Consider the following 56,790-nt stretch of genomic DNA (forward strand, 5'->3'; position numbering starts at 1 on the left):
GCTGCTCAAGGCCTGCATCAACTCCTGCCGCTGCCCCGGCGTCAGCTTCGATACCTCGGCCAGCATCCTCTTGAGTTCTCGGCTGCGCATCTGTGACTCCCGTCGCCCCAGACTCCGGGGCCGTGCGAGCCAATATCCCTTCCCACAGGCTCAAGACGTGAGCCATCACGAATCAATGCGCAAAGAGCCAAAAAGAAACCCCCGCCGGCCCTCGCCGACAGGGGTGAATCCACCGGAGGCGGTGGAGGAGACAAGCGCTACAGAAGATCAGATGTTGCGGTGCGGCATATGGATTTTTCAAGGCGGCTCAAAGCCATATGACACAAGACCCTGAAGGCCAAAAGGGAGCAGATTGCAGAAACGACTGCGCTACAGGCCCGCTGCTACGCCGCCGCCTGCGCCACCCGGTCGCGAAACAACTGCGCGCGCTCGCCATCTGACGCTGTCTCAATGCGGGTCGAGGCCTCGGCCAGCCAATCCAGAAAGCGCGATTCGCTATTGACCTCGCGCGCACTTGCGCGCAGCTCTGCATCGCGGCCGGCCAGCATTCGGCAGGCAAGGTCGAATGCGAACATCTTGGCTCGCATCAAGCGACGCAAATCGTCGGCGGAGGAGGCCGGGGCCAGAGCTGCCTTGACTTCGATGGGCGGCTGCTCCATCACTTCAGGCGCATGTGAAAGCTCAGCCAGGCCGGAAATCAATCCATCGCGCTGGAGCTCTTCGAGCGCATTAGGGGCGAGGTTGAGCGAGCGCGCAATGTCCTGCAGTTCCACCGTGCGACGGYGGCCGTCAACGTTGATGAGGAGCATGCGCATCGGCACCGTGAGGTTCGAGCGCGGACCGGCGAGCAGTTGGCGGGCAGCTTGGGTCTTGACGGGGGTGGCGGGCGAGGACATGACGGCTCCTTTTGGCGCGCCCATCATGTTCATAACGTCTTTGACGCGGATGACATCCCGATGAACCAGCGTTGCGGCGTGACTTTTGTCACTGCGGTGATGCCATTTGCACCGCGTCAACGACCCGCCATCCGCGGGAAAGCGCAACGGACACGCTGAAGGCCGGGACACCATGGCGGCCCGCGATGTCTGGGTTTGGATGTGCCGCGCGAAATCAACGCCCTCCGCCCGCGCTGCTTGTCATCAACGGTTCGGGAGGCGTACGAGCCCCCTTCAACGTGCTGGAGCGGCTGCTGGACTACCGCGCCGACGTCGCTGTTCTGGCGGAGTTCTCGCGTGACCGGCGCTTTGTCGCCGCGCCCTATAGCGAGCTGACCGACGCCGAGGCCCGAACCTACGCCCATTTCGTCTGTTTGGGCGAGCGCCGCGACAGGCCAATGGTGCGCAGCTTCTTCGAGGGCATTGACGAGCAACGCGACCTAGCACGCTAGCTCGGGCTCTCAAGCGGTGGTCCATTCGGGAACGGCTCAGCATGAGCTGAGAGGAGCAGATTGGCCCCGCGCTGATGAGCAGGCTTGTCACGGTGAACCTGCAAACTGCAGCAGCAATATGTGGAGCCGGCATGCAGATCCAACTTGATGACCGTCCTCAATCGCTGGTTCTATCGCTTGGGAACCATCTGCTTCATACGTCGTGGCTGACCGAGCTGACGAGAAGATGTCTGGGGCTCAACTCCGACGGACACGCCGTTGTCGAGCCGATTGCCGACAGCGTGGCCTGGGAAGACACTGAAATCGACGTTCGCCGGGTCGTGTTGTAGCCGGGGCAAGCGGCCCAACGATCAAGCGACTCCTTCACCCGACGCACGCGAAAACCACCCGATGGCTCGCACTTGCGCTGCTTGTTGCAACGCTGGTGGAGTTTGCCTGCGCGGCCTTGCTGAACAACGGAAGCGGCACCTCGCGGCGGGATCTGCTGCTGGTGTCTGTAACGATGGTGCTGGGTACGCTAGGCCTGACGACCTGGGTTGTGCGGGCGTTCATTTGCAGATGCCCGACTTGCCGGCGACTTCTCATCAAACAGGAAAAGATCGACACCGAAGAAGCGTCCCGCCGATTCGTCTGTGTGCATTGCAGGGTCGTTTGGGACTCGCTTGTCCAGCTCAGCACTTGATCGAGGTCTGCTGCTCCTGAAAATTCATGAAATCAAACGTGGCCGAACTGGCAGCGCTTATTCACGCAAAGGTCACTGCCCCTGGTTCCAAAGGCACGTCGCCGGGCTGGAGCACGTCAACAGCGGGACACCGCTGCAGTCGACTATTCCTTATCCCCACGTCCCCCGAGGATCCTCATGCGTTCCACCTTTATCGCCACCGCACTGGCGCTGACTGCGCTCTCATCCGCACATGCCATCACGCTTCCCGGCGACGGCAACTGGGCCGGTTTCACAGTCGACGCCAACCTGGCTCCTTACAGCTTTGGCTGGCAGGACGACTTCGGCGCACCGTTGAGCTTCGAGGTGACCATCGCCGCCGGCCAAGTCGGCACGCTGACGGTCGTCGATACCGGCTTCTCGGGGGACCGCTTCCATGTCTACGACGGCGCCAAGCAGTTGGGCAGCACCGGTGCTGCCGTCAACGGCGACGCCGCCGGCAACATCACGTTCGACCCCGATGCCGCGCTCGCGAACAGCGACTTCAGCCGTGGCAGCTTCACGCTGGGCGCCGGCACCCACGTCATCAGCGGTCTCCTCTTCCAGTCGACGACGGATGCCTTTGGCCCGCTGAACGCCTCCATCGGCGGCGTCAAGCTCACCGTCAGCCCCGTCCCCGAGCCCGCCGCCTATGCCACCTTGCTCATCGGACTTGGCCTGCTGCTTGGCATGCGCCGCCGCAACACCTGATCGCCGAGGAGAGACTTACATGCGCTTCAAGCTCCTTCCCCTCGCCGCAGCCCTGCTCGCCGGCGCTGCCCAAGCCGCCGTCCCGGCCCCGATCACCGTCAAGATCGTTGCCTTCAACGACTATCACGGCAACCTGGAATCGCCCGGCACCTTCGGTCCTAACACCGTCGGCACCTATGCCAACGCTGGCAACCGCCCGGACGTCGGCGGCGCCGAATTCCTGGGTGCCTATGTGGCCGGCATGCGTGCCAAGAACATGAACACCGTCGTGGTCGGCGGTGGTGACCTGGTCGGCGCCTCGCCGCTGATCTCGGCGCTGTTCTTCGATGAGCCCGCCGTCGAAACGTTGAACAAGATCGGCCTGGACTTCTCCTCTGTCGGCAACCATGAGTTCGACAAGGGCAAGACCGAACTGCGCCGCCTGCAGACGGGCGGTTGCAAGCTGGCGGCCAATGGCGCGCCTGACGCCAACAGCTGCCGCGGTTTCGGCTCGTCGGCCCCCGGCACCTTCGACGGCGCCAAGTTCCAGTGGCTGTCGGCCAACGTCATCGAGACGGCCACCGGCCGCTCGCTGCTGGCGCCTTACGGCATCAAGAACTTCGGCGGCGTCAAAGTGGCCTTTATCGGCATGACGCTCAAGGGCACGCCTGGTGTCGTCACCCCCACCGGCGTTGCCGGATTGCAATTCAACGACGAGGCAGACACCGTCAACGCCCTCGTGCCGAAGCTGCGCGCCCAGGGCATCGAGTCCATCGTCGTGCTGGTCCACCAGGGGGGCTTCCAGAACTTCATCACCGGCGGCGGCACACAGCCCACCACCAGCGACATCAACGGCTGCACCGGCGACCTGCGCAACGCCGACGGCACGGACTCCGACATCCGCGCCATCGTCAAGCGCCTGGACAACGCCGTTGACCTGGTCGTCAGTGCCCATACGCACGCGGCCTACAACTGCTCCAAGACAACTATCGACGTCAGCAGCAACGGCGCCTCGACAACGCCGCGCGTCTCCGGCGTGCCGAACAGGTCCGGCCGCTTGGTGCCGGTGACCAGCGCCAGCGCATTCGGCCGCATGGTGACCGAGATCGACCTGAAGATCGACCCGGCCACGCGCGACGTCATCGACGTGAATCCAAACAACGTGCTGGTCGCCCGCGACAAGCGCGTGAGTGGCACCGTCGTGGCTGCGACCGACCCCGTGGTTATTGCCGCGCAGGACCACATCGCCGCCAACCCGGCTGTGGCCAATGTCGTCGGCGCCTACAAGGCGGCCGTCTCGCCCCTGGCGAACGCCATCGTCGCCACGATCACCGGCGACCTGAGCAACGGCGCCAACGCGGCAGGCGAGATGCAAGCCGGCGACCTGATCGCGGACGCGCAGCTCGCTGCCACCCAGCCGGCCAGCCTGGGCGGTGCGCAGATCGCCTTCATGAATGCCGGCGGCGTTCGCAACCCCGGCTTCGTCAAGCCCGGCAGCGCCACCTACCCGTACAGCCTGACCTACGGCGATGCCTTCACGGTGCAGCCCTTCGGCAACATCCTGCAGACGATCACGCTGACCCAGCAGCAGATCAAGGATGTGCTGGAGCAGCAGTTCAGCGGCTGCAACGGCCAGATCGCGCAGCGCATCATGCAGGTCAGCAACGGCTTCAGCTACACCTGGTCCAGCGGCGGCAGCTGTGGCACTCGCATCAAGAGCGTCAGCTTCACGCCCAAGGACCTGACACTCGTCCCGCCGCTGGCCACAGGACCGACGGAACAACTGGTCATCAACGGCGTGTTGCAAAACCCGACCAAGGCTTACCGCGTCACCGTCAACAACTTCATGGCCACAGGTGGCGACGGTTTCAGCGTGTTGGTGGGCGGCACCAACCTGGTAGGCGGCGGGCAGGACATTGATGCGCTCATTGCCTACCTGAGCGGCTACAAGGCACCTGCTGCGGCGTACAACGGCGCCGCCGCCGAGCTGGCCAAGCCGCGCATCACCGTCACGCCTTGAGACGGCTGAACGGGCCGGCCGGCCTGCTGCTGGCGGCGCTGCTGTCGCTGCCGGCGGCGACAGCAGCGCCGGCGCATCATGACGACGCCCTGCCGCCCGCGCAGGAAGCAGCGCGCCAACGTCACCTGAACGTGGCGCGCGCTGCCCTGTCCCGCGGCGAGCCCGATGCGGCACTGGTGCCTCTCGAAACGGCTGCTGGCATGAGCCACGCAGCCGACACCGAGATGCTGCAACTGCAGATGCAGCTCCAGGGCGGCCATATGCGCCAGGCGTTGGCCTTCGCCGCCCACTCCGCCGCTGCGCACCGGGACGAGCCGGCTGCGCGCGCGCTGCACTTGTGGCTGCTGGCGCTATCCGGCCAGGCCGACTACGTGCAGCGGCACCTCACTCGCGGTGAATCTGCCGACGACGCGCTTGCTCTGCTGCTGGAAGGCTTGTCGTCCAGCATGGTGCTGCCCTCGCAGCCGCCAGGCCCCTGGCCCCATGGCATGGACGTGCCTGCCGCGAGCCGCCCAGTCGCGACGGGGCTGCTGCTGGACGCCGGCCGCCTGGCCTTGGTGCCGGCAGACGCTGTCTCCGGCGCCGAGGCGCTGTGGTTGCGCAATGGTCTGGGCCGCGCGAGCCGTGCGCGGCCATTGGCGGCAGATGCCGCTCTCGCTGAACTGGGTCTGGTGCTGTTGAGTGTCGAGCCACCCCTGGCACCCGCTGGCGCCGCCGTCCCGCTGAGCCGTGTCCCCCTACGTGTGTTTGCCGGTAGCCCCGCATCCCGCCTGGGCATGTTGCGTATTGACAGCGCAGCGCCTGCCTGGCCGGTGCTGCAGTTGGGCTTCCTAGGTCGTGTCGACCGCAGCGGCGCACAAGCCCTTGGCTGGCCCGCCGGTGCCGCGCTGAGTGGCGGACCTGTCTTTGACGCTGCGGGGCGACTGGTCGGTCTGGCGCTGCCCGGGAGGGACGGCGCAGAGCGTCTGCTGCCGGCCGCGCTAGTAGTCCCGCTTCTAGCCGTGCCAGCCAGAACCGACGCTCGGCCGGTTACGCCGGACGAAGTTTATGAAGCGGCCTTGCCGTATGTCGCCCAGCTGTTGCGCTAGCCATCCCGTCTGAAGCGTATCCGTCCGGCCAAGTCATCTTGAAGCCGGCCCTGGTCTGCCGCGATACGTTCCAGCGCGAAAGCGCCACGCGCAAGCAGCCGCTGCCGCGCTTCCCGAATAGGTAGCTGTTTCGCACGGCCGGCGATCCTCATGCTGACGCTCGCCATCCTTTCGCGGGGCGCGTCCTTGCAGCTTGTTCCGGGTGATGGCGGTCAGTGCCACAGCATTGGAATCGCGCTAGCGCTGAGCAGGCAGCCGGTGGCACTGGCCTTCCTCGCGCATTTGTCATGGTGCGGCGGCAGTCGGGCGCGGGACTCTCGCGTCTCATCAAAGTTGCGTACGCCTGGCGGTTCTTGGCGCCGTTGTCATCTGCGGCACGTCACTGTTGGACTAACGTCATTGGACGGTTCACTCTCCAGGTAGTTTCCATGCCACTCAAAAGCTACGGTGTTCTCAAGGGACGCCCCATCAACAGGCAACTGGGATCCGGGCAGAACCCGCACTACCAGGTCCATGTCGTCGATGACACAAACGACTACCGCATCGCGGTTAACGTGACGTCGCAGCTAGCGCCGTCGGAGGTCGAATACCTGATCGAGTCGCACTTCCAGCATCCCTTCCTCGCGCAGTTCGAAGAACTGAAAACCGGCTGGAACGTGCTGCCAAACAAGCCAAGCGGTCCAGCGCTCGACTTCATTCGCAGCAACCTGTTCGACCCGCGCAAGCTGGTGCCTCTGCCCGCCAGCATCGCCGGCCCAGACAACGACCTGAACGAGAAGATCGACCACTACATCCAGCGTGCGATGGCCGACGAGGACGCGATGCTCTACGCCTTCGGCGAACGCTGGGGTCCGGAGAACGGTAAGAAAGACAAGATCTTCGGATTCCTGCCGGGCAATGGCGTGCACGACATCCACATGAACCAGGCCAATGTCGGCCGCTTTACGGAAACCGATGGCGTCTATCAGGACGGCGCGCTGCTGCTGCACTTCCCCGGACAGAGCCAGTGGGTCGGTGTGTTCCTGAAGTTCCAGTCCCAGACCTGGCACAGCGACGACAAGACTGGCCACCGCCTTGACGGCGACGTTAGCGGCCCGCCGTCGGATCCGAGCGACCCAGGTAATCCCTTTGACCCGGGCACGCAGCCGCGACCCGAGGCGCCCGATGGTGCGGTGCGCATCGTGGCGGCGCTGGTCAACCCGACGCGCTCCCCCGAGATCGAGACCGTCACGCTGCTGAACACCACTTCGCAGACCATCGACCTGCAGGGCTGGAAATTGCTTGACCGGGACAAGAACGCCATGCCGCTGGCCGGAAGTATTGTGGCCGGCGACACGCTGCGCATCACTCTGAAGCCACCGGTCATGCTGCCCAACAAGGGCGGGCTGATCACCGTCGTCAACGAGCAGGGTCTGCGGGTCGATGGTGTCAGCTACACCAAGGCTCAGGTGGCGAACCCGGGCTTCTCAGTCAAGTTCTAGCGCGGAGGCGCATGCGCCAATTCTCGAATACCGGAGGGAGAGACGAATGCGAACCACTGCCAAGAGTTCGGACCTGAAGGCGGCCGCCTATGCCGGCACATACGTCGTGGTTCTGGCCTGGGACACCTTGGACGGCAAGAAGCCGACACGCACAGACCTGCTGGGCTACGCGATAGAGCGCACAGAGCTGGACGGGAACGGTGATGAGGTCGAGCGCTATTGGATGCGCGGCATCAAGCGCTTCAAGGACAAGGACAAGGGACTGCCGCCTGGGACGCCGGTGCCGACCGCCGAGCATCCCGTCCAGACGTTCCAGTGGGCGGACTACACCGCGAAGGCGGGATGCCACTACCTGTACCGCATCGTGCCGGTTTTCGGTTCGGTCAAGAACACCAAGTTGGACCACGCGGCCGCAGTCACGCTCGACGTGACGGCGGAGGACGCCATTGATCCGGCAAGCGTCGGCTCGGGAGGACCGGGCCATGACGTTCATTTCAACCGCGGCGTCATCGGTTCGCAGGCCTATGCGCGCGAGTTCGGAAACCGCGCACCCGAGGCCGACAACCCGCGCGCCGAGGAGATGCGCTGGCTGTCGCGCGGGCTGTTCGAGGCGCTGATCGATTTCATCAGCCAGGCGAAGGACGGCATGGCCCTGCGTGCCGCGCTGTACGAGTTCCACTACGCGCCGGTGGCCAATGCTTTCGTGAAGGCAATCGAAGGTGGCGCCGACGTGAAGATCGTCTACGACGCCGAAAGCACCTACAAGGTCACCAACGAAGAGACCATCGGCAACGCCGGCCTTGCCGAACTTGGCGCGGTGATCCCCCGCACCGTGAGCGAAGGCATCCGCCACAACAAGTTCATCGTGCTGATGGACAAGAAGGGGCCGGCCGCAGTGTGGACCGGATCAACCAATATCTCGGACGGCGGCATCTTCGGCCACTCCAACGTCGGACACGTTGTGTGGGACCGCCAGGTTGCGCAGAAGTATCTCGACTACTGGGACCTGCTGGCGCAGAAGAAGACGACGCCGACCAAGTTGCGCGGAGCGCTGAAGGCGGCGACGCCTCTGCCGCAGAAGAAGACGCCGAATAACTCCGTGACCCCGGTTTTCTCGCCGCGCGACGACGAGGACAGCAACGAAACGCTGCAGTGGTATGCCGACCGCCTGGCCGAAGCGAAGGAGATCGCATGCATGACCTTCGCATTCAACATCGATCCGCTGTTCGCCCAGGTGCTCAACGTGGACAACGACGTGCTGCGCTACGTCGTCAAGGACGACCCGCTCGGCGAGACCGAGAACATCGGGCATGACCGCGACCTGATTTTCGCGGCGGGCTCCTACCTCGAAAGCGGCGCGCTGGCGAACTTCCTGCGCGAGCGCTCGAATCCCCTCAACCGCAACCGCTACATCCACAACAAGTTCATGCTGATCGATCCGCTTGGAAAAGATCCGCTTGTGATCTCCGGGTCCGCCAACTTCAGCAAACCCTCGCAGCGCATCAACGACGAGAACATGCTGGTCATCCGCGGTAACACACGTGTGGCCGACATCTATTTCGGCGAATTCATGCGTGTCTTCGACCACCACTACGCGCGCTACATTTCGCGCGTGCTGACGGAGGCGGGCAAATCCGACCCCGAGGCTGGCTACCTAAAAGTGCTCACCGCCGACTGGCTACCCACGCACTTCCAAAAGGACAGCTACAAGGCGAAGCGCCGACGCTACTTCGTGGATCCCGGCGCTTGAGCCGGGCCGCATCGTCCTTCCCATTTGTTCCGGAAGCGATTCCGCCGCACGCCACTCTATCGGCCGGCAGCCCACAAAAAGGCCGCCCTGCGCGAAGCCATATGGGCAACTGCTGCCCTGGTGAAGATCCCCATCGCAGTGTCCGTTTCCCTTCCAATGCGCAAGCAAAGCGCAGTCAAATGTGGGTCGCCCCCAGCGCCGCACGTCTCCGCCCAGGTCCTCAGATCGAAAATCACCGCGTGCAGTTCATCCACGGAAAGCGATTCCACGATGTCCTGAGGGGTGGGTTTGGAATTGGCTCTTTGCTCATTGCTTGATGACGTATCAAGCACCGACAGCCAGAGCCAGGAACGGCGCGGGCTGTCGGTGAGTTTGGGCTGACCGGTCCAAGGCGCGGAACCAGCCCAGGTAGCTGGCCAAGTACGAACTGGTCACCCCATTGAAGCGGCGTATCCAGTTCTTGAGCCTGGCGTGATACGCGTTGGCGTTCAGGATGTGCCTAGCGCCCTGCACCCGCTCACCTCGGGAGAGATTCAGCGCATGGTGCTCGACGCCCAGATGCTTGGCTGCCACTCCTAACGAGCCACTGCAATCCGTGCACAGCACAGCGTCCGGGGCCAGTACCGGCGCCAACGCCGCGATGGTCTGAGCCTTACCGGCGCGTTGCAGGATGAAGTCGGCCGTCGCGCCGGAGCGGTCTCGCGCCACCAACACCGGCTCTTGTTCGTCGGACAGTCCGCGCTTGGCTCCGCTGCCGCCTCGGCGTCGAGCCTTGCGGGCCTGCACGTGTTGGCCCTTGCTGGAGCGCAGGAAGTAGGTCTCATCGGCCTCCACCACGCCTTGCAGCACTCGGGCCTTCACGCCCTGGGCCAGTTGCAGGAAGCGGTGACGCCAGCGGAAGGCCGTGCTGGGAGCCACCGACAGGGTGTCCGCGGCCTGATGCACGCTCAAGCCCTGGCGCAGCACTTGGGCTTGGCGCTCCCATTTCCCCTTGTGCCGCAGCCGAGCCAGCGGCGTCTCGGTCAGCGAGTTGAAGGTCCTGGTGCAGCTGCGGCATTTGTAGCGCTGCAACCCGCTGGCGTGTCCATTGCGAACCACGCGCTCACCTTGGCAGTGCGGACAGGCCAGCGGACGCGATTGCACCGTCTGTACGACCTGCACGACCTCGTCGGCGCCGCTCAAGGCCTGCATCAACTCCTGCCGCTGCCCCGGCGTCAGCTTCGATACCTCGGCCAGCATCCTCTTGAGTTCTCGGCTGCGCATCTGTGACTCCCGTCGCCCCAGACTCCGGGGCCGTGCGAGCCAATATCCCTTCCCACAGGCTCAAGACGTGAGCCATCACGAATCAATGCGCAAAGAGCCAAAGAAAAAGCCCTGGAGCGTTGATTCTCAAGGGCTTTTCGGGCTTCCTGGGACGGTGTGGAAACGTCTGGAATGATCACTTGGTGGAGAGGAGGAGGATCGAAATCCATCCAGACAGCCGCATCTAGCCTAGCTTGCTGCTGCCCTCGAGCTCGGGAGCCGGCGTCGTTGGAGGCGCCCGTGAGTCCATGTCGGTGGGTCAGAACTCGTCGCGGGTGCTGCGCACGTCGGGTGGCGCTGCCTTCTCGAAGAGCCAGCCTGAACCCTCGGGCTTGCCGCGAACAAAGCGGGCCGCGGCGCCAGTGACGATCTTGTCGTCGCAGGCGTGGAAGGCTTCCCAGGAGACCCTGTAGTGGACGGCAACACCGACGTCGGTGGCCTCCGCGCCAGAAACCACGATGCCGGTCATGCGGGCCAACTCGTCGAACTCCGCGACGCTGAAGTCGAGGGCTAGGCCGAACTGGCTCTCGACGCTCTCGTCGAAGTAGAGGCGAAGGTCCTTGTCAGCTTTGGGGAACGGCACACGGATGTCAGCTGGCATGCGGCAATTCTGCTGCAAGGCAACGGCACGCGGCTCGGCCCGCGATGCACATGACCGAAGTCGCTGCATCGCGGGCGAGGCTGTATGGCGTTGGCTGTCGGGTTGAACGAAGGGCTAGCTAGCGCCCTACTCAGGCGTCGCTGGGGCGCTGTCGGCACCGCCATGGGCCAGCGCCTGGCGCGCCAGTTCTTCTTCGCTGAGCTCGGGAGCATCCTGAAGCGCCGCCATTTCTTCCAGCATCTCGGGCGTGGCCTCAGCGTTGCCCAGCAGCAGGTCTTCGATGTTGGCGTGGACGGCCTTCAGCTCTTCGTGATCCACCGGTGACGGATGCACCGGCGTCAGCACCGGCAGCTTGACCGCAGCTAGCTCCAGTTGTTCATCGACCAGCTTGTTGAAGCCGCCCTCGAGCGGCGTGTCCCGGCGGGTCATTGCAGTCTCCTTTGGATGCCCAATGTTCCGCCATTTGGGGTTCACCTGCCAGTTCTTGCCTATTGCGGGCCGCGCGTCGACGCGCAAACAAGGTCAGTTGGGCGGCGGCGTGGCTCACCCACTTGCTCGGTCCGTAGGGCAGCTTTCAGGTGCGGGCGGGAAATGAGATTCCCGGTCATGTCCCGCCGTTCCTCCCCGCGGAGCGGGAGGCAGCAAGGTGCCCAAAGCGGAAGGTCGAGAGCGACGGCGGAGGACAGGACCGCAGCGGCTGCCGTCCTTCGCCTGTCGAAGGCAGATGACCGCTGTCGGTCACTTTGAGGTCATCGATTGCTGGAATGGGGAAGACTGAACGCCTGGGTGCGCTTTACGTCAGCTTCCAAGTCCCAACCGTCCGTTTCATAGCTGACGTAGCGCAAAGTACGTTGATGTTGGCGCGGAACCGCACCTCTCGCCCAAGCTTCTGACGTTCAAAGAACGAGCATCGAAGAGATCGTGGTTGCTGACCAGAGTGGGGATAGTCAGGACGTTGTGCCTTGGGCTCGACATAAGCAAACACAACCAGCCGCTGCGGTCAAAAGGCGCTCTTGACCACGCCGCCGTCCACACGAAGTGCCGCACCGGTGGTTGCCGAGGCAAGCGGGCTGGCCACATAGGCAACGAGAGACGCCACCTCTTGAGGGGTGCCGAAACGCTTGATGAGCGACGTGGGTCGCACCTTGTCGAAGAACTCGGACTCGACCTGCTCGAAGGTCTTGCCATCGACACGGGCCATGTCTTGTACGAAGTCGCCCACGCCGCGGGACTTGGTCGGTCCGGGCAACACGCTGTTGACCGTGATGCCGGTGCCGGCGACCGACTCGGCCAGCCCGCGCGACACGGCGAGCTGAGCGGTCTTGCTCATGCCGTAGTGGATCATCTCGGTGGGAATCTGCACCGCGCTTTCGCTGGAGATGAAGATGATGCGGCCCCAGTTCACGCGCTTCATCGCCGGCAACACCAGGCGGGACAGCCGCACACCGCTGAGCACGTTGACTTCGAAGAATCTCATCCAGTCTTCGTCGGGGATGTCCTCAAAACCCTTCGGCTCGAAGATGCCCAGGTTGTTGACGAGGATCTCTATGCCGGCATGCCGCTGGACAACCTCCTCGGCTGCCGCGGCGCGGCTCAGGTCACCGGCATAGCCTTCGACCGTTCCTCCCGTGTCCGAGCGTATCCGTTCAATCGCTTCATCAACAGCCGCTTGGGTGCGGCCATTGACGATGACGCGGGTGCCTTCCTGCGCCAGCGTGCGCGCGATGGCGTAGCCAATGCCGGCTGTACTGCCACTGACGAGAGCCAGCTTGCCTTCGAGTTTTAGATCCATTTCGACTTTCCTTGAAAGGTGTTGAGGTGATGAAGAAGTCGGGCAACCATGACTGGGGAATCGGGTTGGACGGGCAACGCATCAAGAAGCGCGCTTTGGCGTGAACTCGAGACTCGCTCCCTCGCACGTCTCCACGCTCCTGATGGGCGCCTCGAAGGCTGCACAGCGCCGGTTGCCAGCGGCGTCCTCGAGCCCGGGATGGGTCACCAGCCGATGACGGCCAGTTGCCCAAGGCCGCGCCGGTTTGAAGCGCCACGTCGCGTCCCCATCGTCAAGCGTCACGCTGCCCTCGACGCGGTGCCCGTGCCGATCCACCACCACGATGAGCCGCTCACCGGCCGAACTGATGGGTGCGCGTAGGTCGACCGACAGCGCGTCGCGTGAGCCCTGGCGCGGCACGCCGAGCTGCCACAGCTGCGGCTGCAGAGGATGCGACACGGCGGCCGTCACCCGCCAAGTCTTCACCACAGGCGATGGATCTGCATCGCTGCCCGCCACGAGCAGGCTCACCGTGGCGCCTTCCTTCAAGGCGCGCCCGGCTTCCAGGTTCGGCCCGACGCCGGTTTTCACGCGGCCCGGGTCGAGCAGCACAGTGATGCGCCGGCCGTCTGCATCGGGCAACGCCACATCGAGCAGCGCATGCTGGATTTCGATCCCTTGGCCATCGAGCAACTTCAGCCGTTCGACGTCGAAGGGCACGCGCTGAGGCCGGTCGAACCGCAGCTCGAACCGCAGCAGGTTCTCTGGAACCACTGGTCCTGCCGGGTGTATCTCGACCGGGGCGGCCTTGGCCAGTGGCATCGCTGCCGAAGCCCCCAGGGCCAGCAGCGCCACAAGACGGCATGCCAGCGTCATGGCTTGGCTGGCGGCGCCAGGTCGGCAAAGCCCTCGTCGGTGCGCAGCGTGCGGTGCACGCCACTCCATTGGTCGTTCGCCGGGTACTTGAAGTCCGCGAAGTCGTACTCGTTGACGAAGTCGCTCAGGCGCAGGAACAACCCTTTGCGCATGGAGACCAGCTCCATCGCGCCGCTCGTCTCGTTGCGGCGCAGCGCCGCGAAGAAGGTCGCGTCCTGGTTGTCGATGTGCGCGACGCGCATCGGCACGTAGGTGGACTTGAGGCCAAGCGTGGGCTCGGCCGGCCATTTGATCGGCGTGGACARGCCGGGCTTGGTCGACGYGTCGGCRATGTCGGYGACSGACATCAGGTCGGCSGAYTTGTGCGAGTGCGTCAGCAGCACCATCGGCCCCTGGCCCGCGTCGAACATCACCATGCCTGCCGGTGCGCTGCCCCAGCCGAACTCGGCGACCGTCTTGGCGGCTATGTGGGCGCCGTCCTTCAGATCCTTCAACGGGATGGTCACGAGCGGCGAGCAGGTGAACGCCGCCACCAGCGTCGGCTCGCCGTTGAGGTTGGTGATCACCATCTTGCGGATGGGCGCGCGGGTCTCCAACTGGTTGTGCACCGGGTGGTACATCTCGACGCTGCTGACCGCCGCACCGCCCTTGAACGGGAAGTCGAAGACGCGCAGCGCCGACGCGAAGCTCGCGTTGGACAGCCCCGCCACGTAGAGCTTGCCCTCGTGGAACTTCATGTCGGTGACGGTGAAGCTCGCGGCCGGCGTGTCGCGCCAGAGGTGCTTGTCTGAAGTGGGCAGATCGCCGATGGCGACCGACTCGCGCCGGCCGCGGTCGAGGTCGACACGGCTGACCTTGCCGGCCGCGTCGACCGACACCAGCACCGGCCTAGGCTTGGCGCCCGCGCCGTTGGCTTCGACCGACAGCGTGATGTAGGCCACCTCGCTGCCGGGTCGCACCGCCATGTCCTCGAAGCGCAGGCTCTCCGGCCGGGTGTTGAGGACCTTCGCGATGGCGCCCGAGACGTCCTTCAGGTTGAAGGGTGCCGGCTTACCTGCCGCTGCCGGCGGCAGGGCGAGCGTGTGCAACTGGCCGCCGCGCCAATCGGCGACGACGACGGTGTTCGCGTCGACGAAGGTCAACTTGCCGGCGGACTGCATCGGCGCGCCGATGGCGTGCGCCGCGTGCAGGCCCAACGCCAGCATTGCCAAGCCGAACACGTGGCGGCCGCGAGGCTTGCAGGTCGGCGCGATGGGTTGCGCGGGGTGGGACTGTGGGTTCATGACGGTGACTCCTCAAAAGGGTGAGCACACTTTCAGCGGGATGACGTCGCGCGCCCACTGCCGGTCGGGCCAGGCCGGCCTCTCTCCTTTGGGTCATGCACCGGGCCGGCCAGACCGCAAGACTGCCGGCCACAGAGTCCAGGAGGCAGCCGTGCCACGAGACACATCAATCCATCCGGTCAGCCCTCGTTGGCAGCGCCGCATCGCGCCCTGGGCGCTGTCGGCGCTGCTGTTCGCCGGACTGCCTGGCCGGGCCGACACCGGCGTTCCCGCCTTCCCCGCGGACTTCGCCGTCCGCGACATCGTGGGCGATGGCGCCGCGCTGCACTTGCGTATCGGCGGTGGGGGCGGCAAGAGCAACGCGACTGTCGTGCTGCTGCATGGCTTTGGCGAAACCGGCGACATGTGGGCGCCTTTGGCGGCCCAGCTGGCCGAGCGCTTCACCGTCGTCGTGCCGGACTTGCGGGGCATGGGCCTGTCGGCGCGGCCCGAAGGGGGCTACGACAAGAAGACCCAGGCGCGCCAGTTGGCGGCCGTGCTGGATGCCCTGGGCGTGCGGTCGGTGGCGCTGGTCACGCACGACATCGGCAACATGGTCGGCTATGCCTTCGCCGCGCAGTACCCCGGCCGCGTCAGCCGCTTCGCCATCCTCGATGCGCCGCTTCCCGGTATCGAGCCGTGGACCGAGATCGCACGCCGGCATGCGGTCTGGCACTGGTCGTTCTGGGGTGCCGACGCCGAACGCCTCGTGGCCGGCCGCGAGCGCATCTACCTGGACCGCTTCTGGAACGAGTTCACCGCGCCGGGCAATCGCTATCCGGACAGCTGGCGCGCACACAACGCGGCGCTCTACGCCCAGCCCGGCGCCATGCACTCGGCCTTCGAGCAGTTCAAGGCCTTCGACCAGGACGTCGTCGACAACCGCGCCTTCGCCGCCACGATGAGGTTAAGAATGCCGATCCTGGCCATCGGTGGCGGGCGATCCTATGGCGCGACGATGGCGACGGTGATGAGGAATGTCGCCGACGATGTGACGGAAGAAGTCATCCCCGGCGCGGGCCACTGGGTGCTGGAAGAGCGCCCCGCCGAGTTGATCGCCGCGGTGCGCCGCTTCCTCGAGGCGTCCACGTCGCGCTGAGCGCCGACTCGGTGGGGGTTAGAAGCGGTGGCGCAGGCCCAGTTCGGCCCCGCGCTGCAGCCCACGCCGCGTCATGAACGCCGGCAGCGGGTAGGCGCCGGTGATGCGGTTGGCATCGATGACGGCATAGACGTCCGTGCGCCTGGACAGCAGGTAGTCCGCGTGCAGCCAGCCCAGCTGCCTGCTGCCTTCGAACACCCGTCGCTGTCGGTCTTCGCCGCCGCAGAGCGTGTAGACGAAGGACCCCGCCGCATAGCTCAGGGCCGCCACCCAGACGTCGTTGGCCTGGCCGCTGACGCGGTCGCGCCGCCTCATGGTGCCGACGTAGGCCTTCAGCCCCTGCGTGAGTTCAATTGCAGTGCCGAGCCCTTGAATGCGGCGCGTCTCGGACCGGCCCGCGCTGTCCATGGCTGCTGCGTAAGCGGCCAGATCCAGCACCCCGGCCTTGTACGCGCCGGCGACCGCCCAGGAGGCGCCGTTCGTACCTTCGCCAAGCGTCCGGCTTATGCTGGCGCTTAAGCCGCCCGCCTCGACCGCCAGCTTCATCATGTTGTCCTGCCGGACCAGCTGGTGCCCGACCAGCAGCGCGAGCACCTCCTGGTTCGGATTGGCGTTCGGCTGGAACCGGCTCGAATAGACGTTGGCCAAGGTGTACTGCCGGCCCAGTGTCAGCGTGCCGGCCTTGCCGGCGCTCAGCCCGATCAGTGCTTCGCGGCCGAACGCACGGCCGGCAGGTGCCGCCGACTGGCCGTAGTTGGGCGACGGCGTGACCTGCGTCAGCGTGCCGGCAGAAGGGTCCAGGCCTTGCTCGATCGAGAAAAAGGCCTTCAGATCGCCACCGAGGTCTTCGCTGCCGCGCAAGCCCAGCCGGCTGCCGGTGAAGGCGCCATCGTTCATGCCGGACAGATGACGACCACCAGCGCCAGCGTGCGTCGCGTAACGCAGCGTCGTGTCCAGCAGCCCGTAGATCGTCACGCCAGGCTCGGCCCGGCTGCAGAGCGGCAGGCAGCAGAGGCTCGCCATGAGCGCTTGGCACAGCGTCAACCTGTGCATCGAGCGGCCCGTCACGACAGACTGCTCCGGGACGGTCGGCCAGGCAGCCGCCCCGGCGCGACGCTGCCCCGTGTGGCAGCGCGCTCGCGCCATACGCTGTAGCCCGCCACGGCCAGTCCACCCAGCGTCAGCAGCGCCGCCACCCAGGGCAKGCTGGCCAAGCCGGGGCCACGCGCGATCACGACACCGCCTAGCCACGCGCCGAGCGCATTGCCGAGGTTGAAGGCGGCGATGTTCAGACTGGAGGCCATGCTCTGTCCGGCGCCCTGGGCCTGGTTCAGCACGCGCAACTGCAGCGGCGACACCGTCGCGAAGGCGCCGGTGCCGAGCAGTCCAACGAACAGCACTGCGGCCACGCGGTGGCCCATGGCAAAGCCCATCAGCGCCAGCACGAGGGCCAGGGCCGCAAGCGAGCCGAGCAGCATGCGAACCGGCGCGCGGTCGGTCAGGCGGCCGCCGATGACGTTGCCCAGCACCATGCCGATGCCGAACATCAGCAGGATCGCCGACACGCCCGCGTCGCTAAAGCCGGTGACCTGGGTCAGCAGCGGCTGGATGTAGGTGAACACCGCGAACACGCCGGCGAAGCCGAACACCGTGGCCGTCAGGCCCAGCAGAACGTGCAGGCGGCCGAGCACCTTCAGCTCCTCCTTCAGCGACACACCGCTGCCACAGCCCGCCTCGCGCGCCGACACGAAGCGAGCGATGACCGCCATCGCAACCAGGCCGATGGCGCAGACCGCCCAGAACGTCGACCGCCAGCCGAAGTGCAGGCCGAGCCACGAGCCCGCGGGCACGCCCAGCAGCGTCGCGACCGTCAGGCCGGTGAACATCGTCGAGATTGCGGCAGCCTTGCGGTCGGCCGGCACCAGGCTGGCGGCCACCACGGCGCCCACGCCAAAGAAGGTGCCGTGCGCCAGGGACGTGACGACCCGCGCGATCATCAGCACGGCGTAGTTCGGCGCCAGCGCGCAGGCCAGGTTGCCAAGCGTGAAGATGGCCATCAGCGCCAGCAAGGCCTTCTTGCGCGGCACCTTGCTGAGCGCGGCCGTCAGCAGCGGCGCGCCGACGAAGACGCCGAGGGCATAGCCGGAGATCAGCAAGCCGGCCGTGGGCACGCTGACCTGCAGATCCGCCGCGAGCTGCAGCAGCAAGCCCATGATGACGAACTCCGTGGTGCCGATACCGAAGGCGCCGATCGTCAGCGCATAGATGGCGATCGAGGACTGCTTGCCGCCGGGGCCGGGCCGGTCCTCGCTTGATGCTGATGCTGGGCTCATGAGACTTCTCGAAAGGTGGCTGGGAGGGCGCGTCAGCGCGCGGCGTCGACGATTAGCGCGGCGACCTCGCGCGGGTGGGACACCATCAGCGCGTGCGAGCCGCCCTGCACCACGACGGTCTTCCTGGACTTGGCGCGATCGGCCATAAAGGCCATGGCCTGCGGCGGAATGTTGAGGTCCGCACTGCCGTAGATGGACCAGGACGGGATGGCCCTCCAGGCCGGGGTGGGGGCGGCCTCCGACAGCGCCGTCGCCTTGATCGGGCGCTGCGTCGCAGCCATGGCCTGGGCCTGCGCCAGCGGCACATCGGCGGCGAACTGTTGCGGGAACCTGTCCTGGTGCACGTAGAGGTCTTCGCCACCGTCGTCGAGCTTGACCGGCGCGGCGAGCGTGGGCGGCAGCGTGGAGCCGGGGAACTTGCCCGTCAGCGCGAGCGCGCTTTCGCCCTGGTCGGGCGCGAAGGCTGCGACGAACACCAGCGCCTTCACCTGCGGCATATTGTTGGCTGCGGCCGAGATCACGGCGCCGCCGTAGGAGTGGCCGACCAGCACCACCGGGCCGTTGACGGAACGGGCCAGCGCAGCGACATAGGCGCCGTCGCTGGCCACGCCGCGCAGCGGATTTGCGGCGGCGATGACCTGGTAGCCCTGCTGGTTCAGCTCGGCGACGACGCCATTCCAGCTGGACGAACCGGCGAAGGCACCGTGGACGAGCACGATCGTCGGCTTGGGTGCGGCTGCCATCGTCGTGGCGGTGGCGAGCGTCATGGCGCCTGCGGCGATGGCGCGCTTGATGGGATGTGACATGGGACGAGTCCTTTCAGGGGTGCCGGCAGGCAGGGTGGTTGAGGAGGGGTGCGGGCATCAAGCCAGCCAGGTCCGGCGCATCGGAGCTGGCGTCTTCCAGATCTGCCGCACCTGCAGGGCAATGCCGAGCAGGTAGGCGACGAAGACGAAGCCGAAGAGCCTTTGCAGCGCCGGGTCGTCCGGGCCGGTGAAGAGCGGGGCGCCGACGGGGATGCGCGTGAAGGTCTCGTTCAGCGCCGGGATCATGTGGAAGAACAGCGTCGTCGAGAAACCGAGCGTCTCGACATAGGTCGCCGTGCGGCTGGTGTCGCGGTGACGGCCGGCGGCGATGGCCACACCGAGCACGACGAGCGTCATCAGCGCGAGGCTGTGCGCGACGTTGAAGCCGCCGTGCATGAAGATGCCCAGGCTCGTCAGACAGGCCAGTGCCGTGCAGCCGATGTAGGTGGGGCTCAACGCGAGATCGGTGCCGATGCGGCCGAAGCGCAGCGTCATGGCAAAGCCGCTGATGACGGCGACTAGGGCGATGGCCGTGTGCACGGCCCCGAGTGAAGAAAGACCAAGCATGGTGAAACCTTTCGAGGAAAGAGAGAGCCAGGGGCGAGGGGCGCTCGTCGGCTCGGGCAGCGAGCGCCGCCGCTCGGTCAGGCCGAGCCGATGAAGCGGTCGAGGCGGGCGGCGTCGAGCACGGCGGGCAGGCCGCTGCGCAGCCGGGCGATGGGCGTCTCGCCGTCGAGCGCGGCGTTGCGGCAGGCGAACCAGGCCAGGATCTCGGCGGCATCCATGCCGCCCGCGAGTTCCTCGGCGATGGCGGCAACATCGGCGCGCGGCGTCAGGTCGTTCGCGTCCAACTGGAAGGCCGGCAGCCAGCGTTGCGCGTGYGAGGTGATGCTGCACAGCCGGCCGCCGTCCAGCAACTCGTCCAGCGCTTGCGACGGCCGGCCGTATTCGCGCCAGCGTTCACGCAAGGCCGTCTCTGGAATGAGCCCGCCCTCGCCGACGAGCCGTTGGCACATCAGGTCGAAGAAGTTCGCTGCCGAGGCTGGAGCGGCCGACTGGCGGGGGCAGTGAGAGGCATGGAGGCACATGGCTTGCGACCTGTTCCGTGGTGTGCCTCAAGGCTAGGCAAGCCGGCTGCGATGCACGCCTCCCGGATGGCAGCGCCGGCCTCTCCCGTTTGGATGGTGTTGGCCGCCCGGCCCGCTTCCACAGTCACCGGGCGTTCAACGGCGGGAGTCGCCATGTCATCGTCATCGTCATCGGGGCTGTCACGTTTCATCCACGGATTGCCGAGCTTGGGCGAACAGCAGGCAGCCCGTCAGAGCTCCCTGCCCGGCACCGGCCCGGCTTATCCCTCGCGCCTGCCCGGCGATGCATGCGATCTGGAGCGTGAGTACGGCGTCACCACGGTGCACTATGTGTTCGCGCTGATTTGGCCGCGCGCCGGCGTCGCATGCCATGCCGGCGCAACGGGCTGCCGCGTCGAAGTGCGGCAGTGCGGGCTGCATCACGCCGTGCACGTGCCGTGGGCACTCGTCGAGTTCGATCAAGGACTGCTGCTCGTGCGGGCTGTCTACCGCGCGGGCCTGCCGGGCGTGCTGCAGCGCGCCGTGTCGGCGTTGTCACTGTCGCTTTGACCTATGGGCAGTCGCCTATCTCCAGGCTCAGTCGGCGCGCGCAAGCAGCAGGCGCGCCGCCACCAGTTCCGGTATGGCGCTGCCATCGTCGATGACAGCCAGCAGCTCCCGCATCGTTGCAATGCCGTCCTGCCCGTCGCCGGGGTGCGTCGCCGCCTTGGCCATGCTCAACGCGATTCGCAGCATCCAGAACCGCGCGCCCTGCGCCTCGGCCAGGTTCAGTGCTTGCTGCAGTCGCGCCGCGGCGCTGGCCGGCGCGTCGCTGATTTCATCGAGCGCGACGAGGCGCATCACCTCCGGTGCACACCAGCCCACCGCGCCCTGGTCGACGCGGGCCCGGGTCGCTTCGGATGGGCGCGTCTCATCAAGGGTGGCGACGATGTCGCCCAGCGGAGCGCAGCTGGTCATCGTCAGCCCCAAGGCGCTGCCCCGCGCGATGGCTTCTCCCGACAACACATGCCTGAACGCCTGCGCATAGGCCAGCCAGTAKGCCAGCCCTTGGCGCTCCGACAGGTCCTGCAGTTCCTGCACCCAACGGGTTGCCAAAGGCACATCGCCCCGCCACGCTGCCATCGGTATGGCCGCGGTGCCCAGCACCTGGCATCGCGCGAAGACGTGGGCATCCTCGCTGCACGCGCGTGCCTCTTCCAAGGTCTGCCATGCGGTGCCAAACTCACCGCGCAGCCATTGGATGCGCGCCAGCTGAATGCCCATCGACACGCCGAACGGAACTTCGCTGAGGAACTGCCGGCCCACACGCGCGCCATTGAAGGCAATGACTCGCCGCGCCAGCCGCTCGGCAGCGTCATGGTCTCCCAGCGAGTGCAGGCACAGCGCCGAGATGCGGTCCGAAATGGCAGTGGACAGCGGCTCGAACCTGCCGGTGGCCAGGCCGCGGATTTCCTCGCAACAGGCGAGCGACAGGCGGTAGTCCCCCTGCCCATAGGACGTCGTGCTCATGCCGAAGAGGGCTTCGATGCGGTCGGCCTCCGACCCCGATGTTTCCAGCAGTTGACGAATGCGCGAGAAGACAGCCGGGTAGCGCTCGCGGCCATCGGGCACATAGCCCATCATGAAGTTCGCCGCAATACGCAGTGGCAGCTCCAGCGTTTCCCGGACGGCGCCCACCCGGGGCAGTTTGGCCAGGGCCGTTTCGATGTACCGCAAGTACTCCTCCACCAGGCCGGCATCGCTGTAGGCGCGCCTGGCGACGGCGGTGAGCCTCACGCCCAGGACAAGATCGTTCTCGTCGACCAGCGCCCAGTCGATGGCCGCGCGTACGTCGGCGAGGGAGGAGCCCAGCGCCGGCGACCAGTGGTAGCGGGACATGCCGGCCCCTGTCGCCTGCGCGCGCTGCAGGCCCTCGACGATGAAGGTGGCATGCCGGCGATGCGCGTCGAGTGCGTCGTCGCCACTGGCCAGCCGCTTTTCGGCGTACAACCGCGTGATGTAGAGCAGGCGGTGCAGCAGCACATCGTCGTCGGCTGACTCCAGCACGATGAGAGATTTCGCGCTCAGGCTGAGCACATCCTCGATGACGCGCTGCCGGTTCAAGCGCGGGCATGCAGCAATCGCCACCGCACCGTCCAGGTCGAAGGCRCYSCGGAACACSGACAGCCGCTGCAGSACCAGMCGCTCGCTGTCGCTGAGCAGGTCATAGCTCCAGTCGATCACCGCCTGCAAGGTCCGGTGGCGACTCAGTGCCGTGCGGCGGCCTCGGGTGAGCAATTCGAACGCGTCGCCGAGACGTCGCGACAGGGCTTGCACGCCCAGGCTGTCGACACGCGCTGCGGCCAGCTCGATGGCCAGCGGGATGCCGTCCAGGAAACCACACAGCCGGCGCACTGCCGTGGCGTGGGTGTCCGTCAGCTCGAACGTGTCGCAGTTGGCCTGCGCGCGCTCCGCGAAAAGCCGGATGGCCGGGTAAGAAAGCAGACGCTGCAGATCCAGCGATTCGTCGGGCGCCGGCAGCGCCAGCGGTGGCAGCTTGAATACCCATTCGGCTTCGATATCGAGCGGCTCACGACTCGTTGCCAGGAAATGCACGCCGGAACAGGTGCGCATCAGCCGGCTGACCAGCGAGGCGGCAGCGTCGATCACGTGCTCGCAGTTGTCGAGCACGAACAGCAATTGCTTGCTATGCAGCGTGGCTTCCAGGACGGCAGGTGAATCTCCCGGCGACACGATCAGCCCCTGGGTCCGCCCCAGTTCGGCGGCGACCAGCGCTGGGTCTGACAGCTGCGAAAGATCGACGAAATAGGCGCCATCGGCATAGCCTCGACTCAGCCTGTCTGCAACGGCCAGCGCCACGGTCGTCTTGCCCATACCGCCCGCGCCTACGATGGACACCAGCCGCTCGCGCTTTAACAGCTCGGAGATGTGGCCGATGGCGTGCTCGCGACCGATGAGGCGGGCCAGGCGCGGCGGGAGATGCGGCACGGCGCGTGCAGGCCCGCTCGGCCCTGAAGCTGGCGCGGACGTGAGCGGTCCTTGAGCCGATTCGCTGACCCCGGGAATGGGTGACGGCCTGGTCTCTCCGACGAACGCGTAGCCGCGCCCGGGCACATTGGCGATATAGCGCGCGCCGTCCACGCCATCGCCCAGCACCTTGCGCAGTGCAGAGATGTGCACGCGCAGGCTCGTTTCCTCGACCACGGTGCGAGGCCAGACGCGGGCTACGAGTTCATCACGGCTGTACAGCCGACCAGGCTGCTCGAGCAACACATCCAGGAGGTGCAGCGCTCGACTGCCCAGGCGAATCGGGCCGCAGCCGCCGCTGATCACACGGCGCGCAGGGTCGAAAAAAAATGGGCCGAATGCGATACCCATCGGTCCAGCGCCGGGTTCAGCCTCCGCAGTTTCGCTGAAGCTCATGGGCGCACGACGATCAGAGCCTTCCATTCCCCCACGATAAACATGCGGCCCTTCCTTTCACGCGACGGCAATGCGCGCCTGCGAATCATCAATCGCGCGGCGCGCGCCCGGCGTGAATCGGCGTGAAAGTTCGCGAAGGCTCAGGCGAGGGCGTGGCCAGCCGCGTGGAGATGTCGGCCCGCTGCACGGCCGCGTCGGCGGAGCGAGCAGTCTGGCGCGAGGCCCGCGGCCACCGGATCCAACAGGCCGCGGCGTTTGGCGATGTCTGCCGCGGCGGTGCGGGTGGGTGCGCCGAGCTTGTCCAGCAGCGCCTTGACGTGCGTCTTCACCGTGCCGCAGCCGATGTTCAGCTCTGCGGCGATGGCCTTGTTGCACAGTCCGGTGGCCATCAGGCGCAGCACGTCGACCTCTCGCGGCGTGGGCAGGTCCTGCGCCACGGTATCGGCCAGGCGCTGCACCACGCTGCCCTGGAGGTAGCGTTGGCCGCGAGCGAGCGCCATCACGGCATCAACCAGCTGCTCGGGCAGGCAGTCGTGGGTCAGATAGCCCTTCACACCGCGCTCCAGCGCACCGCGGATGCTCAGTTCGCCGTCCAGGTGGGACAGCACCAGCACCGCTGGCGCTGGTCCGCCGCGGTGCAGCGCCGCAGTGACGCCTTGGGGCAGGTCGGTAACGAGCACCTGCAATGACGCCGTCCCGGCGACGGGCGGATCACCCGGTCGCTGTTCGTCCACCTGGAAGCGGCTGTCTTCACTGAGCGTGGACACCATGCCGCGATGAACGAGCGGTTCGGGGTGGGCGACCCGGACACGGATGGTAGTAGGCATCAGCATGGTTCTCTCCTTGTTGGGCTCATGCCCGGCGCCACCATGTTCGGCACAAGCACATGCCCTGCCCAGTGAAGCGCCGTGAAGCCTTGCGAGCGGGCTGCTTCACGGCGTCGTTCACATCCGCCTTGACCGTGAATCGCGCCAATTCACTCGCACTTCACGCTGTCATCGCCCAACCTTCAGGCCTGTCAAACACGGATCAGGAGTTCTGTATGAGCCAACGTCTCAAGGGCAAGGTCGCCCTCATCACCGGCGCCAGTTCGGGCATCGGCCACGCGACCGCGTTGCTGTTCGCCGCGGAGGGCGCGAAGGTTGTGGTGGGCGCGCGGCGCGCCGCCGAGCTGAAGGATCTGGCCTCCGAGATCGACGCCCGTGGCGGCTCTGCGCTGGCTCTGGCCGGCGACGTGCGCGAGGAGGGCTATGCGCAGGCGCTGGTGGCCCTGGCCGTGCAGCGCTTCGGCCGGCTGGACGTGGCCTTCAACAACGCCGGCACGCTGGGCGAGGCCGGTGCTTCCACCGAGGTGTCGGCCCTGGGCTTCGCCGACACGCTGGCGGTCAACCTGACCGGCGCCTTCCTGGGTGCCAAGCACCAGATCGCACAGATGCTGAAGAACGGCGGTGGCTCGGTCATCTTCACGTCAACCTTTGTCGGCTACAGCGCGGCTTTCCCGGGCGTGGCGGCCTATGCGGCCAGCAAGTCGGGCCTCATCGGCCTGACTCAGGCGCTCGCCGCCGAGTTCGGGCCGCAAGGCGTGCGCGTCAATGCGCTGCTGCCCGGTGCGGTCGATACCGACATGTACCGCGACATGAATGGCACGCCCGAGTCACAGGCCTTCGTCACCGGGCTGCATGCCCTCAAGCGCGTCGGCAGGCCGGAGGAGTTGGCCCGCTCGGCGCTCTACCTCGCGTCCGACGACTCGTCGTTCGTGTCGGGCACCGCGTCGCTCGTCGACGGCGGGCTGTCCATCAATCGCACCTGAATCCCACCCCACCTGCCAAGGAGCTTTCATGTTCTCTTCCCACAAGCAACTGCTCGCAGCCGCCCTGCTGGCCGCCGTGGTGCTCGCGGCCGCGCCGCACGCGATGGCCCAGCCCAAGCCCTATCCCGCCACGTTCAAGCTGCAGGAGATCGCCACCAACGGCACGAAGCTGCACGTGCGCGTCGGCGGCAGCGGCCCGGCCGTCGTGCTGCTGCACGGCTTCGGCGACACGGGCGACATGTGGACGCCGCTTGCCGTCGAGCTGGCGAAGAACCACCGCGTCGTCGTGCCCGACCTGCGCGGCATCGGTCTGTCCGCCAAGCCCGAGAACGGCTACGAGAAGATGAACCAGGCCAAGGACATCCGCGGCGTGCTGGACGTGCTGGGCATCGATCAGGCCGACGTCGTCGGCCACGACATAGGCGTGATGGTGGCCTATGCCTATGCCGCGAGCTACCCGACGAAGACGACGAAGCTGGTCGTGATGGATGCGCCGCCCCCTGGCATCCCGCCGTGGGACGAGGTCGTGCGCAACCCCAAGCTGTGGCACTTCGACTTCTATGGCAAGGACGTCTTCCGCCTCCTGGCAGGACGCGAGCGCATTTTCCTGGATCGCTTCTACAACGACTTCGGCGGCCAGCCCGAGAAGATCGACGAGGGCACGCGCAACCACTACGCAAAGCTCTATGCCAGGCCCGGCGCCATCAAGGGCGCGCTGTCGCAGTTTCAGGCCTTCCGGCAGGATGCCAAGGACAACCTGGAGACGATGAAGACCAAGCTCACCATGCCCGTGCTGGCCGTCGGCGGCGAGAAGTCGTTCGCCGGCCTGCAGGCAGTGGTCATGCGCAATGCGGCAACAAACGTCACCGAGCTGGTCGTCCCGCGTGCAGGCCACTGGTTGATGGAAGAAGAGCCGAACGCCACCGTTCAAGGCATCACCGGCTTCCTGGCCAAGTAGGCAGCGCAGCGATGAAAGCCGCCACCCTCCAGGAGCAGGTGTCCTTCGTCGTGCACCTGCCGTTCAAGCCCGAACACACCGCGCTGGGCAGGCGGCTGGTGATGGACATCGTCAGGACGATGTCCCGCGAGCCCGAGTTCATCAACGCCTGGGTGAATGAGATGCAGGACGAACCGGACACCCTGGTGCTCTACGAGACCTGGGCCTGCTCGCGGGACGACTTCATCGCCCGCCACCTCTCCAAGCCTTACCGCCTCGCTTACGAGGCGCAACTGCCGGCACTGCTGTCCGGCGAGCGCCAGATCGTCTTCCTGACCCCGCTCGCCGGGTTCCCCAGCCGCGGCACCTGACTCCCAAACTCATTTTCAGAAGGACTTCCCATGAGCAACCCCTTTCAAATCCGCCTGGCCGTCGTCTATCACAGCGGCTACGGCCACACGGAGCGGCAGGCACAGGCCGTGGCGCGTGGTGCCGATGCGGCCGGCGACGTCGACGTGACGCTGGTGCCGGTAGACGATGTCGACCAACACTGGGACCTGCTGGCCCAGGCCGATGCCATCGTGTTCGGGGCGCCGACCTACATGGGCAGCGCGTCGGCACAGTTCAAGGTGTTCATGGACGCGACCTCGCGCACTGTGTTCGCCAAGGGCGGTCTGTGGCGCGACAAGGTGGCGGCCGGCTTCACCAACTCGGCAGCGCGCTCCGGCGACAAGCTGGCCACGCTGCAGCAACTGGCCATCTTTGCCGCGCAGCACGGCATGCACTGGGTCAACCTCGGCCTGCCTCCGGGCCACAACAACTCCAAGTCCACCGAAGAGACCGCCAACCGACACGGCTTCTTCCTCGGCGCGGCGGCGCAGTCCAACGCCGACGAAGGCCCCGATGTGGCACCGCCGCCCGCCGACTTGCAGACGGCCGAGCACCTCGGCAAGCGCGTGGCCACCGTGGCGCGCCAGCTGCTGGCCGGCCGCGCTGCCGTGGCGTGAGGCCGGCGTGGTCATCCCGCTGAAGCCCGCCACGCCCGCTCCGTGGCGACGGCTTGCGCTGCTCGGGTTGCTGCTGCCCTACCTGATCAGCGGCGTGCTGAAGCTGCTGGACTTCGCTGGTGCGCAGGCCGAGGTGGCGGGCTTGCTGGGCGGCGTGGCCGTGGTACCGATCACGGCCGCGGTCATCGCCTTGCAGCTTGGCGGCTCTGCGCTGCTGCTCAGCGGCGGGCGCCTGGCCTGGCTGGGTGGCGTAGCGCTGGCGGCCTTCACGCTGGCCGCCACCTTCCTGGCACACCGCTGGTGGCCGCTGCCGCCCGGGGCGGACCGCGCGCATGCCTTCAACGGCTTCTGGGAGCACATCGCCCTGGCTGCGGCGTTGTTGTACGCGGCCCAGGTGGAGCGCCGGACGTGAGCCGAGCCCGTCCGGCGTTGCTGGCGATGGCGGCGGCCTACGTAGACACCTGCGGCTTCATCGGCCTGTTCGGCCTGTTCACGGCCCACGTGACCGGCAACTTCGTGCTGATCGGCGCCGAGCTGGTGAACCGCCATGTCGACATCCTCACCAAGTCGCTGGCACTCCCGGTGTTCATTCTCAGCGTGGTGCTGGCCAACCAGGCGGAGGCCGTCATGCGCCGCCGCGGCATGGCGGCCACGACCTGGCTGCTGGGCGTGCTGAGCCTGCTGATCGCGCTGGCTGCGCTGGCGCCCGGCTGGGCGGGCCTGCCGCAGCACCCCGACGACCTGCCGTCAGTCGTTATCGGCTTCCTGCTCATCGCCGCCATCGGCGTGCAGAACGCGCTGATGCGCACCAGCCTGGCCGGGCCGGTGCAGACGACCGTGATGACCGGCAACGTGACCCAGCTCACCATCGACTTGCTGGCCGTGGCCACCGGCCGGGCCGATGCCGGCACCCGTACGCGCGCGGCGGCGCTGTGGCCCGTCGTGATGGCCTTCGCGGCCGGCTCGGCGCTGGGCGCCATCGGCTATGCGGGCTTGAGCTTTAACTGCCTGTGGCTGGCGTGTGCGCTGGTCGCAGGCGCGGCATGGATCGCGCATCGCCAGGAGCCCAAAGAGACGAGTGCGCGCTCTGCCATCTGAGGGATGCCGATGCACGCCCGGCTTCCTACTCTGAACGAACCGCAACCCACCCTTCCGGAGTACGCCATGTCCATAGCCAAAGCCGCCCCCGCCAAAGCCCTGCTCGACCCAAGCAACCACGCGCTGGTGATGATCGACTTCCAGTCCCAGATGGCCTTCGCCACGCAGTCCATCGACTTGGTCGAGCTGCGCAACAACGCCGCGCTGATCGCGCAGGCCGCCGCCGGTTTCAAGGTGTCCACGGTGTTGACGACCGTGGCCGAGAAGAGCTTCAGCGGACCGATGTTCGACGAGATCAAGCAGGCCTTCCCCGGTCACAAGGTCATCGACCGCACGTCGATGAACACCTGGGAGGACGAGCACATCGCCGTCGAGATCAATCGCCTGGACCGAAACCGCCTCGTGATGGCGGGCCTGTGGACTTCCGTCTGCATCGTCGGCCCGGTGCTGTCGGCGCTGGAGCAGGGCTTTGAGGTGTATGTGATCGCCGATGCCTGCGGCGATGTCAGCAGCGCGGCGCACGACCACGCGCTGCAGCGCATGGTGCAGGCCGGCGCACGGCCCATGACCTCGCTGCAATACCTGCTGGAGCTGCAGCGCGACTGGGCGCGCGGCGAGACCTACGGCCTCACGACCGACATCGCGCAGAAGCACGGCGGCGCCTACGGCCTGGGCATCGTCTACGCGTCGACGATGTTCTCGGCCTCCGAGAGCGGCCACTGAACGAATCACGAAGGGGCTCCCGATGAAGGTCTATCTCCTGTCGCTGGCCGCTGGCCTGCTGGTCGGCGTGGTCTATGCGGTGCTGCATGTGAAATCGCCCGCCCCGCCGGCAGTGGCGCTGCTCGGCCTGCTCGGCATCGCCACCGGCGAGCAACTCGGTACGCTGGCGCTGCGCATGCTGAACCGCGAGCACGTCAGCGTGGCGTGGTTCAAGCAGACCTGCGTGCCCCGGATCACCGGCATCGAGACCCAGACGAAGGAGAGGCAGACATGAGCGCAGACCTGGTCGTCACGAACGCCCGGATCACCACGCTGAACCCGGCGCAGCCACAAGCCAGCGCCCTGGCCGTGAAGGACGGCCAACTCGTCGCCGTGGGTGGCGAGGCCGAGGTGGTGGCGCTGGCTGGCGCCACCACACGGCGGGTCGATGCGCGCGGCAAGCGCCTTATCCCAGGCCTCATCGACAGCCACACCCACCTGATCCGCGGCGGCCTGAGTTTCAACCTTGAGCTGCGCTGGGACGGTGTGCGCAGCCTGGCCGATGCGATGGCCATGCTGAAACAGCAGGTGGAGGTGACACCGCCGCCTCAGTGGGTGCGCGTGGTGGGTGGCTTTAGCGAGCACCAGTTCGCCGAGAAGCGCCTGCCGACGCTGGCGGAACTGAACGCGGTGGCGCCGGATACACCGGTGTTCATCCTGCACCTCTACGACCGCGCTTTGCTGAACGCCGCCGCGCTGCGCGCCGTGGGCTACGGCAAGGACACACCCGACCCGCCCGGCGGCCGCATCCAGCGCGCGCCGGACGGCACGCCCACCGGCCTGCTGCTGGCCCAGCCCAATGCGCTGATCCTCTACGCGACGCTGGCGAAGGGCCCCAAGCTGGACGCGCAGGACCAGGTCAACTCCACGCGCCTGTTCATGCGCGAGCTGAACCGCCTGGGCGTCACCTCCGTCATCGACGCAGGCGGCGGCTTCCAGAACTATCCCGACGATTACCAGATCATCGAGAAGCTCGCGGCCGCCGACGAGCTGACCGTGCGCATCGCCTACAACCTCTTCACTCAGAACAAGGGCGGCGAGATGGGCGACTTCAGGCGCTGGACGGACATGCTGCCGCCGCTATCCGGCTCGCCCACCTTCCGCCACAACGGCGCGGGCGAGATGCTGGTGTTCAGCGCGGCAGACTTCGAGGACTTCCGCGAGCCCCGGCCCGAGCTGCCAGCGAGCATGGAAGGCGAGCTGGAGGACGTCGTGCGGTTGTTGGTGGAAAAGCGCTGGCCTTTCCGGCTGCATGCGACTTATGACGAGTCCATCGACCGGGCGCTGGACGTGTTCGAGAAGGTCAACCGCGACACGCCGTTCAACGGCCTGCACTGGTGGTTCGACCATGCCGAGACCATCTCTCCGCCCAACATCGACCGCGTGGCGCTCCTGCAGGGGGGCATCGCCGTGCAGCACCGCATGGCCTACCAGGGCGAGGCCTTCGTCCAGCGCTACGGAGCCCGCGCCGCCGAGGCAGCGCCACCGATCAAGGCGATGCTGGAGGCCGGACTCCCCGTGGGCGCCGGCACCGACGCCACGCGGGTTGCCAGCTACAACCCCTGGGTCTCCTTGAGCTGGCTGGTCACGGGCAAGACCGTCGGCGGCCTGCAGATGACCGCCGAGCGCAATCTGCTGGACCGTCACACGGCGCTCAAGCTGTGGACGCAGGCGAACACCTGGTTCAGCCACGACGAGGGTCGCAAGGGCCAGATAGCGGTGGGCCAATGGGCGGACTTCGCGGTGCTGTCGGCCGACTACTTCCAGGTCAGCGATGGCGACATTGCCGACCTGCAGTCCGAGCTCACCGTCATGGGCGGGCGCATCGTGCACGCCAGTGGTGCATTTGCCAACGTGGCGCCGCCGCTGCCGCCAGCAAGCCCGGACTGGAGCCCCGTGCGCCGCTTCGGAGGTTACCAGCACCGCAATCCGGCGGCCGGGCTGTTCACCCGGACGGGAGAACGCGCCGCCCTGGGCTGTGACTGCGCGAACGCCTGCGGCGTGCACGCGCATGCCCATGCCTGGGACCGCGCCGCGCCGGCCGATGACGCCCGCAGCTTCTGGGGGGCGCTCGGCTGCTCGTGCTGGGCGTTCTGAGGGCGTCCCCGACACCAGGCACTTTGCGATCTCAACGGCATCGGACCAATCCCTGAAGTCTCGCCGGGGAGCGCTAGCGTTGAGCAGGTCTTTCCAAGGCCTTCAGGGCTGGTGCAGTTATATTTCTGCCACTTCCCGGAGGCTTCCACACCTTCCGGACTGGCCCCGATCACACAACAGACGATGCGAACCGACACGCGTGGAGGCTTGCCGGCGCTCGCATTCGGACCCTTCGTCCTCGATCGCGCGAGCAAGCAATTGCTGGAGCACGGCAAGGTGTTGCGCCTTGGCGGGCGCGCCTTCGACCTGCTCTGCGCGCTCGCCGAACGTTCGGGCGAGGTGCTGAGCCGGGCGGAGCTGGAAGCCCGCGTCTGGCCGCACACTGTCGTTGAAGAAACCAGCCTGCGCGTGCACGTCTCGGCGTTGCGCAAGGCGCTAGGCGACGGCGTGGCGGGCGCCCGCTACATCGCCAACGTCCCGGGTCGCGGCTACAGCTTCGTCGTCCCCGTGGTGACCGTCGATGCGCCGGAGGAGTCGGCGAGGTCCACGGAGCCCGCTGCTGCCCAGGATCCACCTCCGACGCCCCTGCGTCCGATGCACAACCTGCCGGCGCGGCTGAGTCATGCCATCGGCCGGTCGTCCATCACCCGGACACTCGGCGAACGTGTGGCGACCCAGCGACTGGTCTCCATCGTCGGGCCGGGCGGCATGGGCAAGACGACGGTCGCGCTGGCGGTCGCGGAGTCGCAGTTGGCGCGGTTTCCGGACGGGGTCTGGTTCGTCGACCTGGCCCCCTTGTCCGACCCCGGGCGGGTGCCGCTTGCGCTGGCCTCGGCGCTGAACGTGTCCATCTCATCCGCCGACCCCTGGGCAACGCTGCGCGAACCGCTGCGCGAGAGTCGCATGCTGATCGTGTTGGACAACTGCGAGCACGTCATCGACGGCGCGGCGGCGCTGTCAGAACGCGTGCTGCGCGAGGCGCCGCGCACCCACATCCTCGCCACCAGCCGCGAGGCGCTGGACGCCGAAGGCGAGTGGGTGCACCGGCTGGCCGCGCTGGAGGCCCCGGTACTGGACGAGCCGCCACCGCTGGAGCAGGCCCGCACCTTCGCAGCCGTGCAGCTGTTCGCCGAGCGTGCCAGCGCCAACTCGGACAGCTTCGCGCTGAGCGCGGCCAACGTCGGCGTCGTCTGCCATCTATGCCGGCAGCTCGACGGCATGCCGCTGGCCATCGAGCTCGCTGCCGCCCGCATCGACAGCCTAGGCCTGCAGGGACTGGCGGCGCGCCTGGACGAGATGTTCATGCTGCTCACACGCGGCCGGCGCACCGTGCTGCCGCGCCACCGCACGCTGCAGGCCCTGCTCGACTGGAGCCACGACCTGCTCACCGACGTCGAGCGCGTGGTGCTGCGCCGGCTGTCGATTTTCCGCTCAGCGTTCACGCTCGAATCGGCTTCTGCCGTGCTTGCCAGCGCCGACCTGTCACCCGAGGCGGTGGTGGACGGCGTCTTGGGCCTGGCAGCTAAGTCGCTGGTGGCGGTGGACGCCAGCGGCCTCACGGTCCAGCACCGCCTGCTCTACACCACCCGCACGTACGCGGCCGACAAGCTGGCGTCCAGCGGCGAAGCACGACGGCTGGCTGTCGCCCACGCCACCTACTTCCGCGACGCGCTGCTGCGGGCCATGCCTCAACGCGACACCCTGCCGATCGACGAGTGGCTGCAGCGCTACGGTCGGATGATGGACGACATTCGCGCCGGCATGGACTGGGCTTTCTCGCCGGACGGCGACGCGCTGCTGGGCGTGCAGCTCACTGCCGCGGCGTTTGACCTCGTCAACGAGCTCGGGCTGATTGACGAATGCCGCGCCTGGGTGGACCTCGCCATGGAGGCAGTTCACACGTTGCAGCCCGCGCAACCCGCGCTGGAACTGCGTCTGTGTTCGGCGCGATGCTTCCACGGGTCCTTTACGAAGGGTCGCAATTTCGCATACGCCGCCAATATCGAAAGGACGCTGGAACTGGCCGCACAGCTCAACTCTCCCGCGCAAAGCATCGAGGCCATGTTCAGCCTATGCACCAATGCGTTCGGAGCCGGCGACTACCGCAAGGTCGGCGAGATGGCACGCCGCGTCAGGCACTACGCGCCCGAGCCGGACGAGCCGGCCGCGGTGTTGCTGTCCGATCGCTTCCTCGCACTGAGCCACCACTACCTCGGCCAGCACGAGGCGGCCAAGCCGCTGGCCGAACGAGTGCTCCACTACCCCGCCGGCAACGCCTACCGCCAGTACATCGGCCATATCCCGCGGTCGGTGTCGATGCGCATCCTGCAGGCCCGCATGCTGTGGATGCAGGGCGCCTGCGACCGGGCTGTGGAGCGCGCCTCTGAAGCGGAGGCGCATGCCGAAGGTAGCAACCCGCTGGCGCTGAGCCAGGCGCTCGCCATGGCGGCGATTCCTATCGCGCTCTGGCGTGGCGAGACCCATCGCGCTGCCGTGCTGGTGGAGCGCTTGCGCCGTCATGCGGACTGGCACTCGCAGGCCTACTGGCAGTCGTGGGCACGCAGCTACGACAAGGTACTCGCTGCGCGTGCCGACGGCGGGCCGCTGCGCCTGGGCATCGAGCTCGGGCCGGTCGAGGCACTGTCCGGCCTGGGCGAGTTGGACATGCTGGGCACGCTGGTCGAGAGCGCCGTGTCCACGGTCGGCGTCGAGCGGGTCGACAGCGGCGTGGTGGGCTGGTGCGCGCCCGAGATTCTGCGTGCCCATACCGAGAACGGGCTGCGCGGCGCGTCGCAGGCGGCTGGCGACGCCGAACCCGCATTCACGCGTTCGCTGGACATCGCCCGGTCGCAGAACGCGCTGTCATGGGAGCTGCGCAGCGCGACGAGCCTGGCGCGGCTGTGGTGCGGCCAGGATCGGCGCGCAGAAGCCCGTCGGCTGCTGTCCGGCGTCTACGAACGATTCGACGAGGGTCATGGCACCGCCGACCTTGTGGCGGCGCGCACCCTGATGGACGAACTCCACTGATCCGGGCAAACCGGGCGGCCTCACCAGTTTTCACACCGATTCACGCGGCCGGCCGGCACGCCACGGCGATCATTCCCGGCAGGCCCGCCATGTCGGCGCGCAGCAGGGTGGAGTGGGGTCGACATGGTGCACAGGGGAATGAGCGATGGCGAGCGCGGCGGCGCGCACAGGCTGATAGCCGGTCTGCTGCTGGCCGCCTTCGCCTGGCCTGCACTCGGGCAGGAGGCCGCCACGCCGCCCGAGCCAGCCGCATCAGCTGCGGCAGCCTCGTCGTCCGCCGTCACGCTGCGGCCCGTCATCGTCACCGCGCAACGCCGGCAGACCGTGCTGGGCCGCACGCCGCTGTCGGTCGGCGTCGTCGACCAGCACGCCATCGAATCGAGCGGCACGGCCCAGCTCAGCGACCTGGTCGGCACCGTGCCGGGTGTCACCGTGCCGAACGGCTTCAGCAACCAGCCGCAGGCCGTGGGCATCCGCGGTATGGGCGTGTCGGTGCCGGCGATGAGCCAGGCGGTTGGCATCTACGTGGACGACGTGCCGCTGATCCGCGGCTATGCCACCGCGCTGTGGGACCTGCCGGACATCGCCCGCATCGAGGTGCTGCGCGGGCCGCAGGGCACGCTGTACGGACAGAACTCCACGGCCGGCGCGGTGCGCGTCATCTCCCTCGACCCGACCCGGTCGCCGGTGGCCTGGGGCTCGGTGAGCCTGGGCAACTACCGTGATGCCGAGCTGCACGCTTACGTCAACGGCCCCATCGGCGACGGTCCGCTGTCGGGCAGCTTCGCGCTGTCGCGACGCGGCAACGACGGCTTCGGCACGAACGCCTCGACCGGCGAGCGTGTCAACGCACTCGACGCCACCCAGTTCCGCGCCAAGCTGCGCCTGCAGCAGCCGTCGGGCACGGACGCGGTGCTGGCGGTCGATGGCCTCATCGACCGATCCGACACGAACACTGGCAACTTCCCGCTCAACGACCCGCAGTCGGCCCCGCGGGTGACCTTCGTGATGGCGACGCCCGGGCCGTTCAAGCGCGTTGCCGGCGGGCTGCAGCTGAAGGTCACGCATCCGCTGGGGAACGGCATCGACCTGCATTCCTTCACCGGCTACCGCGCCTATCGGGACGACCCGACGATTGCCGACATCGGCGGCAAGGCGACGCTGCGCTACCTGCTGTCCCAAACGGTGGAACAGAAGGCGTTCTCGCAGGAGGTGCAGTTGCAGGCGCGGCAGGACCGACTGGACTGGACGACAGGCCTGATGCTGGTGTCCGACCGCTTCGACTTTGATCGCATCGTCGACCAGATCCCGCTGCCGCCGCGGGCCCGCATCGACACCGAAGGCCAGACCCACCTGGAGACGACCGACGTAGGCATCTACGGCCAGGCGCACTACCAATGGACCAACGAGTTCGGCTTGACCGCCGGGCTGCGCGCCTACCGCACGAACCAGACCGGCGGCAACCGGTTCTGGACGCTCGACGCCCAGCAACAGCGCACGAAGGAGGTCTACAACGCGACCGACCTGTCGACCACCAGCCATGGCCTGCTGCCCCGGTTGGGTGTGGACTGGCAGCGCAGCGACGACCACTTCCTGTACGCCAGCTTCGCGATGGGCCAGAAGTTCGGCGGCTTCAACCGCGCCACCGCGTCGGAGCGCGCCTCCACCTACGCGGCCCGGCCCGAGAAGGTCAGCACCTGGGAGCTGGGCAGCAAGTGGCGGCTGGCGGGCGGGCGGCTGACGGCGGATGTCGTGCTATTCCTGAACCGCTATGGCGAATATCTGGCGTCCTTGCAAAACACCGTGATCAACGGCGTGCTGGTGCCCGACCAGGTGCTGGTCAATGCCGGCCGTGCCAAGACCTATGGCGTCGACATCGACATGGCCGCCAAGCTGGCCGCGCGCACTGAGCTGGCGCTGGCCGTAGAGCTGCTGCGCAGCCGCATCGACGAGTTCGCGAACCCGACCGGTRCCGCCTTGAGCAACTACGTCGGCAATGAACTGCCCTATGCCTCGCACCTGTCCCTGTCGGCGCGGTTCAGCCACGCCCAGCCCTTGCCCAACGGATCGTCCCTGGAGTTCAGCGCCACGCTGCAGCGCTTGGCGAAGCAGTTCGCCGACGTGCAGAACAACCCAGCCCTCGCCATCGGGCCGCAGACCTACATCAACCTGAGCGCGAACTGGTCCAGCCCCGAGCACCCCTGGAGCGTCTCGGTGCGCGTGCGCAACGCCACGAACCGGACGCACGTCGTGCTTCGCACGATGATCCCGTCGGCCGATGTCGACGCGGCCAACTACAACGCCCCGCGCACCTGGCTGGCCACACTGCGCCGCGACTTCTAGGCGACATGCCCGACGCGAACGCCGCACCCGCGCCGGATCCCGCATTTGAGAGGGTGCTCAGCTTCGGGCGCTTCACGCTCGATCCGGCGCGCAAACTCCTGCTGGATGGCGGGCGTCCCGTCCGCCTCGGTGGTCGCGCTCTGGACCTGCTGATCGCGCTGGTGACGCGCGCCGGCGACGTCGTGAGCCATGACGACCTCTTTGCGCAGGTCTGGCCTCGTACCGTGGTGGAGGAATCGAGCCTGCGTGTGCACATGTCGCTGCTGCGCAAGGCGCTCGGCGATGGTCAGGACGGCAGTCGCTACATCGCGAGCTTGCCGGGGCGTGGGTACAGCTTCGTCATGAACGTCACCCAGGCAGAGGGCATGCGCGTGCAGCGTCAACTTGAGGGCTCGGCGCCTGGAGCGACGGTCGTGTCGATGTCGCCCCGCCTCCTGCCCACCCGGCTGACGGGCATCGTCGGCCGCGAGCAGGAGCTGACCGCGTTGTCTTCCAAGCTCGAACTATTCCGACTGGTCACGCTTGTCTCGCCTGGCGGCATGGGCAAGACGACCGTGGCGCTGGCGCTTGCAGACGCAGCCGCGGCCCGGCATGCCGACGGTGCGTGCTTCGTTGACCTTGCGCCACTCGATGATGCCTCGTTGGTCCCACACGCGCTCGCGACGGCAATCGGCGTGACTGCCCCTGAGCCATGCCCCTGGTCCGTCCTCGAAGAAGCACTGGCGCCACGTGACCTGCTGATCGTCCTGGACAACTGCGAACACCTGGCCACAGCGGCTGCCGCACTGGCGGAGCGTGTGCTGCGGTTCGCTCCGGCGGTTCGCATCCTGGCCACCAGTCGCGAACCGCTGGAGGCGGAGACGGAAGCCGTCTATCGCCTGGGCGCGCTGGCGTTGCCGTCCGTGGAAACAGATGTGAGCCTCGAGGATGCGCTGGCCTTCGCGGCCATCCAGCTGTTCGTCGAGCGGGCGACTGCGAGCGCGAACGACTTCCGCCTGTCGCCCGCGAATCTGGCAGCGACGATACGCATCTGCCACCACCTGGATGGCATGCCGCTGGCCATCGAGCTCGCCGCAGCGCGCGTAGGAAGCCTCGGCATCCACGCCCTGGCAGACCGACTGGACGATGTCTTCCGCCTGCTGCGGCGTGGGCGCCGCACGGTGCTGCCGCGTCACCAGACGCTGCAGGCCCTGCTGGACTGGAGCCACGACCTGCTGGACGAGGACATGCGGACGGTGCTGCACCGCTTGTCGGTCTTCCGTTCAAGCTTCGACCTGCAGGCCGCCGTCGAGGTGGCCGGCTGCGGGCGCATCACGCGTGAACGGGTGATCGCCTCTCTCCTTGATCTGGTGTCGCGCTCCCTGGTCGTGCTGGAGACTGGGGGCGCCGGGCGCTATCGCCTGCTGTTTGTCGCCCGGTTGTACGCCGCGGAGAGGTTGGTAGAGGACGGCGACGCCCACGAGGTAGGCGGACGCCATGCGGTGAGCATCCGCGACGCACTCGCGCGCGCCAACGCGGAGCTGCGTGACCCGGGAACCACGTTGGCGATCTGGCGATCGGCCCATGCCAGATCCATGCCGGACGTTCGATCAGCGCTGGACTGGGCACACGGCCCGGGCGCCGACCCAGTACTGGGCGCGGAACTGGTGATCGAGTCGGGTCGGCTGCAACTCGAGATCGGCCTGAACGACGAGTTCCAGCCACGAGCGCTTGACGCGCTGGCTGCCCTGCGATCCCACGGCGAGCCGCAGGTCGAACTGGAGCTTCGGCTGCTTACTCTCCTATGCATGGTGGGCGGCCAGTGCCTGCTGGATCGTGCGGTCCCTGCCGAGGCGCCAGCGCAACTCGAAGAGCTGGGCCGCAACGGATCAGCGGCGCAGCAGCGCATGGCCTTGTTCGCGTTGTCCGCCAACGCATTCGGCCGCGGCGACTACCCGACGGTCGTCGCCCGTGCCGCGCGGTACGCCGCCTTGCCGAGAGACCCCCTTGACCCGACCCATGCCGCCGCGACCATGGCCGCATGGCGCTTCGACGCGCTCGGCAGGCACTACCTCGGAGAACATGAAGCGGCATGGACAAGCTGTGTGCGCGTTCTCGAACACGCCGGCCCCTGGCGCGCTGGCACCTACACGCAGATGCCGCCGCCCGTGTCGATGGGCATCTTGCAGACCCGCATCCGCTGGCTGCAGGGTTTTGCCGACGAGGCGCTCGACCGTGCGCTGGAACTGTTGCGCTTCTGTGAGGGCGCCCATCCCTTTGCGCTAAGCCAGGCGCTGTCGCTGGCGATCATGCCCATCCTGCTTTGGCGCGGCGAGGACCAGCTTGCCCTGTCCTACCTGGCTCGCCTCGTGGACCACGAACTCACGCATTTCCAGAGCTTCTGGATCGCATGGGCACACACCTACTGCAAGGCGCTCACTGTGCGCGGTCACGATGTCGAGGCGATGCGCGTGCGGCTCGGGGACACCGATCGGACCAACGAAATGCAGTCGGACATGCTGAGCACGCTGGCGCCCGAATTCGTGAGCCCGGCGGTGCTGGAGCGGGTGGAGGCCGGCACGGTTGGCTGGTGCGCTCCTGAGGTGCTGCGTGTACAGGGCGAGCGCCTGGCCTCCGAGCCTTTGCTGCTGCGCGCGCTGGCACTGGCCCGCAACCAGGGCGCGCGAGCGTGGGAGGTGCGCGCGGCGACCAGCCTGGCGGAGCAATGGCGGTCGGCCGGCCGACGCGAGGCGGCCCGAGCGCTGCTCGTTGGGATGCTGGCCGGATTCACCGAGGGGCGCGGCTGCGTCGACCAGCGGCGTGCAGAGGTCGTGCTGACCGCTTGTGACGACGTCAACTGACCGTCTGGCGCTGTCGCCCGCGCGGCGAGGTGGCCAGCACTGCGAGCGTCGCCACGAGGCTTGCCGCAACGACCGCGAACATCACCGCCGGCCCGGCGCCACGCAGCGTCGGCACCAGCAGCAGCGGCCCCAGTGCCCCCCCGAGGCGATTGATCGCCCACGCCACCGACGTGGCGGACGCGCGCTGGTGCGTCGGGAACAACTCTGCACTGTAGACAGTCAGCAGCGGTACGTAGAGCGACACGGCCAGGTTGAACAGGCCCATTGCCACGATCAGCGCCGCCGTCCCGGTGCTGAAGTTGAACGCCGCGCCGCAGGCGAGCATTGCGACGATGCAGGCCGCCATCGCCACCCTGCGCTCGACCCGGTCCATCAGGCTCGATGCGAGCAGTGTGCCTACCAGCGGGCCCATGGACGACAGCCCGAAGATCAGGAGCGCCGCGTCGAGCTTGAAGCCGCGCTGGGCGAGCACGGCGCCCGTCAACAACGGGAAGGCAATGGTGGCCCAGGGGCTGAGCGAGAACAGGCCGACAACCGCCAGCCAGCGCCGACGCGCGTGAATGGGCAGGGCTGCGTCTTCCTGAGCCGAAGAGTCTCTCGCCGACGAGGAGGCCGAGCTGTCGCGTTGCGCGACAAGCACGGTGGGAGAGCGCTCGAAGCTCTGCAAGACCGCTTCCGCCTTTGCCTCCCGACCGCGGGCGCGCAGCCAACGCGGCGACTCTGGCAAGGCAAGGAAGGACAGTGCAGACAGCAGCGCGCAGGCGCTCCCCACGAGGAAGCCCCAACGCCATCCCTCGATCCCGAGCGGTTGCAGCGGAGCCAGCCAACGAACCATGAAGATGGCGGCCGGCGGCCCCAGCAACGACGGCGTGAGGCTAAGAAAGATCAGCGTGCCTCGCCGCTGCGGCGGCAGCAGGTCGGTGAGATAGGCAATGACGATGGGCGGATAACCGCCGAGCGCGAGGCCGGCAAGGAAGCGGCACAGCGTGATTTCTCCTACGCCGTCTGCGAGGGCCGCGCCGAGCGAGGCGAGCGCGATCCACAACATCAGGCCCACCAATGCGCCTCGGCGGCCTTGCCGGTCAGCCCACCAGCCCAGCAGAGGCGCCCCCAGCACGGCACCCAGGAATACAGCGGAGAGCAGCAAAGCCAGTTCACTGGGTGGCACCGGCGCGGATTGCGTCGAGAACACGGTGCCGAGCACGCCGCCGAACGCCATCTCGAGGGTGTCGATCGTCATGCCGATCCCGCACATCAGCATGGCCATCATGTGCAGCCGCGTCACCGGCAGGCGGTCCAGGCGTTCGGCGAGGTCAGGGATTGGCAAGGGGGGCATGTCGGGGCTGAGGGGCTGAAGAGGCAGAGATGCTGGTCCGTCACCATACCCAGCGCTCGCGTCACAGACAGCTTGCGCACTGCAGGATTCACGCAAATTCACGCCTCGGCTGACGCATGGATGCGACCATGGAGACCGCAAAGACGCGGCAAGGCGACGCCAGGTTTCTGGCCTTGGATCCCTCGCAATCCGGTCGACACCGCACCCGATCGCTTTGAGCGCTCCGGGAGCCAGCGTCGGCAACCGACGAACTCACCACCTAGGTCATGAGCGCGACCGAGACCCTCGCCTTCGGGCCCTTTCTGTTGACCGGTGCACCGCTCGGCCTGCATGTCGGCGCCCGCGCTGTCGCCCTGGACGGGCCTGAGGTCGCACTGCTTGCCGCGATCGCGGCCGCGCCGACTGGCTTGTCGGTGGCGCAACTGGTCGCATCGGGCTTGGCCGATGCGGGATGCGATATCGAAGACCTCTGCTCTCGGGTGGGCGACATCAACAACGCGCTCGGCCTGCACTCGAATGCCTGGTACGTCGCGTGGTATCCCGACGACGCGGAACCGCGCTTTGCCCTCGTGGACGCCAGCCGCGCCAGTGCGCCGCATACAGCCCTTCCTGCCAGGCGCCTGGACGTCCTCGGTCGCGAGGAGGCGATCGCCCGCGTCGTTGCGCAGTTGAAGGCCCACCGCTTCGTGACGATCCTGGCTGCGGGCGGCATGGGCAAGACCACGGTTGCGTTGGCGGCCCTGCATGCAGCAGCTGCGGACTATCCGGACGGGATCTACGTCGTTGATCTCTCACCGGTCGTCGATCCAAGCCTGTTGGCGCAGCGAGTCGCCTCGACGGTGGGTTGTCTGACCGACTACACCTCCGCTCACATCGTGCTGCAGCAATGGGCTCACGAGCGTCGCGCGCTCGTCATGCTGGACAGCTGCGAGCACGTGATCGCCTCGGCCGCAGAGTTGGCGGAGGCGCTCGGTGGCGCCGGCTCCAGGGTTGCCGTGCTCGCGACCAGCCGCGAGCCGCTGCGCGCCCGCGGCGAATGGCTCTACCGGCTCGGCCCGATGCGCCTGCCGCAAGCGGACGAGGTGGTCTCCGTCAGCCAGGCGATGGATTTTCCCGCGCTTCGCCTCTTCGTCGAGCGCGCGAGCGCCGCGGCTCCCGGCTTCACGCTGACGGACGCCGATGTCCCGCTGCTCATCTCGCTGTGCACACGCCTTGACGGCATCGCTCTGGCCATCGAGATCGTCGCCGCACGAGTGGACGCGCTGGGCCTTGCCGGTTTGTCACAACGGCTCGAGAGCCTGCTGCTGCACTTGCCGGTTCGGCGCCGCCATGCACCGGCGCGGCACAACACGCTAGCGGCCCTGCTGGATTGGAGCTACCGCCTGCTTTCGCCCTTGGAGCAGATGGTGCTGCGGCGACTGTCGGTGTTCCGCAGCGGCTTCAACACGGAGATGGCGGAGCAGGTCGTGGCCGACGCCATGATCGGCGCCGAGGATGTCCAGGAAATCGTGCTGGATCTCGTCGCCAAGTCGCTGGTCGCACCGGGCCGCGGCGACGATCCTGACCAGCGGCGCCTGCTCGACACCACCCGTGCCTATGCCGGCCAAAAGCTGGATGAGGCCAGAGAGCGCCAGGCCGCGAGCCTGCGCCACGCGCGCTGGCTAGCGGGCGTTCTGGCGGAAGCAGACGCCGCCTGGAACCGCATGACCCGGCAGCAGTGGATGTCGCGCTACTCGCCGCTGATCGACGACATCCGCGCTGCGCTCGACTGGGCCTTCACGCCAGAAGGCGATGTCGCGCTGGGCGTTGAACTGACGATCGCCGGCTTCGCTATCGGGCGCCAGATGCTTCTGGTCGACGAATTCACGGATCGCGTGAAGCTGGCGATCGACGCCATTGCGCACCAGGCGGACAACCCGTCCTCGGCGTTGGAGATGGCCGGTGCGGATGCGCGACGAAAGCGGCTGACGTTTCTAATCGCCTGCCTGGGTACGGGCAGTGGCGTCTCCCTTGTTCCCGTGCTTGAGACCGCGGCGGCCTCGCTGACGGACGCCGACGAGATGATCCAACGCTTCTCCGGCTTCAACGGCATGTGGGCCATGGCCGTGTTCCGCGGTGATTTCAAGGACGGTGCTGTCTGGGCGGACAAGATGGAGCAGCTCGCCGACGCCATCGGCGACCCGGTGGCCAGTCTCGTGTCGCGGCGAATCCAGGCGCAGACGCTGCACTTTGCGGGCCGACACACCCTGGCCGCCGCAAAGGCACGCGGCGTACTGGACGAGGCTTGGCGAACAATTCCCTTGAGCTACAACCCGTCGCCTGTCGAGCTGCGCGTGTCCATGCGCGTGATGCTCGCACGGGCTCTGTGGATGCAGGGCCGCCCCGACAGCGCCGCAGCGATGGCGGAGGAGGCGATCGAGCAGGCGCTCACCGATTCGCCCTTGGCGCAGTGCCAGGTCATCGTCATGGGCGCGCTCGTCATCGCCATGTGGAGCGGCCTTGCCGAACGGGCCAGGTTTTTGGCCGGCCAGCTGGTTGACCTGGAAAAGCTGCTCGGGTTCTCACACTGGCTGCGCTGGAGCCGGGGGCTGCGCGCCATGGTGGCGTTGCGCGACGGGGGCAAGGTTCCAGCGGCCGCCGACGCAAAATGGTTTGAGGAGCCCGAGCCGGTGCTGGCCGACCACCTGGCCACCCTTGATGACCGCTGGCTAACGCCACGCTGCATCCAGCGCGTCGAGTCCGGCATGGTTGGATGGTGCGCAGCAGAAGCCTTGCGCCTACAGGGAGAGCGCGCGTTGCGCGAGTGCTCGACCGATGCCGGCGTCCGCGGCGAAGCGCTGCTGCGACGATCGCTCACCCTTGCACGAGAACAGGAAGCGGCATCATGGGAACTGCGCACCGCGACCAGTCTCGCGCGCCACTGGCAGGCACAGGGTCGAACGCGCGAGGCCAGAGCTATCCTTGAACCCGTGTTCGCGCAATTCACTGAAGGCTGCAGCACCGTCGACTGGCGCGCGGCTCGGGCCTTGGTCGAAAAACTGTGAGATACGCGATGTGGAATGGCATGCGGGACGGAGCTGATCGCTTCGTTGGATGAACCGCCCACTCCAGCGGAGAACCGATGGATGTAGTGCAGGTGCTGAAGGTCGCAATGAATCCGAAGCTGTCGCTACCAGGATCTTCGCGAGCGACAGCTCCCAGCCTGGACGTGTAGTTCGACCGAGGTCTGCTATGGGCACATTGCTGACCCTCCGACACCAACTCTTAAGGACAGCAGCCAGCCTAGTGCGTATCGACGGCGCTTGGGACAGCATTCGCGGCAATCCGCACACGTCGGTGCCACCGGCTCTGGCGAGCCACGCCGAAGCGCTCACATTTCGCCCAACGGAATCTGTGCTGCCTTTTCGTCGGCATCCATCACGACAATGAGCTGCGCCAGGTCTTTGCGCAGCCTGCGCAGGCTCGCCTTGTCCAGCGACTTCAAGGCCTCTGGCAGCACGCCGGAAAACGGCCCCGGTGCACGCTTGAGCGCCTTCGCTCCCTCCTGCAGGATGTGAAGCTGAACCGCCCTGCGATCAACACCATCCTTTCGTCCCGCCACCATGCCGCGCTCGGTCAGCAGCTTGACGAGATTGCTGGCCGTAGACGGGTTGATGTCCATGGCCCGCGCCAGTTCACCAACTCCAATGCCAGGGTGCTGCTGAACCAGCGACAGCGCCCAGACCTGCGCCCCGCCCAGCCCGGACTTCTTCTCGATCTGTTGGAAATGCGTCTTGACGGCGTTCAGCACCTGCCTGAACTGCCGCAAAACTTGCGCGGCATCCTCCCCCTGGGCGTCGTCCGGAGCGGCTTCCTTGGTGCTGGTTGTACGTCGAGTGACCATTGCGAAATCATAGAGACGGCTCGATCGACACCGGAGCACTTCGCGGCGCCCGAAGCTGGCTTCCCGGCAGACGGTCTGGCGGCCGCTCGAGAGCTGTCGCGCCTCTCTATCTGGAGGTCCTGCGGTAGACGATGTCTGCCCGCCGGTTGTGCGCACGGGAAGCTTCGTTGGTGCCCTGCCTGCGAGGCTTCTCTTCCCCGTAGCTGACGGTCTCGATCTGTTCGTCCCGCGCACCGAGCAAGCGCATCGCCGCCCTGACGGCTTCGGCCCTTCGCTGTCCGAGCGCGAGGTTGTATTCGCGGCCGCCACGGTCGTCCGTGTTGCCTTCCACCCGAACGTGCAACTCCGGATATCGCCAGAGGTAGATGCCATGAGCCTCGACCACGGATCGGGCCTGCGCCCGCAGCGTCGACTGGTCGAAGGTGAAGAACACGCTGCGGTGCCGGTACAGCTCACTGTCCGGGTCGAGATGAGGCGGCAACACCTTGATGACTTGAGCCGCCGGCTCCGCCTTGGGCTTTGGGAGCGGCGCCGAAGCTGCTGGCGGCAGAGGTGCGACCACGATGGTTCCTAGCGGCTCCACCACCGTGCTGGTGCAAGCCGTCACCGACGTGGCGATAGCGGCAAGGGCCGCACGAATGCGGAACTTGTTCATCTCAGTTCAACAGAGCCAGTCAAAGGTTGTGACAGCAAGAGCCTAGCATATACATTTGTACAAACATTTATCGGCAAGCAGTCGTGCAGCATCACCATCCCAGAACGAAGCATGTCGCCCAGCCTGACGTTGTGGCGTCGATTCGTAATGACCTGGGCGACTGGCGGATCTGGGTTGGCCGCCTGATCGTGCTGACATTCGCGGTGCTGGCCGGGCTGTCGGTAGTCGGTTTCACATGGCTCTGCGAACAGGCGTTGTACGCCTTTGGCTGGCTCTCATCTAAAGCGGCGTGGTTGCCCTTCCTCTGGACGCCCACCTGGCTGGCGACGCTGGTTTGGCTCACGAGACGCTTCGCCACCGGCGCGGCGGGCTCGGGCATTCCGCAGGTCATGGCGGCGCTAGATCCTGCCGTCAACGACCGAGAGCGCGGGTTGTTCGTCTCGCTGCGTCTGAGCGCGGCAAAGGCGCTCTTGACGGCTGGTGGGCTGCTGGGTGGCCTTGCGATCGGTCGCGAAGGGCCATCGGTGCAGATCGCCGCCGGCGTCATGCACCATGCCAGGCGCTATGTGCCGGAAGGGACGCCCGTGTCGACGCATGGTCTGCTGGTCGCAGGCGGCGCCGCCGGGATTGCGGCAGCCTTCAACGCGCCACTGGCTGGCATCATGTTCGCCATCGAGGAGCTGAGCCGACGGTTCGAGCAGCGCAACAGCGGGCTCATCATCGCAGCCATCGTGCTCGCAGGCTTGATGGCCGTCTCGGCGTTTGGCAACTCCACCTACTTTGGCGTGATCCGGGTGCCGAAGCTGGAGCCAGRGTTCCTGATGCCTGCGCTGCTGGTCATTCTGGCCAGCGGTTCGCTCGGTGGCGTCTTTTCCAGGCTGCTGCATGCGTCGCTGACCGACTTCAAGGGGCGTATCGGCTCTTGGCGTCAGTCGCATCCGGTAGGGTTCGCAGCAGGGTGCGGCTTGGCCATTGCGCTCATCGGCTGGGTCAGTGGCGGCTCGAGCTTTGGCAGCGGCTATGAGTACACGCGGCACCTGCTAGATGGCCACACGGACCTGCCACTGCTGTACGTCACGCTGCGCTTCGTCGCCACCTGGCTGGCCGTCTTGTCGGGAGTGCCGGGCGGAGTGTTCGCGCCGTCGCTGGCCATCGGCGCAGGTATTGGGACGGACATCGCGGTCTTCACTGGGTTTGAAGGAAATTCCGCCGCCCTCATTGCATTGGGCATGGCCGGTTTCCTCGCGGCGGTGACCCAAGCTCCTCTGACCGCCTTCATCATCGTCATGGAGATGGTCGATGGCCACGCCATGGTGCTGACGCTGATGGCCGCCGCGCTTGGCGCCAGCCTGGTATCTCGATGGATCAGTCAACCGCTCTACCCGTCCCTGATGTTGGCTCAACTGGGACGATTGGCGCCTCGCGGACCATGAAAGACGATGCCGTCCCCGACGACGTCAGGCGCTTCATCCTGACCGCCATTCCGTCGGTGCCCTACCTTGAAGCTGTCCTGCAGTTCCATCGACAACCCGATGTACTCAGGTCTGCCGATGACATTGCCAGGGCGCTGTACGTTTCGGCCGCGACGGCCACCGAACTACTGGAGGCCATGTGTGCCGCCGGCGTCGTGCAGGAGGATGAAGGACGATTTCGGTACGCGCCCGAGAAAGCACTCAGGGATACGCTTGTGAAACTTGCCGAGATCTACGCCGGAGACCTTATCGGCGTGACGGAGCTGATCCACGACAAGACACAGCGAAGTGCGCAGCGTTTCGCAGAGGCATTCCGGCTGAGAAGGAGGACGTGAGATGACAGTCCTGATATTTGGTCTTTGCTTGATGACCGCGGCGCTGTGTGCCGTCCTGCTCCTGAGAAGCTATGTCAGGACCAGGTTCGCGCTGCTGCTGTGGAGTGGCCTGTGCTTTGTCGGCTTGACCGCCAACAACGTGCTATTACTGCTCGACAAGACGGTCTTTCCGGACCTTGACCTGTCGCCATGGCGTGCCGCGTTGGGTCTTGTCTCCATGCTGTTGCTGGTGGTGGGCCTTGTCATGGAGCGCGAACAATGATGAGTGCCGCGCTGACACCGGTGCTGCATGGCGCTACCGCTGCCCTGTCCTGCGTGGCCGGGCTCTTCTTCTGGTGCTTCTGGCGCAGGACTCGGGATCGCTTCTTCGTCTTCTTCGCCCTGTCGTTCTGGATCGAGGCAGCGAATCGCCTGCACCTGGGCCTCAGCGCGCAGGTCGKCGAAGACGCTCCGCTGAACTACGCGGTGCGGCTTATCGCCTACGCACTGATCCTGCTGGCGATCTGGGACAAAAACCGTCCGAAGCCTTGAACAGTTCGTGAGGCTGTTGCTAGATCACCCGGCCAACTAGATTTGCGTCACGGGCTACCTTCCAGGCGCCAGCTTCTTTGCGCAAAATCGTCAGCGTGTGGCCGTCCCGAGAGGCGGGAAGCGACCCATCGGTCGAAGGAACCGTTTCAGTCATGCGAGTTCGCATGAACGCCCAATCGCCCAACACTTCTATTTCGAGGATCTCGCGCTCCACGGCAACTTTGGGCAGCTTCCCGGCTTTCGCTTCGGCGGCCTTGGCGAAATCATTTTTTGTCATTGGCGCCTTTCCGGGCGTCAGCAATACGGCGCCGCTAGCCAGGACGCCAAGGACTCCGTTGGCGTCGCCATCGCATATGGCCGACACCCACGTCGATACCAAGTCGCGAATCAGTTGCTCGTCTGATTGCTTCATTTCACATCCTTCCATTGCAGAAGATGCAGCAGGGAGACCGTGCTTAGCCTCAGAGCAGCAATAAGGCGGCAGCCGCCAGAACAGTCGGGCCGAGCGCCCCCAGGAGTAACCCACCAGCGCCAATGGATTCATCCTCGAATCCCCGCTTTAGCAGTGCGACGCCGGCCGGGTTCGGCGCGTTAGCGATCACCGTCAGTCCCCCGCCGGCTACGGCGCCGGCCACCAGCATGTACTTCGCGTCCTCCGAGATGCTGGTAATGAGGGAGCCGAGATAGGTCAGCGCCGCGTTGTCGGTGATGGCGGTCAGTCCAAGCGCGCCGAAGAACAGGGCCAAGGGTTCCAGCGCCGAGACGATGGGCTGCAACCACCAGCCCTGAAGACCGCCAAGCACAACCAAGCCTGCCAGGAAGAAGGCCACCAGCAGCGCCTCCTTGAGGATCAGCGGGCTTTGATGCCGTTCATAGGCCTGCGTGAAGCCGAGGAACATCAGGAAGAGGCCCAGAAACGCAACTGGATGGTGGGCGAGCAGGACGACACCAGCAAGCAACGCGAGATGCACCAACACCACCAGCAAAGGAACGACAGCTTCCGCTGGCGCCGCATCGACCGGCGCGGCGAGCAGATGCTTGCGAAGCACGAACGTCACGATGGTGGTGTTGGTGACCACGGCCACCGCCGCCTTCCAGCCGAAATGCGTGAACATGAAGGCGCTGTCCCACTGCCAGGTGCTCGCAACCATCAGCACCGGCGGCGCGGCGTAGGAGGTGAGCGTGCCGCCGATCGATACATTGACGAACAGCACGCCCAGGGACAGGTATTTCAGGCGCTCGGGCACCTCGGGACGGAAGACCTGCGGGGCAAGCATCAGCGCGGCAATGGTCATGGCCGCGGGCTCGGTGATGAGCGAGCCCAGCAGCGGCACGGCAGCCAGGCCCAGCCAGGCGCTGGTCAGCGGCGTGGGCAGCGGCAAGACCCGGGTGATGCCGTCGACCGCCCAGATGATGGTGCGCAGAACCGGCCGGGAAGCAGCCACCACCATCACCACGAAGACGAACAGCGGCTCGGTGTAGTTGCGCGATTCCGCATAGGTGAGTGCTTGACTGCCACCTTGCATCGCGCCCATCGCGACAATCAGCACGATGGCCCAGAATCCGAACACCACCTCCACCTCACCGAGGAGGTGGAACAGGCCTGCGTGCCTTGGGAAGCGGTGGGAAAGGCGTTCGAACTGCTTGGCTGCGAACGTATGTGCCAGGGCCAGCACGAACAGAGCAAGGGCGGTGTACTGGACGGCGTCGTCAGACATCGAGGGCATGGTCGCGGTTGATCCGCGAGGCGGCCCGACCATCGCAAACAACCTGCTGGTCCGCGGTTCGGCCCAGCACCCAGACGTGAGTGTAGCCACGGCACCAGGCCGCGCCACGGGTCCCGTTACCTGGCGGCATCGGCCCAGCGCTCGATCCAGGAGAGCGCCTGCACGACGCCAGGCTTAGCGTCCACCGCACCGCCATCGCCCGGGGTGGACCGCCGGCTGGGGCGAGTTGATAGCTTCATCAATCGCATTGCACAAGGCTATGACTTGGCGCTTCAACCTGCGTCGTGAAGTCGGCGATTGGCCGGCTCGGAACTTCAGGACCGACTCCGGCGTCTGCGGCTGACCGTTCCCAACCCCGCCAGCGAGGTAAGGGCCATGACTAGGCTGCCCGGTTCGGGCACTGTGGTCGCCGCCGCAGCCAGGTCGAATTCGGCGCCGGTGCCGTTCTTGCCGACCAGGCCTGCATAGGACGTGGTTTGCAGCAGCATGCCGCTGCGGCTGTACTGGTCGAAATACTGCGTCGGCCCCCGAACCACCCACAAAGTGTTGTCGGCGTAGTCCATCGCCAATGCACCACCCACCAAATCGCTGAGGGAAGTCATCAGCCGGCCATCCATCTGATAGTTCCGCAGCTCACCTGCGGCGCCGCTCGGCGTGTCCACGGTGGCCTGCAGCCAAAGCGTGTCGTTGGTCGGGTCGTAGGTGATGCCCGAGGCCCGGGCACCGTCGTCCAGCAGAAACAGCAAGGTTGGGTCGCCCCATTCACGGTCGAAGGAGTAGACGCCCGAGGGGTTGCCGCCAAAGCCAGCTGCGACGGCATAGTTGCGCCGGCCGTCGGTGGCACCATCGACGAGGCCCACGCTGGTCGACTGCACATAGGTCGTGCCGGTTTGCGTCAGATCGAGGTTGTAGCGGCCGCCAAAGCCACTGCCATTGCCCATGGTGCGAACGTCGCCATACACGGCGATGGGCTGTTCACAATGGTTGCAGTAGGTGGGCGCCGAACCGGTGACTACGTCACCCTGAACCGTGTAAAGGCTCTTGGATGACACGTTGGTGAGGTACAGGGTAGACACCGGCCCGGCGTGGGCCGGGGCCACCATGGCGGTTGATGCTGCGGTCGCCAGTAAGGCAAGGGCGTATTTCCGGAATCGAATCATGGCTTCTCTATGGGTTGGGGATGGAGTTCAGGGCAAGCTAAGCGGGAACTTGATTCAACGCGCCACCGTGCCGGGCGGGTCCGAGCGGTTGAACAGCAGGGCGCCATGCGCGCGCGCAAAGTCCTCGGTGCAGACCTCACCGACGCGACCGCGCAACCGCGGGTAGAGCGATTCCAGTTGAGCCAGCGTGAGCTTGTGTTCCACGCGCACGTGGTGCACGCAGACCGCGCCGTACTCGCTCCAACCCGCCTCGAAATGCTGGCCGGGCAGCAGGTCTGGCCGCTGCACGCCGAGCGGGTCGTAGACATCGATCTGGTGTCCGTTTTCGGTGTAGGGCACGCCGTGGCCGCCGTAGTCGGCGCGCACCATGCGCGCACATGCGTTGAAGGTGCTGCGCAGCGGCACGCCGGTGGGGGTGGTCTGCCATGGCTCATAGCCCATGCGAAGGCATTTGGCCAGGGCACCGCTGGTGCAGCTCAGTGCAAAGGCCGTGGCGTCTTCGCTCAGCGAGCCGTCGGCCTGCTCGCGCCCGGGCAGCACCACGGCGTAGTGCGTGCCGTCGCTGTGCGGTGAGCACAGCGGCTGCCAGCCCTGCAGCTCGGTCCGGACCGACAACTCGTGGGCCCACCAGTCGCGTTCCGAGCCGCCGCTGATGTGTTGCACGCTGTCGATGCGTAACGCCGCGCCGCCGGCCAAGCGCAGCTCGGCGCCCACCAGGTCGGCTGAACGCAGTGCACCGCTCTCGGTCTGCAACACCCACTCGGTGCCCTCGGCGCGCAGCGGGGCGACGGGCGCGATTGGCGGCGCGGCGGCCACCAGCCCGTGCAGGGCGCAACCCAGCGTAGTCAGAACCCAGGTGTTGATGGCGGCCATGGTCGGGTCCCGATGGGACAGGTCAGCGAACTGCCAGCTTGCGGCCGTCGCGCAGCACGATGGTTTCGACTTGCGGCAACGCGGCGCTTGGGGTGCTCAGGTCGGTACCGTTGGACTTCATGCCGTTGACGACGAAGCCGTTGATCTGAATCCCGTTGACGACGAAGCCGTTGATCTGAATCCCGTTGACGACGAAGCCGTTGATCTGAATCCCGTTGAGGACGAGGCCGTTGATCTGAATCCCGTTGAGGACGAGGCCGTTCGTGTACAGCCCGTTCGTGTACAGACCGTTGGTATACAGACCGTTGGTATACAGGCCGTTGAGCTGTGTGCCGTTCGCCAACGCAGCGGCCTGGGCCGGTACATGGGCCAGCGCGGCGACGGCGAAGGCAGCAGAGAGGATGGTGCGGAGCATGGTGGTCTTCATGGAGGTTTCCTTGGGGTGGATGTGTTGCGACGGCAAACGCACCTGTCGCTACTTGGGGATACGCGATCGCCTCGGATGGAGCGTGAAGGCGCTTGGTTTGGTCCGCCGACGCGCCTAGTCCTTACTTGGCGAGATGCCCCTTGAACCGGTGACGCACGTGTATGTAAGGCGCCCGCGCGCCTCGCGACTACGCGGGGCAGGCTGCCGCTCTGTCGTCAGCCTTCGACGAGAAGTGCATAACGTGCACCTTCTACGTCGTTAGCTTTGGCGTCGAGCGGCCGAGCGCCGCCGAGGCGGCTCGCTCCGCCGAGCAGCAACCAAAGCTTCTGCGTCTGCGTCTGCGTCTGCATCCACAGCTTCCGCGCCGAGTTGGAGGGGCTCGGCGGCGGGCTGGCTGTGGCGGACCGGTGTCGGGTAAGGTCGCGCTCACGCTGAGGTCGGCATCAGGTCCGCACCCGATTCTTGGCGCGTACTCAATGCCTACTGGAACCAGCGCGTGAAGCACACGGCCCCCACGGGGCCGGCGCAAGTTGAGCTAACAGCAACTACGGGCTTATGCGCCGCAGCATGCTCCTACTCGATGATCGCCTCGTCATCGCCAGTCTCGCTGTGCTTGCGCCAGGCACGAGTCGCGCGTCGCATGAGGTTGAGCTGGGCGACGAAGCGCGCGCAGGCGAAGCAGACCCGCACATGCAGTTGCAGGGCCAGACGGTCGGCGGCCGGAATTTCATGGTCTTCGTCTTCCAGCAGCAGGCGCGCGGCTTCGCGGCAAGTGAGCGTGTTCTTGAGGCTCATGTGGCCACCTCGTCGAACCAGCGCACCTGCAGGCAATCTCGCAGCCTCATGCGCGCGCGGTGAAGCAGCACCCACAGATTGGCGGACGTGATGGCCAGTTCGCGACAGATCTCGTCGGACTCCAGCTCCAGCCACTCGCGCATCATGAACACGCGGGCTTGCGTAGGCGGCAGGTGCTCGCAGCAGACCTGCAGCACCTCGAAGAATTGCTTCTGGCAGCAGGCAGCATCGGGGTCACCCCAGTCGCGTGGCGCTTCACGCCAGTGGCCGTCGGCTTGAAATAGGTCGTCGAACAGATCCTCGCCGTCCTCGCCAACGAGCACCGTCGCCTCACGGGTATTGCGGCGCAACTGATCAACAAGCTTGTGCTTGAGGATGCCGATCAGCCAGGTCTTGAGCTGGGACTGGCCACCAAAGGACTGCGGGCGTTCCAGTGCGGCGAGCAGGCACTCAGACACCGCGTCCTCGGCCCATGCATCATTTCTCAACTGAGCCCGCGCGAACCTCAGCAGATGAGGGCGCAGGCCTTCAACCTGTAGCGCAAAGTCGGTCATGGGGTCCCATGGCAATCGCGATGGTCCAGTTTACAAAGCGCCGCCTTGCCTGCAGCTTGCCGAACGGTCGCGGAACAGTCGAGGAATGGTTCTAGGGGGTCAGCCCGGCCGTCCCTCCTCCCAGCCGTGGTTCACGAGCGAATCAATAACGGCCTGTTGCGCCGGGCTTGTGGGACGCTCGGCCTGGGTCAGCACGCTGACCTCGCGCACGATGGGCACGTCCGACATGGTCACGTACGCAAGCCGAGCGGCGCGGGCGATGGAGATGGGCATGAAGGCGACGCCGAAGTTGGCGCGGACCAAGGCCTGAATCCAGTCCTCGCGCGATGACTGCTGCACCACCTCCAGCCGCACGCCGCGGTCGCGCAGCAGCCGCTCGATGTAGGTCGAGAACTCGCACATCACACGCTCGCAATAGCGCTCGCGATTGAGCTCGGCCATCTCCACGCTGACGCGGCCGCTGAAGCGGTGGTCGTCGCCGATGGCCAGCACGTAGTCCTCGCTGAACAGCGGCGTGGCGGCGAAGCGCTTGGGGATCTCATAGGGAGAGCACATGATGCCCACGTCCACGTCGCCCTGATCCAGCGCATCGGTCAGCGCCTCCAGGTTGCCCTCGCGAAAGCTCAGTTCCACCTCGGTGCGGCCCTCCTGGCTCTCCACGAAGCCTGGCAGCACCTGGTGGAAGTCGATGGTGCACATGACGCCTACGCGCACCACCTCGCGCTGCACGCGCGTGAGGCGCCTGGCCTCTTCGCGGGCGTGATTGGCCGTCTCGTAGATCTGGCGGAAGTTGGGCAGCATGCCCCGACCCAGCTCGGTGAGCTGCACCGAGTTCTTGGTGCGGTCGAAAAGCCGTCCGCCGATGGCCTCTTCCAGCCGTTGTATGGCCTTGGTGAGCGCCGGCTGCGACACGAAGGACCGCTCCGACGCACGCGTGAAGTTCAGCGTGTCGGCCACGGCCAGGAAATAGCGGATCTGGTAGAGCTCCATGCGCACCTCGGTCGAGGACGGGCGCAAAACCTTTCAGTGAAAAAGCACGTCGCCGATAACCGCCGCCGATGGCGCGATGAATTGTTGCGATTTCCGCGCCGCGGGCCCGGTTCCTAAGCTTCTCCCCGTTGACGAGCAAGCCTATGAACACCCCCACCCAACCCCTCAAGACCCTGGTCATTGCCGGCGGCGGCTTTGCCGGCACCACGCTGGCCCGCCGCCTGGAGGCACAGCTGCCGCCGGGCTGGCAGCTCGTGCTGCTCAGCGAAGAGAGCTACACCACCTTCAACCCCATGCTGGCCGAGGTGGTGGGGGCGGCCGTGTTCCCTGAGCACGTCATCGCGCCGATCCGCGAGATGCTGGTCACGACCCGCTTCATCATGGGCCGGCTGGAGCGTGTCGACCACGCGGCCAAGACCCTCAGCTGCTCCACGCTGGCCGGCCCGCTGGAGATGAGCTTCGACCATCTGGTACTGGCTTTCGGTCAGCGCGCCAACCTCAACATCATCCCGGGCCTGGCCGAGCATGCGCTGCCGCTCAAGCTGGTGGGCGACGCGATGCACATCCGCAACCGCCTGCTGCAGCGCCTGGCCCACATCGAGCTGAGCCACAACAAGGCGCATCGACGCTCGCTGGGCCACTTCGTCGTCATCGGCGGAGGTTTCTCGGGCGTCGAGGTGGCCGGTGCCGTCGTGGACTTCATCCGCAGCGCACTGCGCTGCTATCCCCGCGTGAAGGCCCACGAGCTGCGCGTCTCGCTGCTGCACGACGGCGACCGACTGATGCCGGAACTGCCGGCCACACTGGGCATCTCGGCCGCCAAGTCGCTTGCGGAGCGCGGCGTGGACGTGCGCCTGGGCGCGCGTGCTGCCAACGTGGACGCCTATGGCGTTGACCTGGCCAGCGGCGAACGCCTGCCGGCCGCCACCGTCGTCTGCACCATCGGCGCACGCAGCAACCCATTGGTAGAGCGCCTGGGTCTCACGACTCTGCGTGGCCGCATCGTGACCGACTCCGATGGCCAGGTGCCCGACCGGCCCGGCCTGTGGGCAGTCGGCGACTGCGCCGCGACCCTCAACCTGGCCGATGGCCAGCCTTGCCCGCCGACGGCGCAGTTCGCTGTGGCCCAGGCCGAGCAACTCGCGCGCAACCTGCTACGCCATATCGCCGGCCAGCCAACCCGCCCCTTCAACCATGTGTCGCGCGGAATGATGGCAACGACCGGCCATCACCGCGGTGTGGCACAGGTCTCCGGCATCAAGCTCACCGGGCTACCTGCATGGCTGCTGTGGCGGGCTTACTACCTCATGCGCATGCCCACGCCGGGCCGCAAGGTGCGCATCTGGGTCGAGTGGACCTGGAGCCTCTTCTTCCCTGCCGACGTCACTCATCTGCGCTTCACGCGTACCGCGGACGTTGATACGCCACCGCCTGCCCAACCCACGAATCACTAGGAGCACTCGCATCATGTTCATTGGCAAGACCGCCCTCGTCACGGGCTCGACCTCAGGTATCGGCCTGGGCATTGCGCGCACCCTGGCCGCCCAAGGCGCCAACATCATCCTCAACGGTTTTGGCGACGCTGCCGCGATCGCAACGCTGCGTGCCGACCTGGCCGAGCAGTACGACGTGCAGGTGCGCTACGACGGCGCGGACATGAGCCGCCCCGAAGCCATCGAAGACATGATGGGCAAGGCCCTGTCCGAGTTCGGCTGCATCGACCTGCTCGTCAACAACGCCGGCATCCAGCATGTAGCGCCGGTGGACGAATTCCCCGTCGACAAGTGGTACGCCATCCTGGCCATCAACCTGTCGGCCTGCTTCCACACCACGCGGCTGGCGCTGCCGGCGATGAAGAAGAAGGGCTTCGGGCGCATCGTCAACATCGCCTCAGCACATGCGTTGGTCGCCAGCCCCTACAAGTCGGCCTACGTGACGGCCAAGCACGGCGTCGCCGGCTTTACCAAGACGGTGGCCCTGGAAGTGGCCGAGGGCGGCATCACGGTCAACGCCGTCTGCCCCGGCTATGTGCTGACACCGTTGGTCGAGCAGCAGATCCCCGACACGGCCAAGGCTCGCGGCATCAGCCCCGAGGAGGTCGTGCGCAACGTGCTGCTGGCTGCCCAGCCCACCAAGAAGTTCGTCACCGTCGAGCAGGTCGCCGCCCTTACGGCCTTCCTTTGTTCCGACGACGCCGCCTCCATCACTGGCGCCATCCTGCCCATCGAAGGCGGCTGGACGGCGCAGTAAGCCCGGGCTCAGCCCACCCACCCCCACGGAGAACTCCCATGCAAAAACTGACCCTCATTGCCATCACCGCAATCGCCTTCGCCGGCGTCGCCCATGCCGGCGAATGCCCGGCCGACAAGCTCGCCGCCAACGCGCTGCAAGGTG

General features: G+C 66.6%; 55 protein-coding genes (1 of these 55 only partly in view). 29 read left to right on the forward strand and 26 right to left on the reverse strand.

What is annotated here, in order from left to right:
* Positions 1–383: 383 nt before the first annotated feature.
* The gene (locus ACXJKJ_RS18180; RefSeq protein WP_457391436.1) at positions 384–896 is read right to left on the reverse strand and encodes a hypothetical protein; all 513 of its coding nucleotides are present in this window, start codon (positions 894–896) and stop codon (positions 384–386) included.
* A gap of 278 nt (positions 897–1,174) precedes the next feature.
* Between ACXJKJ_RS18180 and ACXJKJ_RS18185 the strand changes: the two genes are divergently transcribed.
* The 7 genes from ACXJKJ_RS18185 to ACXJKJ_RS18215 all read left to right on the forward strand — a co-directional run bounded on the left by ACXJKJ_RS18185 (position 1,175) and on the right by ACXJKJ_RS18215 (position 9,116).
* Positions 1,175–1,387 carry a hypothetical protein gene (locus ACXJKJ_RS18185; protein WP_457391437.1) on the forward strand — a complete coding sequence of 71 codons (213 nt, stop codon included), beginning with the start codon at positions 1,175–1,177 and terminating at the stop codon, positions 1,385–1,387.
* Between the two features lie 131 nt (positions 1,388–1,518).
* Entirely contained in the window at positions 1,519–1,716 is a 198-nt protein-coding gene (locus ACXJKJ_RS18190; RefSeq protein ID WP_457391439.1) for a hypothetical protein, read from the forward strand.
* A 530-nt stretch (positions 1,717–2,246) separates the two neighbouring features.
* A complete protein-coding gene (locus ACXJKJ_RS18195; RefSeq protein WP_457391441.1) occupies positions 2,247–2,798 on the forward strand; it encodes a PEP-CTERM sorting domain-containing protein in 552 nt (183 codons plus the stop codon).
* Between the two features lie 19 nt (positions 2,799–2,817).
* On the forward strand, positions 2,818–4,797 hold the full coding sequence (locus ACXJKJ_RS18200) for a bifunctional metallophosphatase/5'-nucleotidase (protein WP_457391442.1): 1,980 nt from the start codon (positions 2,818–2,820) through the stop codon (positions 4,795–4,797).
* Positions 4,794–5,885 (forward strand): hypothetical protein, encoded by a 1,092-nt coding sequence (locus ACXJKJ_RS18205; RefSeq protein ID WP_457356082.1) that lies wholly within the window; start codon positions 4,794–4,796, stop codon positions 5,883–5,885. The genes ACXJKJ_RS18200 and ACXJKJ_RS18205 overlap by 4 nt, the downstream gene beginning before the upstream one ends.
* A gap of 428 nt (positions 5,886–6,313) precedes the next feature.
* Positions 6,314–7,366 (forward strand): DUF2278 family protein, encoded by a 1,053-nt coding sequence (locus ACXJKJ_RS18210; RefSeq protein ID WP_457391444.1) that lies wholly within the window; start codon positions 6,314–6,316, stop codon positions 7,364–7,366.
* A gap of 46 nt (positions 7,367–7,412) precedes the next feature.
* The gene (locus ACXJKJ_RS18215) at positions 7,413–9,116 is read left to right on the forward strand and encodes a phospholipase D-like domain-containing protein (protein ID WP_457391446.1); all 1,704 of its coding nucleotides are present in this window, start codon (positions 7,413–7,415) and stop codon (positions 9,114–9,116) included.
* Positions 9,117–9,440: 324 nt separating this feature from the next.
* On the opposite strand, the gene ACXJKJ_RS18220 is transcribed toward ACXJKJ_RS18215, so the two are convergent.
* From ACXJKJ_RS18220 to ACXJKJ_RS18245, 6 genes are all read right to left on the reverse strand, one after another.
* On the reverse strand, positions 9,441–10,379 hold the full coding sequence (locus ACXJKJ_RS18220; RefSeq protein ID WP_457391448.1) for an IS1595 family transposase: 939 nt from the start codon (positions 10,377–10,379) through the stop codon (positions 9,441–9,443).
* A 298-nt stretch (positions 10,380–10,677) separates the two neighbouring features.
* The gene (locus tag ACXJKJ_RS18225; protein ID WP_457391449.1) at positions 10,678–11,019 is read right to left on the reverse strand and encodes a hypothetical protein; all 342 of its coding nucleotides are present in this window, start codon (positions 11,017–11,019) and stop codon (positions 10,678–10,680) included.
* Positions 11,020–11,145: 126 nt separating this feature from the next.
* The gene (locus tag ACXJKJ_RS18230) at positions 11,146–11,448 is read right to left on the reverse strand and encodes a hypothetical protein (RefSeq protein ID WP_457391450.1); all 303 of its coding nucleotides are present in this window, start codon (positions 11,446–11,448) and stop codon (positions 11,146–11,148) included.
* 571 nt (positions 11,449–12,019) lie between these two features.
* Positions 12,020–12,811, reverse strand: coding sequence for an SDR family NAD(P)-dependent oxidoreductase (locus ACXJKJ_RS18235; protein ID WP_457391451.1), 792 nt, complete (start codon positions 12,809–12,811; stop codon positions 12,020–12,022).
* Between the two features lie 81 nt (positions 12,812–12,892).
* Positions 12,893–13,666: a hypothetical protein gene (locus ACXJKJ_RS18240; protein WP_457391453.1), complete on the reverse strand. Its 774-nt coding sequence runs from the start codon at positions 13,664–13,666 to the stop codon at positions 12,893–12,895.
* Complete coding sequence (locus ACXJKJ_RS18245; RefSeq protein WP_457391454.1) at positions 13,663–14,949, reverse strand: hypothetical protein; 1,287 nt, start codon at positions 14,947–14,949, stop codon at positions 13,663–13,665. The genes ACXJKJ_RS18240 and ACXJKJ_RS18245 overlap by 4 nt, the downstream gene beginning before the upstream one ends.
* A 151-nt stretch (positions 14,950–15,100) precedes the next feature.
* Here ACXJKJ_RS18245 and ACXJKJ_RS18250 point away from each other — a divergent pair, with 151 nt between their 5' ends.
* Complete coding sequence (locus ACXJKJ_RS18250; RefSeq protein WP_457391455.1) at positions 15,101–16,087, forward strand: alpha/beta fold hydrolase; 987 nt, start codon at positions 15,101–15,103, stop codon at positions 16,085–16,087.
* An 18-nt stretch (positions 16,088–16,105) separates the two neighbouring features.
* Here the strand turns inward: ACXJKJ_RS18250 and ACXJKJ_RS18255 are convergent, their stop codons facing one another.
* The 5 genes from ACXJKJ_RS18255 to ACXJKJ_RS18275 form a co-directional block, all read right to left on the reverse strand.
* A complete protein-coding gene (locus ACXJKJ_RS18255; RefSeq protein ID WP_457391456.1) occupies positions 16,106–17,155 on the reverse strand; it encodes a porin in 1,050 nt (349 codons plus the stop codon).
* A complete protein-coding gene (locus ACXJKJ_RS18260; RefSeq protein WP_457391457.1) occupies positions 17,152–18,420 on the reverse strand; it encodes an MFS transporter in 1,269 nt (422 codons plus the stop codon). Before ACXJKJ_RS18260 ends, ACXJKJ_RS18255 begins: the two co-directional genes overlap by 4 nt.
* 32 nt (positions 18,421–18,452) lie before the next feature.
* Positions 18,453–19,226 (reverse strand): alpha/beta fold hydrolase, encoded by a 774-nt coding sequence (locus ACXJKJ_RS18265; RefSeq protein ID WP_457391458.1) that lies wholly within the window; start codon positions 19,224–19,226, stop codon positions 18,453–18,455.
* 57 nt (positions 19,227–19,283) lie between these two features.
* On the reverse strand, positions 19,284–19,793 hold the full coding sequence (locus ACXJKJ_RS18270; protein ID WP_457391459.1) for a hypothetical protein: 510 nt from the start codon (positions 19,791–19,793) through the stop codon (positions 19,284–19,286).
* Between the two features lie 77 nt (positions 19,794–19,870).
* On the reverse strand, positions 19,871–20,194 hold the full coding sequence (locus ACXJKJ_RS18275) for a hypothetical protein (protein ID WP_457391460.1): 324 nt from the start codon (positions 20,192–20,194) through the stop codon (positions 19,871–19,873).
* 327 nt (positions 20,195–20,521) lie between these two features.
* Here ACXJKJ_RS18275 and ACXJKJ_RS18280 point away from each other — a divergent pair, with 327 nt between their 5' ends.
* On the forward strand, positions 20,522–20,863 hold the full coding sequence (locus ACXJKJ_RS18280) for a hypothetical protein (RefSeq protein WP_457391461.1): 342 nt from the start codon (positions 20,522–20,524) through the stop codon (positions 20,861–20,863).
* A gap of 27 nt (positions 20,864–20,890) precedes the next feature.
* On the opposite strand, the gene ACXJKJ_RS18285 is transcribed toward ACXJKJ_RS18280, so the two are convergent.
* Both ACXJKJ_RS18285 and ACXJKJ_RS18290 read right to left on the reverse strand, forming a co-directional pair.
* A complete protein-coding gene (locus tag ACXJKJ_RS18285; protein WP_457391463.1) occupies positions 20,891–23,737 on the reverse strand; it encodes an ATP-binding protein in 2,847 nt (948 codons plus the stop codon).
* A gap of 140 nt (positions 23,738–23,877) precedes the next feature.
* Entirely contained in the window at positions 23,878–24,570 is a 693-nt protein-coding gene (locus ACXJKJ_RS18290; RefSeq protein ID WP_457391464.1) for a LuxR C-terminal-related transcriptional regulator, read from the reverse strand.
* Positions 24,571–24,779: 209 nt separating this feature from the next.
* On the opposite strand from ACXJKJ_RS18290, the gene ACXJKJ_RS18295 reads away from it, so the two are divergent.
* The 12 genes from ACXJKJ_RS18295 to ACXJKJ_RS18350 all read left to right on the forward strand — a co-directional run bounded on the left by ACXJKJ_RS18295 (position 24,780) and on the right by ACXJKJ_RS18350 (position 39,658).
* The gene (locus tag ACXJKJ_RS18295; RefSeq protein WP_457391466.1) at positions 24,780–25,547 is read left to right on the forward strand and encodes an SDR family oxidoreductase; all 768 of its coding nucleotides are present in this window, start codon (positions 24,780–24,782) and stop codon (positions 25,545–25,547) included.
* A 28-nt stretch (positions 25,548–25,575) separates the two neighbouring features.
* Positions 25,576–26,505, forward strand: a complete 930-nt coding sequence (locus ACXJKJ_RS18300; protein WP_457391467.1) for an alpha/beta fold hydrolase — start codon at positions 25,576–25,578, stop codon at positions 26,503–26,505.
* 11 nt (positions 26,506–26,516) lie between these two features.
* A complete protein-coding gene (locus ACXJKJ_RS18305) occupies positions 26,517–26,855 on the forward strand; it encodes a putative quinol monooxygenase (RefSeq protein ID WP_457391469.1) in 339 nt (112 codons plus the stop codon).
* A 30-nt stretch (positions 26,856–26,885) separates the two neighbouring features.
* Positions 26,886–27,491 (forward strand): flavodoxin family protein, encoded by a 606-nt coding sequence (locus ACXJKJ_RS18310; protein ID WP_457391471.1) that lies wholly within the window; start codon positions 26,886–26,888, stop codon positions 27,489–27,491.
* Positions 27,492–27,498: 7 nt separating this feature from the next.
* Positions 27,499–27,903 carry a DoxX family membrane protein gene (locus tag ACXJKJ_RS18315; protein WP_457391472.1) on the forward strand — a complete coding sequence of 135 codons (405 nt, stop codon included), beginning with the start codon at positions 27,499–27,501 and terminating at the stop codon, positions 27,901–27,903.
* Positions 27,900–28,589 carry a YoaK family protein gene (locus ACXJKJ_RS18320; RefSeq protein WP_457391473.1) on the forward strand — a complete coding sequence of 230 codons (690 nt, stop codon included), beginning with the start codon at positions 27,900–27,902 and terminating at the stop codon, positions 28,587–28,589. Before ACXJKJ_RS18315 ends, ACXJKJ_RS18320 begins: the two co-directional genes overlap by 4 nt.
* A 66-nt stretch (positions 28,590–28,655) precedes the next feature.
* Positions 28,656–29,312 (forward strand): hydrolase, encoded by a 657-nt coding sequence (locus tag ACXJKJ_RS18325; protein ID WP_457391474.1) that lies wholly within the window; start codon positions 28,656–28,658, stop codon positions 29,310–29,312.
* Positions 29,313–29,334: 22 nt separating this feature from the next.
* Complete coding sequence (locus ACXJKJ_RS18330; RefSeq protein WP_457391476.1) at positions 29,335–29,586, forward strand: XapX domain-containing protein; 252 nt, start codon at positions 29,335–29,337, stop codon at positions 29,584–29,586.
* Positions 29,583–31,448 (forward strand): amidohydrolase, encoded by a 1,866-nt coding sequence (locus ACXJKJ_RS18335; protein WP_457391478.1) that lies wholly within the window; start codon positions 29,583–29,585, stop codon positions 31,446–31,448. Before ACXJKJ_RS18330 ends, ACXJKJ_RS18335 begins: the two co-directional genes overlap by 4 nt.
* Positions 31,449–31,631: 183 nt before the next feature.
* Positions 31,632–34,475, forward strand: coding sequence for an ATP-binding protein (locus ACXJKJ_RS18340; RefSeq protein ID WP_457391480.1), 2,844 nt, complete (start codon positions 31,632–31,634; stop codon positions 34,473–34,475).
* A 123-nt stretch (positions 34,476–34,598) separates the two neighbouring features.
* Complete coding sequence (locus ACXJKJ_RS18345; protein WP_457391481.1) at positions 34,599–36,818, forward strand: TonB-dependent receptor; 2,220 nt, start codon at positions 34,599–34,601, stop codon at positions 36,816–36,818.
* 5 nt (positions 36,819–36,823) lie between these two features.
* Entirely contained in the window at positions 36,824–39,658 is a 2,835-nt protein-coding gene (locus ACXJKJ_RS18350) for an ATP-binding protein (RefSeq protein WP_457391483.1), read from the forward strand.
* Here the strand turns inward: ACXJKJ_RS18350 and ACXJKJ_RS18355 are convergent.
* Positions 39,651–40,985, reverse strand: coding sequence for an MFS transporter (locus ACXJKJ_RS18355; RefSeq protein ID WP_457391485.1), 1,335 nt, complete (start codon positions 40,983–40,985; stop codon positions 39,651–39,653). The genes ACXJKJ_RS18350 and ACXJKJ_RS18355 overlap by 8 nt on opposite strands.
* Positions 40,986–41,260: 275 nt before the next feature.
* Here ACXJKJ_RS18355 and ACXJKJ_RS18360 point away from each other — a divergent pair, with 275 nt between their 5' ends.
* Positions 41,261–44,038: an ATP-binding protein gene (locus ACXJKJ_RS18360; protein ID WP_457391487.1), complete on the forward strand. Its 2,778-nt coding sequence runs from the start codon at positions 41,261–41,263 to the stop codon at positions 44,036–44,038.
* A 326-nt stretch (positions 44,039–44,364) separates the two neighbouring features.
* Here ACXJKJ_RS18360 and ACXJKJ_RS18365 read toward each other — a convergent pair whose 3' ends face one another.
* Positions 44,365–44,877: a MarR family winged helix-turn-helix transcriptional regulator gene (locus ACXJKJ_RS18365; protein WP_457391488.1), complete on the reverse strand. Its 513-nt coding sequence runs from the start codon at positions 44,875–44,877 to the stop codon at positions 44,365–44,367.
* Positions 44,878–44,983: 106 nt separating this feature from the next.
* On the reverse strand, positions 44,984–45,532 hold the full coding sequence (pal, locus tag ACXJKJ_RS18370) for a peptidoglycan-associated lipoprotein Pal (protein WP_457391490.1): 549 nt from the start codon (positions 45,530–45,532) through the stop codon (positions 44,984–44,986).
* An 83-nt stretch (positions 45,533–45,615) separates the two neighbouring features.
* Here pal and ACXJKJ_RS18375 point away from each other — a divergent pair, with 83 nt between their 5' ends.
* The 4 genes from ACXJKJ_RS18375 to ACXJKJ_RS18390 are packed head-to-tail and all read left to right on the forward strand — an operon-like array spanning position 45,616 to position 47,870.
* On the forward strand, positions 45,616–46,965 hold the full coding sequence (locus ACXJKJ_RS18375; RefSeq protein ID WP_457391491.1) for a chloride channel protein: 1,350 nt from the start codon (positions 45,616–45,618) through the stop codon (positions 46,963–46,965).
* Complete coding sequence (locus ACXJKJ_RS18380) at positions 46,962–47,339, forward strand: hypothetical protein (protein WP_457391493.1); 378 nt, start codon at positions 46,962–46,964, stop codon at positions 47,337–47,339. Before ACXJKJ_RS18375 ends, ACXJKJ_RS18380 begins: the two co-directional genes overlap by 4 nt.
* A gap of 1 nt (position 47,340) precedes the next feature.
* The gene (locus ACXJKJ_RS18385) at positions 47,341–47,601 is read left to right on the forward strand and encodes a DUF5985 family protein (protein WP_457391495.1); all 261 of its coding nucleotides are present in this window, start codon (positions 47,341–47,343) and stop codon (positions 47,599–47,601) included.
* Complete coding sequence (locus ACXJKJ_RS18390) at positions 47,601–47,870, forward strand: DUF5985 family protein (RefSeq protein WP_457391496.1); 270 nt, start codon at positions 47,601–47,603, stop codon at positions 47,868–47,870. The genes ACXJKJ_RS18385 and ACXJKJ_RS18390 overlap by 1 nt, the downstream gene beginning before the upstream one ends.
* A gap of 19 nt (positions 47,871–47,889) precedes the next feature.
* Here the strand turns inward: ACXJKJ_RS18390 and ACXJKJ_RS18395 are convergent, their stop codons facing one another.
* From ACXJKJ_RS18395 to ACXJKJ_RS18435, 9 genes are all read right to left on the reverse strand, one after another.
* A complete protein-coding gene (locus ACXJKJ_RS18395) occupies positions 47,890–48,282 on the reverse strand; it encodes a YybH family protein (protein WP_457391497.1) in 393 nt (130 codons plus the stop codon).
* Between the two features lie 49 nt (positions 48,283–48,331).
* Positions 48,332–49,588, reverse strand: coding sequence for a putative Na+/H+ antiporter (locus ACXJKJ_RS18400; RefSeq protein WP_457391498.1), 1,257 nt, complete (start codon positions 49,586–49,588; stop codon positions 48,332–48,334).
* Between the two features lie 323 nt (positions 49,589–49,911).
* A complete protein-coding gene (locus tag ACXJKJ_RS18405; RefSeq protein ID WP_457391500.1) occupies positions 49,912–50,757 on the reverse strand; it encodes a PEP-CTERM sorting domain-containing protein in 846 nt (281 codons plus the stop codon).
* A gap of 54 nt (positions 50,758–50,811) precedes the next feature.
* Positions 50,812–51,630 (reverse strand): ADYC domain-containing protein, encoded by an 819-nt coding sequence (locus ACXJKJ_RS18410; protein WP_457391501.1) that lies wholly within the window; start codon positions 51,628–51,630, stop codon positions 50,812–50,814.
* A gap of 22 nt (positions 51,631–51,652) precedes the next feature.
* A complete protein-coding gene (locus ACXJKJ_RS18415) occupies positions 51,653–52,057 on the reverse strand; it encodes a hypothetical protein (RefSeq protein ID WP_457391503.1) in 405 nt (134 codons plus the stop codon).
* A gap of 215 nt (positions 52,058–52,272) precedes the next feature.
* Complete coding sequence (locus ACXJKJ_RS18420; RefSeq protein WP_457356260.1) at positions 52,273–52,407, reverse strand: hypothetical protein; 135 nt, start codon at positions 52,405–52,407, stop codon at positions 52,273–52,275.
* A 223-nt stretch (positions 52,408–52,630) separates the two neighbouring features.
* On the reverse strand, positions 52,631–52,852 hold the full coding sequence (locus ACXJKJ_RS18425) for an anti-sigma factor family protein (protein ID WP_057298845.1): 222 nt from the start codon (positions 52,850–52,852) through the stop codon (positions 52,631–52,633).
* The gene (locus ACXJKJ_RS18430) at positions 52,849–53,406 is read right to left on the reverse strand and encodes a sigma-70 family RNA polymerase sigma factor (RefSeq protein ID WP_457356259.1); all 558 of its coding nucleotides are present in this window, start codon (positions 53,404–53,406) and stop codon (positions 52,849–52,851) included. The genes ACXJKJ_RS18425 and ACXJKJ_RS18430 overlap by 4 nt, the downstream gene beginning before the upstream one ends.
* A gap of 99 nt (positions 53,407–53,505) precedes the next feature.
* The gene (locus tag ACXJKJ_RS18435; RefSeq protein ID WP_457356258.1) at positions 53,506–54,423 is read right to left on the reverse strand and encodes a LysR family transcriptional regulator; all 918 of its coding nucleotides are present in this window, start codon (positions 54,421–54,423) and stop codon (positions 53,506–53,508) included.
* 116 nt (positions 54,424–54,539) lie between these two features.
* Between ACXJKJ_RS18435 and ACXJKJ_RS18440 the strand changes: the two genes are divergently transcribed.
* The 3 genes in view from ACXJKJ_RS18440 to ACXJKJ_RS18450 are tightly spaced (at most 38 nt apart) and all read left to right on the forward strand, a layout consistent with a single transcriptional unit that may run on beyond the window.
* The gene (locus ACXJKJ_RS18440) at positions 54,540–55,850 is read left to right on the forward strand and encodes an NAD(P)/FAD-dependent oxidoreductase (protein WP_457391504.1); all 1,311 of its coding nucleotides are present in this window, start codon (positions 54,540–54,542) and stop codon (positions 55,848–55,850) included.
* 13 nt (positions 55,851–55,863) lie between these two features.
* On the forward strand, positions 55,864–56,646 hold the full coding sequence (locus tag ACXJKJ_RS18445) for a 3-hydroxybutyrate dehydrogenase (RefSeq protein ID WP_457391505.1): 783 nt from the start codon (positions 55,864–55,866) through the stop codon (positions 56,644–56,646).
* A gap of 38 nt (positions 56,647–56,684) precedes the next feature.
* Positions 56,685–56,790: the beginning of a cupin domain-containing protein gene (locus tag ACXJKJ_RS18450; RefSeq protein ID WP_457391507.1), read on the forward strand. Its footprint extends 359 nt past the window's final position; the window shows 106 of its 465 coding nt (coding positions 1–106); it begins with the start codon at positions 56,685–56,687; its stop codon lies beyond the right edge, outside the window.

This window comes from Roseateles sp. P5_E1, assembly GCF_054049335.1.

Excerpts from the sequence above, each read along its gene's own strand:
- ACXJKJ_RS18225 (WP_457391449.1), bottom strand. The coding sequence starts at position 11,019 with ATGCCAGCTGACATCCGTGTGCCGTTCCCCAAAGCTGACAAGGACCTT.
- ACXJKJ_RS18235 (WP_457391451.1), bottom strand. The coding sequence starts at position 12,811 with ATGGATCTAAAACTCGAAGGCAAGCTGGCTCTCGTCAGTGGCAGTACA.
- ACXJKJ_RS18290 (WP_457391464.1), bottom strand. The coding sequence starts at position 24,570 with ATGCTGATGCCTACTACCATCCGTGTCCGGGTCGCCCACCCCGAACCG.
- ACXJKJ_RS18405 (WP_457391500.1), bottom strand. The coding sequence starts at position 50,757 with ATGATTCGATTCCGGAAATACGCCCTTGCCTTACTGGCGACCGCAGCA.
- ACXJKJ_RS18425 (WP_057298845.1), bottom strand. The coding sequence starts at position 52,852 with ATGAGCCTCAAGAACACGCTCACTTGCCGCGAAGCCGCGCGCCTGCTG.
- pal (WP_457391490.1), bottom strand. The coding sequence starts at position 45,532 with ATGAACAAGTTCCGCATTCGTGCGGCCCTTGCCGCTATCGCCACGTCG.
- ACXJKJ_RS18410 (WP_457391501.1), bottom strand. The coding sequence starts at position 51,630 with ATGGCCGCCATCAACACCTGGGTTCTGACTACGCTGGGTTGCGCCCTG.
- ACXJKJ_RS18415 (WP_457391503.1), bottom strand. The coding sequence starts at position 52,057 with ATGAAGACCACCATGCTCCGCACCATCCTCTCTGCTGCCTTCGCCGTC.
- ACXJKJ_RS18300 (WP_457391467.1), top strand. The coding sequence starts at position 25,576 with ATGTTCTCTTCCCACAAGCAACTGCTCGCAGCCGCCCTGCTGGCCGCC.
- ACXJKJ_RS18380 (WP_457391493.1), top strand. The coding sequence starts at position 46,962 with ATGAAAGACGATGCCGTCCCCGACGACGTCAGGCGCTTCATCCTGACC.
- ACXJKJ_RS18220 (WP_457391448.1), bottom strand. The coding sequence starts at position 10,379 with ATGCGCAGCCGAGAACTCAAGAGGATGCTGGCCGAGGTATCGAAGCTG.
- ACXJKJ_RS18265 (WP_457391458.1), bottom strand. The coding sequence starts at position 19,226 with ATGTCACATCCCATCAAGCGCGCCATCGCCGCAGGCGCCATGACGCTC.
- ACXJKJ_RS18420 (WP_457356260.1), bottom strand. The coding sequence starts at position 52,407 with ATGCAGACGCAGACGCAGACGCAGAAGCTTTGGTTGCTGCTCGGCGGA.
- ACXJKJ_RS18200 (WP_457391442.1), top strand. The coding sequence starts at position 2,818 with ATGCGCTTCAAGCTCCTTCCCCTCGCCGCAGCCCTGCTCGCCGGCGCT.
- ACXJKJ_RS18310 (WP_457391471.1), top strand. The coding sequence starts at position 26,886 with ATGAGCAACCCCTTTCAAATCCGCCTGGCCGTCGTCTATCACAGCGGC.
- ACXJKJ_RS18325 (WP_457391474.1), top strand. The coding sequence starts at position 28,656 with ATGTCCATAGCCAAAGCCGCCCCCGCCAAAGCCCTGCTCGACCCAAGC.
- ACXJKJ_RS18340 (WP_457391480.1), top strand. The coding sequence starts at position 31,632 with ATGCGAACCGACACGCGTGGAGGCTTGCCGGCGCTCGCATTCGGACCC.
- ACXJKJ_RS18305 (WP_457391469.1), top strand. The coding sequence starts at position 26,517 with ATGAAAGCCGCCACCCTCCAGGAGCAGGTGTCCTTCGTCGTGCACCTG.
- ACXJKJ_RS18360 (WP_457391487.1), top strand. The coding sequence starts at position 41,261 with ATGAGCGCGACCGAGACCCTCGCCTTCGGGCCCTTTCTGTTGACCGGT.
- ACXJKJ_RS18330 (WP_457391476.1), top strand. The coding sequence starts at position 29,335 with ATGAAGGTCTATCTCCTGTCGCTGGCCGCTGGCCTGCTGGTCGGCGTG.
- ACXJKJ_RS18365 (WP_457391488.1), bottom strand. The coding sequence starts at position 44,877 with ATGGTCACTCGACGTACAACCAGCACCAAGGAAGCCGCTCCGGACGAC.
- ACXJKJ_RS18350 (WP_457391483.1), top strand. The coding sequence starts at position 36,824 with ATGCCCGACGCGAACGCCGCACCCGCGCCGGATCCCGCATTTGAGAGG.
- ACXJKJ_RS18440 (WP_457391504.1), top strand. The coding sequence starts at position 54,540 with ATGAACACCCCCACCCAACCCCTCAAGACCCTGGTCATTGCCGGCGGC.
- ACXJKJ_RS18430 (WP_457356259.1), bottom strand. The coding sequence starts at position 53,406 with ATGACCGACTTTGCGCTACAGGTTGAAGGCCTGCGCCCTCATCTGCTG.
- ACXJKJ_RS18385 (WP_457391495.1), top strand. The coding sequence starts at position 47,341 with ATGACAGTCCTGATATTTGGTCTTTGCTTGATGACCGCGGCGCTGTGT.
- ACXJKJ_RS18215 (WP_457391446.1), top strand. The coding sequence starts at position 7,413 with ATGCGAACCACTGCCAAGAGTTCGGACCTGAAGGCGGCCGCCTATGCC.
- ACXJKJ_RS18445 (WP_457391505.1), top strand. The coding sequence starts at position 55,864 with ATGTTCATTGGCAAGACCGCCCTCGTCACGGGCTCGACCTCAGGTATC.
- ACXJKJ_RS18270 (WP_457391459.1), bottom strand. The coding sequence starts at position 19,793 with ATGCTTGGTCTTTCTTCACTCGGGGCCGTGCACACGGCCATCGCCCTA.
- ACXJKJ_RS18195 (WP_457391441.1), top strand. The coding sequence starts at position 2,247 with ATGCGTTCCACCTTTATCGCCACCGCACTGGCGCTGACTGCGCTCTCA.
- ACXJKJ_RS18210 (WP_457391444.1), top strand. The coding sequence starts at position 6,314 with ATGCCACTCAAAAGCTACGGTGTTCTCAAGGGACGCCCCATCAACAGG.
- ACXJKJ_RS18395 (WP_457391497.1), bottom strand. The coding sequence starts at position 48,282 with ATGAAGCAATCAGACGAGCAACTGATTCGCGACTTGGTATCGACGTGG.
- ACXJKJ_RS18335 (WP_457391478.1), top strand. The coding sequence starts at position 29,583 with ATGAGCGCAGACCTGGTCGTCACGAACGCCCGGATCACCACGCTGAAC.
- ACXJKJ_RS18240 (WP_457391453.1), bottom strand. The coding sequence starts at position 13,666 with ATGACGCTGGCATGCCGTCTTGTGGCGCTGCTGGCCCTGGGGGCTTCG.
- ACXJKJ_RS18295 (WP_457391466.1), top strand. The coding sequence starts at position 24,780 with ATGAGCCAACGTCTCAAGGGCAAGGTCGCCCTCATCACCGGCGCCAGT.
- ACXJKJ_RS18400 (WP_457391498.1), bottom strand. The coding sequence starts at position 49,588 with ATGTCTGACGACGCCGTCCAGTACACCGCCCTTGCTCTGTTCGTGCTG.
- ACXJKJ_RS18230 (WP_457391450.1), bottom strand. The coding sequence starts at position 11,448 with ATGACCCGCCGGGACACGCCGCTCGAGGGCGGCTTCAACAAGCTGGTC.
- ACXJKJ_RS18190 (WP_457391439.1), top strand. The coding sequence starts at position 1,519 with ATGCAGATCCAACTTGATGACCGTCCTCAATCGCTGGTTCTATCGCTT.